Origin of the sequence: Vreelandella lionensis (genome assembly GCF_044543515.1) — a bacterium.
GTDB classification, from domain to species: domain Bacteria; phylum Pseudomonadota; class Gammaproteobacteria; order Pseudomonadales; family Halomonadaceae; genus Vreelandella; species Vreelandella lionensis.
The window spans coordinates 1-53,795 of record NZ_JBITWC010000008.1 but is presented as its reverse complement, the minus strand read 5'-3'; the positions used below and the strand labels follow the sequence as shown (position 1 = coordinate 53,795).

Genomic DNA, 53,795 nt, shown 5'->3' with positions numbered 1-53,795 from the left:
CTCTATACCAACGACCTCGACTGCGGTTCGTTCATTTCCGATACCCTGAAACTGGATACCACCGGTTCTCAGCTGGAAGCGTTGGTAGAGATTTACCGCATGATGCGCCCAGGCGAGCCGCCTACCAAAGAGGCTGCCGAGACGCTGTTCCATAACCTGTTCTTCACCGAAGACCGCTACGACCTGTCGGGCGTTGGTCGGATGAAGTTCAATCGTCGCCTGCGTCGTGAAAGCGACACCGGCTCCGGCGTGCTGGATCGCAAGGACATCCTCGATGTGCTGCGCGAGCTGATCAATATTCGTAACGGCTTCGGCGACGTGGACGATATCGATCACCTGGGTAACCGCCGTATTCGCTGCGTTGGCGAAATGGCCGAGAACCAGTTCCGTGTAGGCCTGGTGCGCGTTGAGCGCGCGGTGAAAGAGCGTCTTTCCATGGCGGAAAGCGAAGGTCTGATGCCGCAAGACCTGATCAACGCCAAGCCCGTAGCGGCGGCGGTGAAAGAGTTCTTCGGTTCTAGCCAGCTTTCTCAGTTTATGGACCAGAACAACCCGCTGTCTGAGGTGACTCACAAGCGTCGTGTGTCTGCACTCGGCCCGGGTGGTCTGACCCGTGAGCGTGCAGGCTTCGAAGTACGTGACGTTCACGCCACGCACTACGGCCGCCTGTGCCCGATCGAAACGCCGGAAGGCCCGAACATCGGTCTGATCAACTCGCTGGCAACGTACAGTCATACCAATAGCTACGGCTTCTTGGAAACACCGTACCGCAAAGTGAATGCCTGTCAGGTCACTGACGATATCGTGCACCTGTCAGCGATTGAGGAAGGTGACTTCGTTATCGCCCAGGCGTCTGCGGCGGTAGACGAGTCCGGCAAGCTGATTGATGACCTGGTACAGGTACGCCACCGCGGTGAGACCACCTTTATGCGTCCTGAGCAAGTGACGCTGATGGATGTATCTCCGCGTCAGGTCGTATCGGTCGCGGCGGCACTGATCCCGTTCCTTGAGCACGATGATGCTAACCGCGCCTTGATGGGGGCGAACATGCAGCGTCAGGCCGTTCCGACCCTGCGTGCTGATAAGCCGCTGGTAGGTACCGGCATGGAGCGTTTCGTTGCCCGTGACTCCGGCGTCTGTGCCGTGGCGCGTCGTGGCGGCGTAATCGACTCCGTCGATGCGCGTCGTGTCGTGGTTCGGGTGAACGAAGATGAAATCATCGGCGGTGAAGCTGGCGTTGATATCTACAACCTGACCAAGTACACCCGTTCTAACCAGAACACCTGTATGAACCAGCGCCCCATCGTGCGTCCTGGCGACAGCGTTGCACGTGGTGACATTCTGGCCGATGGCCCGTCTGTCGACATGGGCGACCTGGCGCTTGGCCAGAACATGCGCATCGCGTTCATGCCCTGGAACGGTTACAACTTCGAGGACTCCATCCTGCTGTCAGAGCGGGTTGTTCAAGAAGACCGTTTCACCACAATTCACATCCAGGAACTGACCTGCGTGTCTCGCGACACCAAGTTAGGGCCGGAAGAGATTACCTCTGATATTCCCAACGTCGGTGAATCCGCACTGGGTAAACTGGACGAAGCGGGCGTTGTGTACATCGGCGCTGAAGTTGGCCCCGGTGACATTCTGGTCGGTAAGGTAACACCGAAAGGTGAAACCCAGCTGACGCCAGAAGAGAAGCTGCTGCGTGCCATCTTCGGTGAGAAAGCGTCTGACGTTAAAGATACTTCCCTGCGTGCCCCTACCGGCATGAAAGGTACGGTTATCGACGTTCAGGTGTTTACTCGTGACGGCGTTGAGAAAGACTCCCGTGCGCTCTCCATCGAGCAGATGCAGCTGGACGAAGTGCGCAAGGATCTTCAGGAAACCTACCGTATTGCCGAAGACGCAACCTTTGAGCGTCTGAAGCGTACGCTGGATGGCCAAGCGGTTAATGGCGGCCCGAACCTGAAGAAAGGCGACGTGCTGGACGAGAATTACCTCGACGAGCTGCCGCGTCAGCAGTGGTTCAAACTGCGCATGCAGGATGAAGCCTACAACGAACTGCTGGCCCAGGCTGATGAGCAGCTCGAGAACCGCCGTAAAGAGATGGACGAGCGTTTCGAAGATAAGAAGCGCAAGCTGACCCAGGGCGACGACCTCGCACCGGGCGTGCTGAAAATCGTCAAAGTCTATATGGCGGTCAAGCGTCGCATTCAGCCCGGTGACAAGATGGCCGGTCGTCACGGTAACAAAGGTGTTATCTCCGCGATCATGCCCATCGAAGACATGCCGTTCGACGAGAAGGGCGAGCCGGTGGACGTGGTGCTGAACCCGCTGGGCGTACCGTCGCGTATGAACGTCGGTCAGATCCTGGAAACCCACCTGGGTATGGCGGCACGTGGTCTCGGGGTCAAGATTGACGCCATGCTGCGTGATGCTCGTGGCCAGCAGGTTGCTGAAATTCGCGACTTCCTGGGTCAGGTGTATAACACGCCGGGTACCCGCGTTGAGGATATCGACTCGCTGACCGATGACGAAGTCATCGCGCTGGCGAAGAACCTCAAAGGCGGTGTGCCGATGGCCACGCCGGTGTTTGACGGTGCCAAAGAGCACGAGATCAAGCATCTGCTGAAGCTGGCGGACATTCCGGAGTCGGGCCAAATGGCGCTGTACGATGGCCGTACTGGCGACGCGTTTGACCGTCCGGTCACCGTTGGCTACATGTACATGCTGAAGCTTAACCACTTGGTAGACGACAAGATGCATGCGCGTTCTACCGGTTCTTACTCGCTTGTTACGCAGCAGCCGCTGGGTGGTAAGGCGCAGTTCGGTGGTCAGCGCTTCGGTGAGATGGAAGTGTGGGCGTTGGAAGCATACGGCGCCGCGTACACGCTACAAGAGATGCTCACCGTCAAGTCGGACGACGTCGAAGGCCGCACCAAGATGTATAAAAACATCGTGGATGGCGACCACACCATGCAGGCAGGCATGCCGGAATCCTTCAACGTACTTGTGAAGGAAATCCGCTCGCTGGGCATCGATATCGAGTTAGAGAGCTAGGAGCCGTCATATGAAAGATTTGGTGAAAGTACTCAAATCGCAGTCTCAGTCCGAAGAGTTCGACGCGATCAAGATTACCCTCGCGTCGCCGGACATGATTCGCTCCTGGTCGTTTGGCGAGGTGAAGAAGCCTGAGACCATCAACTACCGTACCTTTAAACCGGAGCGGGACGGTCTGTTCTGCGCCAAGATTTTTGGTCCGGTCAAAGACTACGAGTGCTTGTGCGGCAAATATAAGCGCATGAAGCACCGCGGTATCATCTGTGAGAAGTGTGGCGTTGAAGTCACCAAGGCTGCCGTGCGCCGCGAGCGCATGGGCCATATCGAGCTGGCATCGCCGGTCGCTCACATTTGGTTCCTGAAGTCACTGCCGTCGCGTATCGGTATGTTCCTCGATATGACCCTGCGTGATATCGAGCGCGTGCTGTACTTTGAAAGCTTTGTCGTTATCGACCCAGGCATGACCACGCTGGAGCGTGGTCAGCTGTTGAACGACGAGCAGTACTTCGAAGCGCTAGAGGAGTTCGGCGACGACTTTGACGCCCGCATGGGTGCCGAAGCGGTGCAAGAACTGCTGAAAGACATCGATCTGGAAGAAGAGATTAACCACCTGCGTGAAGAAATTCCGCAGACGAACTCTGAAACCAAGATCAAGAAGCTGTCTAAGCGCTTGAAGCTGCTAGAAGCGTTCTACCACTCCGGCAATGCGCCGGCGTGGATGGTCATGGAAGTACTGCCCGTGCTGCCGCCGGATCTGCGTCCGCTGGTACCGCTGGACGGTGGCCGTTTCGCGACCTCCGATCTTAACGACCTTTACCGTCGTGTGATCAACCGTAATAACCGTCTGAAGCGTCTGCTGGACCTCAATGCGCCGGATATCATCGTGCGCAACGAGAAGCGTATGCTGCAGGAAGCGGTCGACGCACTGCTGGATAACGGCCGCCGTGGCCGTGCGATCACCGGTTCTAACAAGCGCCCGCTGAAATCGCTTGCCGATATGATCAAAGGTAAGCAGGGTCGTTTCCGTCAGAACTTGTTGGGTAAGCGCGTAGACTACTCAGGCCGTTCGGTCATCACCGTCGGTCCGACGCTGCGTCTGCACCAGTGTGGTCTGCCGAAGAAAATGGCGCTCGAGCTGTTCAAGCCGTTCATCTACTCCAAGCTGCAGTCGCTGGGCCATGCGTCCACGATCAAAGCCGCGAAGAAGATGGTCGAGCGCGAACTGCCGGAAGTGTGGGACATCCTGGCCGACGTTATCCGCGAACACCCGGTACTGCTTAACCGTGCGCCGACGCTGCACCGTTTGGGCATCCAGGCGTTTGAGCCACTGCTGATCGAAGGTAAGGCGATCCAGCTGCACCCGCTGGTGTGTGCGGCTTACAACGCCGACTTTGACGGTGACCAGATGGCGGTCCACGTACCGCTGACCCTGGAAGCACAGCTCGAAGCCCGTGCGCTGATGATGGCGACCAACAACGTACTGTCGCCTGCCAACGGCGAGCCGATCATCGTACCGTCGCAGGACGTTGTTCTGGGTCTGTACTACATGACCCGTGAAAAGATCAACGCTAAAGGCGAAGGCATGGTGTTCTCTGACCTCAATGAGGTTGAGCGTGCGTTCGGTACTCAGTCTGTCTCGCTTCACGCCCGCGTGAAAGTGCGTTTGGACGAAGTGGATGTCGAGGAAGAGACCGGGGCGCGCAGCTTCCACCGTCGCCTTTATGACACGACCGTTGGCCGTGCATTGCTGTTCCGCATTCTGCCGGAAGGCGTGCCGTTCGCGCTGATCGATCAGCCGATGAAGAAGAAGGCGATCTCCAGCCTGATCAACGAGGTATACCGTCGTGCGGGCCTGAAGCCCACGGTCATCTTCGCTGACCAGCTGATGTACACCGGTTTCCGTCTGGCGACGTGGTCGGGTGCCTCTATCGGGGTTAACGACTTCGTTATCCCCGAAGCCAAAACCGAGATTGTTGACGCTGCGGAAGCGGAAGTTAAAGAGATCGAAGACCAGTTCTCTTCTGGCCTGGTAACAGCAGGTGAGAAGTACAACAAGGTTATCGATATCTGGTCCAAGGCGAACGATAAAGTTGCCAAGGCGATGATGGTCGGTATCTCGAAAGAGACGGTTGTTGATCGTGACGGTAATGAAGTTGAGCAAGACTCCTTCAATAGCGTCTTCATCATGGCTGACTCGGGTGCTCGTGGTTCTGCGGCACAGATTCGTCAGCTGGCGGGTATGCGTGGCCTGATGGCCAAGCCGGATGGCTCGATCATCGAAACGCCGATCGTGGCTAACTTCCGTGAAGGTCTGAACGTACTTCAGTACTTCATCTCGACCCACGGCGCACGTAAAGGTCTGGCGGATACGGCCCTGAAGACGGCCAACTCCGGTTACCTGACTCGTCGTCTGGTGGACGTTGCTCAGGACTTGGTCATTACCGAGACCGACTGTGGCACTGAAAATGGCCTGACACTGCACCCGATCATCGAGGGTGGTGACATCATCGTACCGCTGTCTCAGCGTGTACTGGGCCGTGTGGTTGCGCAGGACGTGGTTGACCCGAGCACTGAAGAAGTACTGATCCCGCGTAATACACTGCTTGATGAGAAATGGTGTGCATCGCTGGATACCATGGGTGTGGACGAAATTATCGTTCGTTCAACCATCACCTGTGATACGGCTCACGGCGTATGTTCATCCTGTTACGGTCGTGACCTTGCCCGTGGCCACCAGGTCAACATCGGTGAGTCTGTCGGCGTTATCGCCGCACAGTCGATCGGTGAGCCGGGTACCCAGCTGACCATGCGTACGTTCCACATCGGTGGCGCGGCATCGCGTTCATCGGCGGTCGATAGCGTTCAGGTGAAGCACGGCGGTAAAGTACGCCTGCACAACATCAAGCACGTAGAGCGTGCCGATGGCAAGCTGGTGGTGGTGTCTCGTTCAAGCGCCTTGGCGGTTGCCGATGACCATGGCCGTGAGCGTGAGTACTACAAGCTGCCCTACGGTGCCGAGCTTTCCGTACGCGACGGCGATGTTGTCGATGCCGGTGCGGTAGTGGCTAAGTGGGATCCGCACACGCACCCGATCATTGCGGAAGTAGAAGGTAAGGCGCAGTTCATCGATCTCGACGAGGGTGTCACCATGCACCGCAGCGTCGATGAGATGACCGGTCTGTCGTCTATCGAAGTAATTGAGTCTGCAGCACGCCCGATGGCGGGCCGCGACAAGCGACCGATGGTGATGCTGAAAGACGCTGCTGGCGAGTACGTTTCTGTATCCGGTTCGAACACACCGGTTCAGTACCTGCTGCCGGGCAACTCGATTATCTCCGTGGACGATGGCGCGACTATCGGCGTGGGTGAAGTGGTTGCACGTATTCCGGTTGAAGCGTCTGGTAACAAAGACATCACCGGTGGTCTGCCGCGGGTTGCTGACCTGTTCGAAGCGCGTAAACCGAAAGAGTCTGCGATTCTTGCAGAAATCAGCGGTGTTATCAGCTTCGGTAAAGAGACCAAGGGTAAGCGTCGTTTGACGATTACACCGGAATCTGGCGATCCGTTTGAAGCGCTGATCCCGAAATGGCGTCAAATCGCCGTCTTCGAAGGGGAAGCGGTTGAGAAGGGTGAAGTCATTTCGGATGGCCCGAGCAACCCCCACGATATCTTGCGTCTGCTGGGTGTCGCGGAACTGGCTAAATATATCACTGCCGAAGTACAGGACGTTTATCGTCTGCAGGGTGTAGGCATCAACGATAAGCACATCGAAGTGATCGTGCGTCAGATGCTGCGTAAGGTAGAGATCACCGACTCCGGGGACTCTGACTTCATCACCGGCGACCAGGCCGAGTTGGTGCGTGTGCTTGAACAGAACGCACGGCTTGAGAAAGAAGGTAAGTTCCCGGCCAAGTATCAACGCTTGCTGCTGGGTATCACTAAGGCCAGCTTGGCCACTGAATCGTTCATTTCCGCAGCGTCGTTCCAGGAAACGACCCGCGTACTGACCGAAGCAGCGGTAACCGGCAAGCGCGACTACCTGCGCGGCCTAAAAGAGAACGTGGTGGTTGGACGTCTGATTCCGGCAGGTACCGGTCTGACTCACCACGCAGAGCGTCGTCGCAAGCGCGAAGACGTAGAGCGTCTGTTCAATCCCTCGGCCACCGAGGTAGAGCAGGAGCTTGGCGCTCAGTTGACAGCCCTTGATTCAGACGACGATCTGTAATCACTGGTAGGCAACGAGCAACAACGAGTGGCTGGCCCTTATGGCACAGTCTTGCTGGCGAATTCGCCAGCAAGACTTGACGCCACCTAGGGTCAGCCTTTAGAATGCGCAGCCTTTAACAGTGGGGCGGGTGCGCCCGCATCCGCTGCTAGTACTTGTTAAAGGCTAAGGCAACCATTGGAGTCAGCTAAACACCATGGCAACGATTAATCAGCTAGTGCGCAAGCCGCGCAAGCGCCCCGTCACTAAAAGTGACGTGCCTGCGCTTCAGGCATGCCCGCAAAAACGTGGCGTTTGTACGCGCGTTTACACCACTACCCCTAAGAAGCCGAACTCGGCCCTGCGTAAGGTCTGCCGTGTGCGCCTGACGAATGGCTTTGAAGTGTCTTCTTACATTGGTGGTGAAGGTCACAACCTCCAAGAGCACTCTGTTGTTCTGATTCGCGGCGGCCGTGTAAAGGATTTGCCAGGTGTGCGTTATCACACCGTTCGTGGCGCCCTTGACACCTCTGGCGTACAGAACCGTAAGCAGGGTCGTTCTAAGTACGGTACTAAGCGTCCGAAGTCCTAAGACAGCTTATCGCAGCGCCCGTCGCGCTGTGGCGTTACCTTTCACACGAATATGACGGTCTGATAAGAGTAAGGTCGGGCAACGCTGAAAGCGCATGTTAGTCCCGGGTTTACCTGAAGGATCCTTAATTGAGGGCTTATCATGCCTAGAAGAAGAGTTGTAGCTAAACGCGAAATCCTGCCGGATCCTAAGTTCGGAAGTGAGCGTCTGGCGAAGTTCATGAACCACCTGATGGTCAGCGGCAAGAAGTCCGTAGCTGAGCGCATCGTTTATGGTGCGTTGGACAAGGTTGCCGAGCGTAGCAAAGAAGAGCCGCTGGAAATCTTCGACAAAGCGCTGGAAACCATCCAGCCGATGGTCGAAGTAAAATCGCGCCGCGTTGGTGGTGCGACCTATCAGGTACCGGTTGAAGTTCGTCCGTCACGCCGCCAAGCGCTAGCTATGCGCTGGTTGGTAGACGCTGCGCGTCGTCGCGGTGAGAAAACGATGGTTCAGCGCCTGGCAGGTGAAATGCTGGATGCCGCTGAAGGCAAAGGCTCGGCTGTTAAGAAGCGTGAAGATGTGCACCGTATGGCAGAAGCCAACAAGGCCTTCTCTCACTATCGTTTCTAAGCTCGGCGTTTCTAAGTTTGTGTTTTCTGCTGTCGGTTGCGCTGCGTTAAAGAAATTTTTCGTCATGCTGCAACACGCCGCCGCTATCGTTATCGATGGCGGCGGTGGCATAGGCAGAAATCGCACCGCTGGATTAACGGGCATCGCCAACTAACGGGAGCTTCACCGTGGCACGCAAGACTCCACTAAATCGCTATCGCAATATCGGTATCGTCGCTCACGTTGACGCGGGTAAAACCACGACAACTGAGCGCGTACTGTTCTACACCGGTCTTTCCCACAAAGTGGGTGAAGTACACGACGGTGCAGCGACCATGGACTGGATGGAGCAGGAGCAGGAGCGTGGTATCACTATCACCTCAGCTGCAACTACCTGTTTCTGGCAGGGCATGAGTAAGCAGTTTGATGAGCACCGCATTAACATCATCGACACCCCCGGGCACGTTGACTTCACTATCGAAGTTGAGCGTTCGCTGCGTGTTCTTGATGGCGCGGTCGTTGTACTGTGCGGCTCCTCCGGCGTTCAGCCGCAGACCGAAACAGTATGGCGTCAGGCTAACAAGTATGAAGTTCCGCGCATGGTCTTCGTCAACAAGATGGACCGTACTGGCGCTGACTTCTTCATGGTTGTTAACCAGCTGAAAGAGCGTCTCAACGCTAATGCTGTGCCCATTCAGATCAACTGGGGTACGGAAGAAGACTTCAAAGGCGTTATCGACCTGATCGAGATGAAAGCCATCTTGTGGGACGAAGAGAGCCTGGGCATGAGCTTCGACCTCGTCGATATTCCGGCTGAACTGCAAGAAACAGCTGAGAAGTATCGCGAAGAGATGGTTGAGGCTGCCGCTGAAGGCTCTGAAGAGCTGATGGACAAGTACCTTGAAGAAGGCGAGCTAACCGTCGCTGAAATCAAGGCTGGTCTGCGCGCGCGTACCCTGGCCAACGAAATCGTTCTGGTTACCTGTGGTTCTGCGTTCAAGAACAAAGGTGTTCAGGCGGTTCTGGACGGCGTTATCGAATACATGCCTTCGCCGACGGAAGTTAAGGCGATTGAAGGTGAGTTGGACGATAAAGACGGCACCATTGCTACCCGTGTGGCGGATGACAGTGCGCCGTTTGCGGCGTTGGCTTTTAAAATCGCCACCGACCCCTTCGTTGGTACGCTGACCTTTATTCGCGTTTATTCGGGCGTTCTGAAATCTGGTGACGGCGTTTATAACTCCGTTAAGCAGAAGAAAGAGCGTGTTGGTCGTATCGTTCAGATGCACGCCAACTCCCGCGAAGAGATCAAAGAAATACTGGCAGGCGACATCGCCGCTTGTATCGGTCTGAAGGACGTCACCACCGGTGACACCCTGTGCGATATCGACAACAAGATCGTTCTCGAGCGCATGGAGTTCCCGGATCCGGTAATCTCGGTTGCCGTTGAGCCGAAGTCCAAAGCTGACCAGGAAAAAATGGGCGTTGCACTGGGCAAGCTGGCCCAGGAAGATCCCTCTTTCCAGGTTAAGACCGACGAAGAAACCGGCCAGACCATTATTTCTGGTATGGGTGAACTGCACCTGGACATCATCGTTGACCGTATGCGTCGCGAGTTCAAGGTAGAAGCGAACATCGGTAAGCCGCAGGTTGCCTACCGCGAAACGATTCGCGGCAGCGTCGAGCAGGAAGGCAAGTTCGTACGTCAGTCCGGTGGTCGTGGTCAGTACGGTCATGTTTGGCTGCGTATTGAGCCGCTGACTGCAGAAGAGAAGGGTGAAGGCGAAGACGAAATTTTCTTCAAATTCAACTCTGAGATCGTAGGTGGTGTGGTTCCGAAGGAATACGTGCCTGCGGTTGAGAAGGGTGCTTATGAGCAGCTCAAAAACGGCGTCATCGCGGGTTACCCGATGATCGACGTTAAAGTGTCGCTGTTCGATGGCTCCTTCCACGACGTGGACTCCAACGAGACTGCGTTCAAGATTGCTTCTTCTATGGCAGTGAAAGAAGGTGCCAGGAAGGCCAAGGCCGTGCTGCTGGAGCCGGTGATGAAGGTCGAAATCGTGACCCCCGAAGAGTTTATGGGTGACGTCATGGGCGACCTGAGCCGTCGTCGCGGTCTGGTGCAGGGCATGGATGACTCTTCTTCTGGTAAAGTCATTCGTGCAACGGTGCCACTGGGTGAGATGTTCGGTTACGCAACCGATCTGCGCTCACAGACCCAGGGCCGTGCGAGCTACTCTATGGAGTTCGCGAAGTACGAGGAGGCGCCCTCCAGCGTCGTTGAAGCCGTCATCAATCAAAACGGTTAACCGTTAGCTAACGTAAAGAGGTTATAGCAGTGGCTAAGGAAAAATTTGAACGTTCCAAACCGCACGTCAACGTCGGCACCATCGGTCACGTCGACCACGGTAAAACGACTCTGACAGCGGCCCTGACCCGTGTGTCTGCTGAGGTTTTCGGCGGCGACTGGCGTGAGTTTGATACCATCGATAACGCTCCGGAAGAGCGCGAGCGCGGTATCACCATCGCAACGTCTCACGTTGAGTACCAGTCCGAAGTGCGTCACTACGCGCACGTTGACTGCCCGGGACACGCTGACTACGTCAAGAACATGATCACCGGTGCTGCCCAGATGGACGGCGCGATCCTGGTATGTTCTGCTGCTGACGGCCCCATGCCGCAGACGCGTGAGCACATCCTGCTGTCTCGTCAGGTTGGCGTTCCGTTCATCGTCGTGTTCCTGAACAAAGCGGACATGGTCGATGACGAAGAGCTGCTCGAGCTGGTCGAGATGGAAGTTCGTGAACTTCTGTCCGAGTACGACTTCCCGGGTGACGACACGCCGATCATCACTGGTTCTGCCCTGATGGCGCTGAACGGTGAAGACGAGAACGGCATGGGTACGACTGCGGTCGCTAACCTGATCAAAGCTCTGGATGACTACATCCCTGAGCCGGAGCGTGCCATCGACCAGCCGTTCCTGATGCCGATCGAAGACGTATTCTCTATCTCTGGCCGTGGCACCGTTGTTACCGGTCGTGTAGAGCGCGGTATCGTCAAAGCCGGTGAAGAAGTGGAAATCGTGGGTATCCGCGACACCACCAAAACCACCGTTACTGGCGTAGAAATGTTCCGTAAGCTGCTCGACGAAGGTCGTGCAGGTGAGAACGTTGGTGCGCTGCTGCGTGGTACTAAGCGTGATGACGTCGAGCGTGGTCAGGTACTGGCGAAGCCGGGCACCATCAACCCGCACACCGTCTTCGAAGCCGAAGTCTACGTACTGTCCAAAGAAGAAGGTGGTCGTCACACCCCGTTCTTCAAAGGCTACCGTCCGCAGTTCTACTTCCGTACCACCGACGTTACCGGTACGTGTGAACTGCCGGAAGGCGTTGAGATGGTCATGCCGGGCGACAACGTGAAAATGGTTGTTACCCTGATCGCTCCGATCGCTATGGACGACGGTCTGCGCTTCGCGATCCGCGAAGGTGGTCGTACCGTTGGTGCTGGCGTTGTGGCCAAAATCGTTAAGTAATTTGATTGCTTGATGATGAGAGGGGGCTCTTGTGAGCCCCCTTTTCTGCGCACCAATCGCAAATGTTTGACATGTGCTGTTGGCGTGCCTATAATGCGCATCCTTTGAATGCGTGGGTAGACGGCTCGCGCCGTCGACATCCATTGGAGTTTAGGGCAAATGCAGAACCAAAAGATTCGCATTCGGTTGAAAGCGTTCGACCATCGCCTGATCGATCAGTCCACAGCGGAGATCGTTGAAACCGCTAAGCGTACTGGTGCTCAGGTTCGTGGTCCGATCCCGCTGCCGACCAACCGCGAGCGCTATACCATTCTGATTTCACCGCACGTCAACAAAGATGCGCGTGATCAGTATGAGATTCGTACTCACAAGCGTGTGCTCGATATCGTTGAGCCGACCGAGAAAACTGTTGATGCGCTGATGAAGCTCGATCTCGCCGCTGGCGTAGACGTGCAAATCAAGCTCGACTAATACACTAGACACTTCGCGGCCCAGCGCTCACCGTTTTTAGTATGTGAGCAGCAGCCGCCGCGCCGTGAGGCGCCACACAATGTGCTAGTGGAATGCTCTGGAAAGGGCAGCCATAGCGGGTGATAGCCCCGTACACTATAGGAGACTGAGTATGACTATCGGTTTAGTCGGTAAAAAGGCCGGGATGACCCGTGTCTTTACCGAAGATGGCGCATCCGTGCCCGTGACCGTTATTGAAGTTGATCCTAACCGTGTAACGCGCGTTAAGACCATTGAGTCTGACGGCTACGCAGCGGTTCAGGTGACTACAGGTTCTCGTAAAGCCAAGCACCTCACCAAAGCGCAAGCTGGACAGTTTGCCAAGGCGGGTGTTGAGGCTGGTCGTTCACTGATGGAATTCCGTCTTGCAGAAGGCGAAGAAGCTCCTGAAGTGGGTGGCGAACTCACCGTATCCCTCTTCGAAGCTGGTCAAATGATCGACGTGACCGGCACCTCTAAGGGTAAAGGCTTCCAGGGTGCTGTTAAGCGCTGGAACTTCCGTACCCAAGACAACAGCCATGGTAACTCCCTGTCGCATCGCGCGCCGGGTTCTATCGGCATGTGTCAGACACCTGGTCGCGTATTCAAAGGCAAGAAAATGGCCGGTCAAATGGGTAACACCCGTTGCACCGTACAGAGCCTTGAGATCGTCCGTGTCGACGCCGAGCGTAACCTGCTGCTGATCAAAGGCGCAGTACCGGGTGCTACCGGTAGCGACGTTATCGTTCGCAGCGCCGTGAAAGCTGGCTGAAGGGGATAATTACCAATGAATCTGAATCTTGCTGCAGGCACGGGTACCGTTGAAGTAGCCGACGCCACTTTTGGCAAAGAATTCAACGAAGCGCTGGTGCACCAGGTCGTTACCGCCTACTTGGCTGGTGGCCGTCAGGGTACACGCGCTCAAAAGAACCGTTCCGACGTACGTGGTGGTGGTAAGAAGCCGTGGCGTCAGAAGGGTACCGGTCGTGCACGTGCCGGTACTATTCGCTCTCCGCTGTGGCGCAGTGGCGGTGTTACTTTCGCGGCGCGTCCTCAGGACTTCAGCCAGAAAGTTAACCGCAAAATGTACCGCGCGGCGATGCGTTCCATCCTGTCTGAGCTGGTACGTCAAGAGCGTTTAGTCGCTATTGAAGAGTTCAGCGTAGAAGCGCCGAAGACCAAGCAGGTAGCTGCCAAGCTGAAAGAGCTCAACCTTGAGAAAGTGTTGATCGTCACTGAAGAAGTTGACGAAACGCTCTATCTGGCCGCACGCAACCTTCCCCACGTCGATGTGGTGGATGTCGCTGCAGCTGATCCGGTGAGCCTGGTTGCCTTTGATAAGGTCCTGGTCACCGTCTCCGCCCTGCGTAAATTCGAGGAGAAGCTGGCATGAACCAGGAACGCGTATTCAAGGTTCTGCTTGGACCGCACGTGACCGAAAAGGCCGCGATGGCAGCCGAGCGCAACCAGTACGTTTTCAAGGTGGCAAGCGATGCTACCAAGCCCGAGATCAAGAAAGCCGTTGAAGCACTGTTCGGCAAGAAGGTCGGCAGCGTTCAGGTGCTGAACGTTAAGGGTAAAACAAAGCGTACTGCTCACGGCGTTGGCCTGCGTAAGGGTTACCGCAAAGCGTATGTGACCCTGGCTGCGGGTGAAACGCTCGAAGACTTCTCTGGCGCCGAATAAGGGCAGGAGTACGGATAATGGCAATCGTCAAGACCAAACCCACATCCGCCGGTCGTCGCCACGTCGTCAAGATCGTTGGTGAGGAACTGTACAAGGGCCGTGCTTATGCACCGCTTTTGGAAAAACAGTCCAAGTCCGGTGGCCGTAACAACTACGGTCGCATCACCACCCGCCACGTGGGCGGTGGTCACCGTCATCACTATCGGTTGATCGACTTCAAACGCACCAAAGATGGCATTCCTGCCACTGTTGAGCGTCTGGAGCACGACCCGAACCGCAGTGCGCACATTGCGCTGCTGAAGTATGCCGATGGCGAGCGTCGTTACATCATTGCACCGAAAGGTGTCAGCGCGGGTGACGTGCTGGAATCTGGTGTTAACGCGCCCATCAAGAAAGGCAATGCCTTGCCTCTGCGTAACATCCCGCTGGGTTCTACCGTTCACGGTATCGAACTGAAGCCGGGTAAAGGCGCGCAGATTGCTCGCAGTGCCGGTACTAGCGCTCAGCTGGTTGCTCGTGAAGGTAATTACGCCACCCTGCGTCTTCGCTCTGGCGAAATGCGCAAGGTTTTGGCTGAATGCCGCGCAACCTTGGGTGAAGTGAGCAACTCCGAGCACAGCCTGCGTCAACTTGGCAAGGCCGGTGCGAAGCGCTGGAGAGGTGTGCGTCCGACTGTTCGCGGTGTCGCGATGAACCCGGTGGATCACCCGCACGGTGGTGGTGAAGGCCGCACCAGTGGTGGTCGTCACCCGGTATCCCCATGGGGCGTGCCGACTAAGGGTCACAAGACGCGTAAGAACAAGCGCACCGACAAGCTGATCGTTCGTCGTCGTAATAAGACACGTTGATCTAAATTGCCAAGACATTAAGAGGTAACGGCTGTGCCACGTTCACTAAAGAAAGGTCCCTTCATTGACCTTCATCTTTTGAAGAAGGTAGAGGCTGCAGTGGAGAAGAACGACCGTAAACCGATCAAGACTTGGTCGCGTCGTTCGATGATCCTGCCAAACATGGTAGGCCTCACAATCGCTGTCCATAACGGTCGCCAACACGTCCCGGTGCATGTTTCCGAGGAAATGGTTGGTCACAAGCTGGGCGAATTCGCTGCTACTCGCACTTATCGCGGGCATGCGGCGGACAAGAAAGCCAAACGGTAAGCCAGAGAGGATTAAGAGATGGAAGTCACAGCTAAGCTGAGTGGCGCTGCTTTATCCGCACAGAAGGCCCGTTTGGTGGCTGACCAGGTGCGCGGTAAACCGGTCGCCGAAGCTCTTGACCTGCTGACCTTCTCCCCGAAGAAGGCTGCCAAACTGGTCAAGAAAGTGCTTCAGTCCGCCATCGCGAATGCGGAAGAAAACAACGGCATGGACATCGACGAGCTGCGTGTCTCGACCATCTGCGTCGATGAGGGCATGACGCTTAAGCGTATCAAGCCGCGCGCCAAAGGCCGTGCGGATCGTATCTTGAAGCGCACCTGCCACATCACCGTCAAGGTAGCCGAGAAGTAGGAGTCGACCAGATGGGTCAGAAAGTCAATCCAACAGGCATTCGACTGGGCATCGTCAAAGACCATGCTTCTGTCTGGTATGCCGAGCGCGGCGCCTATGCCGATAAGCTCAACAACGATCTCGAAGTGCGCAGCTTCCTGGAAGAGCGTTTGAAAAACGCCTCCGTAAGCCGCATTCACATCGAGCGTCCGGCTAACAATGCCCGCATCACCATTCACACTGCCCGTCCGGGTATCGTGATTGGTAAGAAAGGTGAAGATGTCGACCGTCTGCGTCGCGATCTCACCGAGATGATGGGTGTTCCGGTTCATGTGAACATCGAAGAAGTTCGCAAGCCGGAGCTGGATGCCAAGCTGGTTGCTGCTAACGTAGCGGGTCAGCTTGAGCGTCGCGTTATGTTCCGTCGTGCGATGAAGCGCGCGGTACAAAACGCAATGCGTCTTGGCGCTGGCGGCATCAAGATTCAGCTGTCAGGTCGTCTGGGTGGTGCCGAAATCGCACGTACCGAATGGTACCGCGAAGGTCGCGTTCCGCTGCACACTCTGCGTGCGGACATTGACTACGCCACTTACGAAGCTCACACCACCTACGGCGTCATCGGCGTCAAAGTGTGGATCTTCAAGGGTGAAATCCTCGGCGGTATCGAGGAAGTACGTGCCAAGGCTAAGCAACAGCAGCCTGCCGGCAACGCGCCCAAGAAGAAAGGTTCCAGGTAAGGGGAGAGCGAGTCGATGTTACAGCCCAAGCGTATGAAATTCCGCAAGATGATGAAAGGCCGCAACCGTGGCCTGGCGCATCGCGGAAGCAAGATCAGCTTCGGGGAATACGGTCTCAAAGCAACCGGTCGTGGCCGCATTACTGCGCGCCAGATCGAAGCAGGCCGTCGTGCGATCACACGTCACGTTAAGCGTGGCGGTAAGATCTGGATCCGCGTTTTCCCTGACAAGCCGATCTCCAAGAAGCCGCTCGAAGTTCGTATGGGTAAGGGTAAAGGTTCAGTTGAGTACTGGGTAGCCCAGATCCAGCCGGGTCGGGTCCTGTATGAAATTGAAGGTGTATCCGAAGAGCTGGCCCGTGAAGCATTTGAACTGGCCGCCCAGAAGATGCCCCTGTCCACCACCTTTGCGAAACGGACGGTGATGTGATGAAAGCCCAGGAAATTCGTGAAAAGTCCGTAGGAGAGCTCAAAGAGCAGCTCCTCGAGCTCCTCCGCGAGCAGTTTAACCTGCGCATGCAGAAGGCCACAGGCCAACTGAGCCAGACTCATCTGCTCAAGCAGGTCCGTCGGGATATCGCCCGCGTTAAGACTATGCTCAACGAGAAGGCAGGTGATTGAGATGGCCGAAGAAAAGAAAACACGTACGCTGACCGGCAAGGTGGTCAGCGACAAGATGGATAAGTCCATCGTCGTTATGATCGAGCGTCGTGAGCGTCACCCGATCTACGGAAAATACGTTAAGCGCTCCACCAAGCTGCACGCCCATGATGAGGCGAACCAGGCAAAGGCAGGCGATACGGTTTCCATTCAGGAGTGCCGTCCGCTTTCCAAGAAGAAAGCCTGGACGCTGGTCGAGGTGGTCGAGCAGGCCAAAGGTTAATTCCTAGGTCTGTCCAACCAGTGCAGTCAGATTAGGTTTGGAGAAAACCGATGATTCAGACTCAGACAATGCTGGATGTCGCCGACAACAGCGGAGCGCGCCGGGTGCAATGCATCAAGGTGCTAGGCGGTTCACACCGTCGTTACGCCCGCGTTGGTGACGTCATTAAAGTAACGGTGAAAGAAGCTATTCCGCGCGGTAAGGTCAAAAAAGGCCAAGTGCTGAAAGCGGTAGTAGTTCGCACCCGTAGTGGCGTCCGTCGTAGTGACGGTTCGCTGATCCGTTTCGATGGAAATGCGGCAGTTTTGTTGAACAACACCAACGAACAGCCGATCGGCACGCGTATCTTCGGGCCGGTAACTCGTGAACTTCGTAATGAGAAGTTCATGAAGATCATTTCCCTAGCGCCTGAAGTGCTGTAAGGAGCGAGGCGGATATGCAAAAGATCAAACGTGACGATGAAGTCATCGTCATCGCCGGGAAGGATAAAGGCAAGCGTGGCACTGTTAAGCGGGTATTAGAAAACCGCTTCGTGGTGTCCGGTGTGAACATGATTAAACGTCACACCAAGCCTAATCCCATGGCGGGTAATCAGGGCGGTATCGTCGAGCGTGAGGCTCCGATTCACGCGTCCAACGTAGCCATCTTCAATTCGGAGACCGGTAAGGCGGATCGCGTCGGCTTCCAAGTTAAGGAAGACGGTACCAAGGTACGTATCTACAAGTCGACGCAGACGCAGATCGACGCCTAACGCGAGTCGGGTAGCAAAATGGCGAACTTGAAAGAACGTTATCAAAACGAGGTGGTGGCTCAACTCAAAGAGCAGTTCAGCTACGCCAACGTAATGCAGGTACCCCGGATCACGAAAGTGACTCTGAACATGGGTATCGGCGAAGCGGTCAGCGATAAAAAGCTGATCGACAATGCCATCGGCGACCTGGAGAAACTCTCTGGTCAAAAGCCGCTGGTGACCAAGGCACGCAAGTCCATCGCGGGCTTCAAGGTGCGCGAAGGTTGGCCGATCGGTATCAAAGTAACGCTGCGCTCCGCGCGCATGTGGGACTTCCTGGACCGCTTGGTAAACATTGCGATTCCTCGCGTGCGTGACTTCCGTGGTCTCAATCCGAAGTCTTTTGACGGTCGCGGCAATTACTCTATGGGTGTGCGTGAGCAGATCATCTTCCCAGAGATCGAGTATGATAAAATCGATCGCGTACGGGGGCTGGACGTCACTATCACTACTACCGCCAACACCGACGAGGAAGGTCGTGCGCTATTAGCTGCACTGAACTTCCCGTTCAAGAAATAAGGGTTGGATCATGGCTAAGAAAAGTATGGTAGAGCGTGAGCTCAAGCGTACTCAGCTAGTCGAGAAGTATGCGGCTAAGCGCGCAGAGCTCAAGAAAATCATCTCGGACGTGAACGCTTCTGAAGAAGATCGTTTCGAGGCGACGCTGAAGCTGCAGCAACTGCCGCGCGACTCAAGCCCGGTGCGTCAGCGTAACCGCTGCCGCGTGACTGGCCGTCCGCACGGTTTTTACAACAAGTTCGGTCTCGGCCGTAACAAGCTGCGTGAAGCCGCCATGCGTGGCGACGTCCCTGGTCTGAAAAAGTCCAGCTGGTAACGCCACGTAGAATCATCAGGAGCGCACATTAAATGAGCATGCAAGACACTCTGGCGGATATGTTTACCCGTATCCGCAATGCGCAGATGGCCACCAAGGAGACGGCAACCATGCCGTCCTCCAAGCTGAAAGTTGAAGTGGCCCGAGTGCTAAAGGAAGAAGGCTACATTACCGACTTTACGGTGGCTGAAGGCGTTAAACCCGAGCTCACCGTGACTCTCAAGTATTTTGAGGGCAAGCCGGTTATTGAGCACATTCAGCGGGTTTCCAAGCCGTCTCTGCGCCAGTACAAGGGCAAGGACAACCTGCCTAAGGTCGCCGATGGTCTGGGTATCGCGATTGTCACCACCTCTAATGGTGTCATGACCGATCGTGCCGCGCGCCAAGCAGGCGTCGGTGGCGAAGTCATCTGCACCGTATTCTAGGAGGCTGGAATGTCCCGCATAGCGAAATATCCGGTTAAAGTGCCTGCCGGCGTTGAGGTTAAAATCAATGCCGACCAGCTGACCGCCAAAGGCGGCCAGGGCACACTATCTATGACTGTTCACCAAGACGTGGTGATCGGTCAGGAAGATGGTCAGCTGACCTTCGCCCCGAGTGAGTCTGCCAAGAGCTGGGCAATGGCCGGTACTACCCGCGCCTTGGTTCAGAACCTGGTAACGGGCGTATCCGAGGGTTTCACAAAAACTCTCGAAATTGTTGGCGTCGGTTATCGTGCCCAAGCTAAGGGCCAGACGCTCAATCTTTCACTGGGCTTCTCGCACCCGGTCGACTACGAACTGCCTAAGGGTGTTACAGCGGAAACGCCGAAAAACACCGTGATCGTGCTGAAAAGCGCGGACAAGCAGATGCTCGGTCAGTGCGCCGCGGAAATCCGCGCCTTCCGTCCGCCTGAGCCGTATAAAGGCAAGGGTGTTCGGTACGCCGACGAGCAGGTGCGTCGCAAAGAAGCCAAGAAGAAGTAAGGCAGGGTTATGAACGCGAAGAAAGAATCTCGTCTCCGTCGTGCCCGCCGCGCTCGCGCCAAGATCCGCGAGCTGGGCGTGTATCGCCTGTGCGTCAACCGTACCCCGCGTCACATCTACGCGCAGATTATCTCGCCGGATGGTGGCAAAGTGCTAGCCAGTGCTTCTACGCTGGACAAAGCACTGCGCGAGGGTGCGACCGGCAACACAGACGCGGCCTCTAAGGTCGGTGCTCTGATTGCTGAGCGCGCTAAAGAAGCAGGCATCACCCAGGTGGCCTTCGACCGTGCTGGCTTTAAGTATCACGGTCGCGTCAAGGCTCTGGCCGACGCCGCTCGTGAAGGCGGCCTGGAATTCTAAAGGGTTTTACGATGGCGAAGAACGAACAGCAAAGCGGCGATCTGCAAGAGAAGTTAGTGCAGGTCAACCGCGTCGCCAAGGTGGTCAAAGGTGGTCGTATTTTCGGCTTCACCGCACTGACCGTCGTTGGTGATGGTAAAGGTCGTGTCGGTTTCGGTCGTGGCAAGGCGCGTGAAGTGCCGGTCGCAATCCAGAAAGCGATGGACCAAGCTCGTCGCAACATGGTCAAGGTTAACCTTGCAGGCCACACACTGCAGTACCCGGTAAAAGCCCGTCACGGCGCTTCCAAGGTGTACATGCAGCCGGCCTCTGAAGGTACCGGTATCATCGCCGGTGGCGCCATGCGCTCTGTACTAGAGCTAGCCGGTGTCCACGATGTACTGGCCAAGTGCTACGGTTCCACCAACCCGGTTAACGTGGTACGGGCGACTGTCAAAGGTCTCTCCTCCATGCAAGCACCGGAAGACGTGGCCGCCAAGCGCGGTCTGTCTGTCGAAGCGATCACGGGGTAAGGCACCATGGCAGCAACGATCAAGGTTACCCAGATCCGCAGCACCATCGGCGTTTTGCCCAAGCACAAGGCTACTATGAAGGGCCTGGGTCTGCGTCGCATCGGTCATACGGTTGAGCTGGAAGACACCCCTGCCGTACGCGGCATGATCCACAAGGTTAACTACCTTGTGCGCGTTGAGGGAGAGTAATCCATGAAACTCAATACCCTGAGCCCGGCACCGGGCTCCAAACACGCTGAAAAGCGCGTTGGTCGTGGTATCGGTTCCGGTCTTGGTAAGACTGGTGGCCGTGGCCACAAAGGTCAGAAATCACGCAGTGGCGGTAGCGTCAAGCCTGGTTTCGAAGGCGGTCAGATGCCGCTGCAGCGTCGTTTGCCGAAGTTTGGCTTCACGTCTGCTAAGTCGCTGGTATCTGAAGAAGTACGCCTGGCTGAGCTTGCCAAAGTTGCCGGTGACGAAGTCACTATGGAAACTCTGAAGCAAGCCAACGTGCTGAAGGATGCTACGCAACACGCGAAGATCATCCTTTCTGGCGAACTGAATAAGGCGGTTACCGTTCGTGGTATCAAGGTCACCAAAGGTGCCCGTGAAGCGATCGAAGCCGCTGGCGGCAAGGTAGAGGACTAAATGGCCAAGTCAGGAAATATGCCGGCGATGGGCAGCGGTCTGAGTGAACTGTGGGCGCGTTTGCGCTTCGTGCTCCTCGCCATCGTGGTGTACCGTATTGGTGCCCACATTCCCGTTCCCGGTATCAATCCTGACCAGCTTGCTGCCTTGTTTAGGGAGCAACAGGGCACCATCCTAGGCATGTTCAACATGTTCTCGGGTGGCGCCCTGGAGCGCATGAGCGTCCTCGCCTTGGGCATTATGCCCTACATATCGGCGTCGATTATCATGCAGCTTATGACTGCGGTCTCCCCTCATCTTGAGCAACTCAAGAAAGAGGGCGAGGCTGGCCGCCGCAAGATCAGCCAGTACACCCGCTACGGCACGGTGATACTGGCACTTGTCCAGGCTACCGGTATGTCCGTGGGTCTGGCTAGCCAAGGCATCGCTTACAGCGCTGACTTCAGCTTCTATTTCACTGCGATCATCACGTTTGTGTCAGGCGCGGTGTTTATGATGTGGCTAGGTGAGCAGATCACTGAGAAGGGTATCGGCAACGGCATATCGCTGCTGATCTTCGCAGGGATCGTCGCTGGGCTGCCCAGTGCCGTGGGGCAAGCGTTTGAGCTTGCTCGCAACGAAGGGGCCTGGAATGTTCTTCCGCTGTTAGCGCTGTCAGTGCTAGGTATTGCCACCGTTGCGTTTGTGGTGTTCATTGAGCGTGGCCAACGCCGCCTCAAAGTGAACTACCCACGACGCCAGGTCGGCAATAAGATGTATGCAGGCCAAAGCAGCTACTTGCCTTTGAAAGTGAACATGGCCGGTGTTATTCCAGCCATCTTTGCTTCCAGTATTCTTCTCTTCCCGGCCTCTATTGGTCAGTGGGTGGGTGCTGGCGAAGGAATGGAGTGGTTGCAGCGTGCTTCACAAGCGTTAGGCCCCGGCCAACCGCTTTACATCTTGCTTTTCGCGGCGGCAGTGGTATTCTTCTGCTTCTTTTACACAGCGCTGGTCTTCAACCCCAAGGATGTGGCTGACAATTTGAAAAAGTCAGGCGCCTTCCTGCCGGGCATTCGCCCCGGCGAGCAGACCGCTCGCTATATCGACAAAGTGATGACACGTCTCACTCTGTTCGGTGCCTTGTATATCACTGCGGTTTCCCTGATGCCCCAGTTCCTGATCGTAGCGTGGAACGTACCGTTCTTCTTCGGCGGCACGTCGCTTCTGATCGTGGTAGTGGTCATCATGGACTTCATGGCCCAGGTGCAGTCGCATCTCATGTCGCATCAATATGACTCAGTGATGAAGAAGTCCAACCTGAAAGGCTACGGTAGCGGCGGCATCACGCGCTGAGGCGCGCCGTTGCGAATTGGAGAGAACGATGAAAGTTCGAGCTTCCGTAAAGAAGATGTGCCGTAACTGCAAGATTATTCGTCGCAATGGCGCTGTTCGCGTCATTTGCATCGAACCGCGGCACAAACAGCGCCAGGGCTAAACCTGGGCTGTATTAAGCGGGTGCCGGCATACCCCTTGCCTTAGGGCTTATAAAGGGGTATGCTGTTGCGCCTTTTGTAGATGAATAAACGAGCAAGCCGCTCAAATTTCGGAGTAAGCTGATGGCCCGTATTGCAGGCGTCAATATCCCGGACAACAAGCATGCGGCGATCTCGCTGACCTATATCTTCGGGATTGGCCGTACTCGCGCTCAGCACATCTGTGCTACCGCTGGTATCGCGCCGACTGCCAAGATCCAGGACCTATCTAGCGATGAGCTGGATACCCTGCGTTCTGAAGTTGGTAAGTTCACCGTAGAAGGCGACCTTCGTCGTGATGTCACGCTTAACATTAAGCGTCTCATGGACTTAGGCTGCTACCGTGGTCTGCGTCATCGTCGTAGTCTTCCGCTGCGTGGTCAGCGGACTAAGACTAACGCGCGTACCCGTAAGGGCCCGCGTAAGCCGATCCGCAAATAACACGCAGGCTCTTTAATAGAGAGCTGACGTTAAGACAGGAATAGACATCAACATGGCTAACCCGCGTAGTAACCGTAAAAAGGTTAAAAAGCAGGTAGTGGACGCCGTAGCGCACATCCATGCCTCTTTTAACAACACGATCGTGACGATCACAGACCGCCAGGGCAATGCTCTCTCTTGGGCAACAGCCGGTGGTTCGGGTTTTCGTGGTTCTCGCAAGAGCACCCCGTTCGCTGCTCAAGTAGCAAGTGAACGTGCAGCGACTGCTGCAGCCGAGTATGGTGTGAAAAACGTAGACGTGCTGGTCAAAGGCCCCGGTCCCGGCCGTGAATCCGCCGTGCGCGCACTGAATGCCGCCGGCTTCCGCGTGCAAAGCATCGTAGACGCGACGCCCATTCCCCATAATGGCTGCCGTCCGCCTAAGAAACGCCGCGTTTAAGGAGACAGATTCATGGCTCGTTATATTGGACCTAAGTGCAAATTGTCTCGTCGTGAAGGCACCGACCTCTTCCTGAAGAGTGGCGTGACTCCCTTCGAGAAAAAGTGTAAATCCGAGCAAATCCCGGGTGTACACGGCCAGCGTCGTCAGCGTCTTTCCGACTACGGCTTGCAGCTTCGTGAGAAGCAGAAAGTACGCCGTATGTATGGCGTACTCGAAAAGCAGTTCCGCAACTACTACAAAGAAGCCGCTCGCCTGAAAGGTGCGACCGGTGAAGTATTGCTGCAACTGCTTGAATCCCGACTGGACAACGTCGTCTACCGCATGGGCTTCGGCTCGACTCGCTCTGAAGCGCGTCAGCTGGTCAGCCACAAGGCGATTTCCGTGAATGGCCGCACCGTTAACGTTGCTTCCTACCAAGTGAAGCCCGGTGACGTTGTTGCTATCCGTGAAAAGGCGAAGAACCAAGCCCGTATTCAAAACGCGTTGACCATTGCGGCCAACCGTGGCGACATCGCTTGGATCGAAATCGACGCCAAGAAGATGGAAGGCACTTTCAAGGCTCTGCCTGAACGCGGTGACCTGACTGCCGACATCAACGAAAACCTGATCGTCGAGCTGTACTCCAAGTAAGCAGTTTGATTTACGTTTCTGCTTCTTGAGGCCTGGGCGGGATAGCAAAGCTAACCGCCCAGATGCTCTTGAGTATTGTGCTTTAGAGTACTCAGTATCCGTTTGGCAGCCTGAAAGGTGTTCATATGCAGCGTTCAGTGACAGAGTTTCTTCGTCCTCGCGACATCAAGGTCGAAGAAATCAGCGCACATCATGCCAAAATCGTTCTCGAACCGTTCGAGCGCGGCTTTGGTCACACCCTGGGGAATGCACTTCGTCGCATTCTGCTTTCATCCATGCCCGGCGCTGCCGTGGTAGAGGCTGAAATTGCCGGTGTAGAGCACGAATACAGTGCGCTCGAAGGGGTGCAGGAAGATGTCATCGAAATCCTCCTGAACTTGAAAGATGTTGCGATCAAGATGCACAGCCGCGATGAGGCGGTGCTCTCGCTGAACAAGCAGGGCCCAGCCGTCGTCACCGCTGGCGACATTGCGCTTGATCATAGCGTCGAAATCGTCAACCCGGACCACGTCATTGCACATGTCAATGAAGGTGCCGAGCTGAAAATTCAGCTTAAGGTAGCGCTGGGTCGTGGTTACGAACCGGCTGACGCTCGTGGCTCTGATGAAGAGACCCGTGCTATTGGCCGCCTGCAGCTGGATGCCACCTTCAGCCCTGTTCGCCGCGTTTCCTACTCGGTCGAAGCCGCTCGTGTTGAGCAGCGTACCGACCTCGATAAGCTGATTATCGACCTGGAAACTGACGGTACCCTGGATCCGGAAGAGGCTATCCGTCGCAGTGCGACCATTCTGCAAGAGCAGCTGGCCGCCTTCGTCGACCTGGAAGCTGACAAAGAGCAGGAAGTCGAAGAGGAAGAGGATCACGTTGATCCTATCCTATTGCGCCCCGTAGACGATCTTGAGTTGACCGTACGCAGCGCTAACTGCCTAAAAGCCGAGAATATTTACTACATCGGTGATCTGATTCAGCGCACAGAAGTGGAGCTGTTGAAGACCCCGAACCTCGGTAAAAAGTCTTTGAATGAAATCAAAGATGTATTGGCGGCGCGTGGCTTGTCCCTCGGTATGCGGCTGGAAAATTGGCCACCCGCTAGCCTGAAGGACGACAAGGCCTCCGCGTGAGTGTCGACTTGAGTCCCAGTTTGGTAAGGAATCACAACCATGCGTCATCGTAAGAGTGGTCGTCATCTGAATCGTACCAGCTCGCACCGTCAGGCCATGTTCAAGAACATGTCTGTCTCGCTGGTCGAACATGAAGTTATCAAGACAACCCTGCCTAAAGCCAAGGAACTGCGTCGCGTTATCGAGCCGCTGATCACCCTGGCTAAGCAGGATAGCGTTGCAAACCGCCGTCTGGCGTTTGCTCGTACGCGCTCCAAAGAAGCCGTCGGCAAACTGTTCAACGAGCTGGGTCCGCGTTACGCCGAGCGTCCGGGTGGTTACATCCGTATTCTCAAGTGCGGTTTCCGCACTGGCGACAACGCCCCGATGGCTTACGTTGAGCTAGTAGACCGTCCGGTAGCTGAAGAAGAAGCTGTAGCTGAGTAAGGCTATCCCTTCTTTTTTAGCAAAATGAAAACCGACCCTTTTGGGTCGGTTTTTTTATGCTTCTACGCTGGAAATACCTAGGCTTATGAGTGTTAATCAAACATGTGCAGATCAATTTATGCAGTAGGCATGCTAGGCTAAAGCAGCAGCCGTAAGAGCGGTAAACGGCATCGCGGCGTGTTCAATCAGCAAGAGGTCGGTATGGCAACAACACGGAGAATGGGCGCAGCGTCTTGGGTAGCTCAATGGCTGTTAATAGTGCTCGTCGTGACGTTCGTTGGCAGCGCTAGTGCCCAGGGAAACCCGCGTTATGCAGGCATTGTGGTCGATCTGGAGAACGGCGAGGTAATGTACGCTGAAAATGCTGATGAGCCGCGCTACCCCGCATCGCTAACCAAAATGATGACGTTATATTTAACGTTTGAAGCGCTGGAAAATGGCACGCTGAGCCTCAATCAGCCGCTGTCCGTCTCGGCCCAGGCAGCGGCCATGCCCGCGACCAAACTATGGCTCTCGGCAGGTAGCTCTATCCCGGTGGATACGGCCATTCGCGCCTTAGCAGTGCGTTCTGCCAACGATGTGGCGGTCGTGGTGGCAGAGGCACTAGGAGGCAGCGAGCAACGCTTTGCGAACCTGATGACGGCGAAGGCGCGTGAGTTGGGCATGAATGCCACTACCTTCCGCAATGCTTCGGGCTTACCGGATGATCTGCAAATCACCACCGCGCGAGATATGTTGACGCTCTCGGTGCGGGTGATGCAGGACTTTCCCCAGTATTACCACTATTTCGGTTTGCAGGAGTTCACCTACCGCGGTACTCGCCATACCAGCCACAACCGATTGGTGCGTGACTACCCAGGGGCAGATGGCTTAAAAACTGGTTTCATTCGCGCCTCAGGCTTTAACGTGGCCACCACTGCTGTCCATGATGGCCGCCGTATGGTAGCCGTAGTGATGGGTGGATTCAGTTCCTCTTCCCGTGATACCCATATGGCAGATCTGCTAGACCGCAGCTTTATGCGTGCGTCGCTAAGAGATCAACGCTCATGGCTTGCTGATACCAGTTTCTCAAGTGAGTTTATGGGGTTTGCGGGACCAGCCCAACCGCTTACTCAGCTTCGCTCACAGCTGATGATGGCTAATGTCTCCGCCACATCGCTATCACCCACGCGGCCCATGTCTAACAGTACGCCGGCACAAACCGTTGAGGCCCAGCTTCTCCAAGCGGAGGCCGCACGTGAGGAGGCACCAGAAGCTGCCTCGCAAGATCCACTGCAAGCCTTTATTGAGCGGGAGCGCGTGCTGGCGACGGCACCTCCCACTGCGCAAATGGCCTCTGCTGGCTGGGGCATTCAAGTAGGTGCCTTTAGCCAGGCGGCCCAAGCTGAGCAATTGGCTCGCCAAGCCGCGCAGCGGCTGCCAACGAGCGTGGGAGGCCGCGTTGCCATCGATCCGCTTCAGGGGCCCACGACAGTATTTCGCGCCCGTGTCGTCTCACTGAACGAATCCCAGGCGCGGCAAGCTTGCCAAACGCTTCAGGCGCAGGGCATGGATTGTATGGTGGTCCACGCAAGCCTTTAACCACCGCAGTGGTTCACCGCCCCGCTAATGTACGTTGGCGGGGCTTTTTATTGTATGTCGGTGATATCCGAGTAGGACCATAACACTAGCAACACAAGGAGCATGTTTATGACGCCATCCTTAAAAGGCATACTTTGCATGTGCTTAGGCGTGCTGTTTTTAGCACTAGGGGATGCAGTATCAAAGTGGTTAGGGGCGGTGCACTCCCCGATACAAATTATTTTTTTCCGCACGCTGGTATCGTTACCGCTCATTGCTCTGTTGGCTTATTTTGGCGGCGGGCTACGTAAGCTGCGCACCAAGCGGCCAGGCGTTCACCTGCTGCGAGGGTTGATCTACACCGCCACCATGGTGTGCTTTGTGTGGGGACTAACCCTGTTACCGCTGGCAGAAGCCACCGCCATTGCGTTTGTCGCACCGCTATTTGTCACGCTGCTATCCGTGCCGCTTTTAGGTGAGCGTATTGATCCGCCAGTGCTTGTAGCATCACTGGTCGGCTTTGTGGGCGTGCTGATTGTAGTTCGCCCGGGCGGAGATGCGTTTCAACTAGGCGCCATGATTATGCTGGCCGCAGCGGTATTTTATGCCCTGATGATGGTCACGGCGCGGCGCTATGGCGCCAACGAGCACCTGTGGGCCATGGTGTTCTACATGACGGCCGTACCGCTGGTACTGACGGGCCTCAGCCTGCCCTGGGTATGGCAAACGCCCCATCCCTGGCACTGGCTGGGCTTTGCCGCCTCCGGGGTGCTGGGGGTGGGGGCCACGGCGTTCATCACCCTGGCCTTTCGCCATGCGCCCGCCGCCATTGCGGCGCCCTTCGATTACACCGCCATGCTGTGGGCCGTGCTGCTGGGGTGGTGGTTCTGGGGAGAACTGCCCGATCTCTGGGTATGGGTCGGCAGCGTACTGATTATGATCAGCGGGCTCGCCATTGCCTATCACGACCGACGCACCACTTTGAAGCGCCGCCCCACAGCGTAAGCGCTAGGCAAACTGATAGACATCCATTGCCAGCACGCCGTGCTCAACACTGTGGTGTAGCTGGGTGGCGGCGCTGCCGCCTGCTCCCATAGCCACCAGCAGCGGCTGGAAGTGCTCTGGCGTGGGATGATTGCGCTTGGCGTCTGGGGCGGTTTGCCAGTTGGCCAGCGCGTCACGATCGCCCTCGCGCAGCCGTGCATTAACCCACTCGGCAAAGCTGCCTACCCAGGCCGGTATCTGGCTACCCTGTGGCTGAAGCTCATAGAGGTTATGGGTCAAGCTCCCCGAGCCAACCACTAAAATATCCTCCTGGCGCAGCATTGCCAGCTGCTCGCCCAGGGCTATCAACTCGGTATTACTCCAACGGCTGGGAAGCGAAAGCGACACTACCGGCACGTCAGCGTCAGGGTACATCAGTGAGAGTGGCACCCAGGCACCGTGGTCCAGCCCGCGCTCCATGGGCGTGGCGCCAAGCTGCTTGGCCAGCCGTTGGGCCAGCTCAGGGTTACCAGGAGCAGGGTATTGAACCGCAAACAGCGCATCAGGAAAGCCGCCAAAATCGTGGATGGTGACAGGCTTTACGCTGCTGCTGACCTGCAAGTGTGGGGTCTCCCAGTGCGCGGAAACGACCACCACGGCCTTAGGGCGTAGGGTTTGGCCCAACTCCCGTAAAAAGTGATGGGCGGGGGTGGGCGTTAGGGCAAGCATGGGCGAGCCATGGGAAATAAATAGGCTAGGTAGCATGGGGAAAGCTCCACGGAGATGGCCTGCCAAACTCAGCCACTACGTTGGCAAAGGCGGTGAGGTGGATAAACGGACTCATCCGGCGCGAAACGCGAGAGCCGCTTGGTGTGGGTCGGACTGGCCGCAAATTGCTGAAATCACCGCGATGCCGTTCGCGCCCGCCGCACTGACTTGAGCAGCGTGTTCGGCTTTTAAGCCGCCAATCGCCACGCTGGGCAGAGGGCTGGCGCTGGCAAGCTCGGCCAAACCGTCAAAGCCAATTGGCTGAGCGTGATCCTGCTTGCTCATGGTAGTAAACACCGGCCCCAGCCCCACGTAATCCAGCAGCGCCACGGGGGCGCTTTGCAGCTGTTCCAACGTATTGATCGACAGCCCAATAATGGCCTGGTGCCCCAGTGCCTGGCGCGCCTCTTGAACGGCGGTGTCGCTCTGGCCAACGTGCAGGCCATCGGCGCGGCTGGCGATGGCGACGTTTAAGCGGTCATTAATAATCAAGGGCACACCGCTACCTTCCAGCAGTGCTTTCAGCCGTGTTGCCTGGGCAATCATGGCCTCATCGCTGGCATGCTTATCGCGCAGCTGCACCATGGTCACGCCCCCCTTCACGGCGGCTTCCACGGTCGCTTCAAGCCCCGTTTCGGCGCATAACGCAGCATCGGTGACTAAATAGAGCGAAAGATCAAACGGCATGGAGCGTCTCCAGCTGGCTAAGAGAAGAGAGATCGTCAGGGGTAAGGGCATACAGCGCATCCAGTAGCGCGACCTGAAAACTGCCCGGCCCACTGGCCTGCTGCCCCGCACGGCTTCCGGCAATGCTGAAGCACGCCAGCGCAGCCAGCGTTGCCGAAAGTGGATTGGCCTGGTTGGCGGCCAAAAAACCCGCTACCAAAGCGCTTAACCCGCAGCCCAGGGTGGTTACACGCGGCATTAGCGCGTGGCCGCCCGTTAAACGGTAGTGGTGGGTGCCATTGGTAATAAAATCGGTTTCGCCGGTCATGGCAACAATGCAGCACTGCTGCTGTGCCAGCTTGATCGCCGCTTGGGCGGCATCCTCCGTTGTGGTGGTGGCATCGACGCCGCGACCTTGGCTGGCTAAGCCAGTGAGCGCCATGACTTCCGATGCGTTGGCGCGAATGACGTTAGGCCGGTGGGCAAGCAGCGCGGTGCAGACCTGCTGACGAAAGGCGGTGGCCCCGACCGCTACTGGGTCTAACACCCACGGGGTGCCTGTTTCTTTAGCCGTGCGAGCGGCAAGCTGCATCGACTCTGCCCAAGGGGTAGAGAGCGTGCCAATGTTAATGGAGAGTGCGCCCGCTATTGCGGTGAATTCAGCCACCTCTTCAGGGGCATGCAGCATGGCAGGCGAGGCGCCCGTAGCCAGCAGCAGGTTAGCCGTGCTGTTCATCGCGACATAGTTAGTCATGCAGTGAACAAGCGGCGTGGTATCGCGCAGAGTGACGAGCATCTCGCCAAGCGGGGGGTGGGTCATAGCATCCTCCCGGCGGAGGAGGTGGTGAAAAGCACCACGACTCCCTACGCCGGCGTTATCCGGTTCAGGTTCAAAGGGTGCTTCTCAGCCGCCAAGCGGCGCCCCTGTCGTTGGGGGTACTATCCTAGCCTTGAGCGAGGCTGTAAAGCCCCAGCGCAGCCGCTACTTTTCGGTAACGATTAGCGGAAGGCGATGCGGGTGCCGTAGGTCAGCATTTCATCTGGGGTAATTGCACGGCCAGAGACACCAATCATCTCATCGCCGCACTGGTCAGCGCAGGTGAGCACGCCATGGGTAAGCCCCAACTGCCCCAGGGTATCGCGAATCTCCCCTGTGCCAAGAAAAGTACGAACGCGGCCGTGGGCATCGCTAAGATCCGACACCCCATTAGCGTGATGGAAGCGAACCTTATAGATACCGTCCATGGACTCCACTTCAACAATCGGCGAAAAGCCGTTTTGAATCGCGTGGGCTAACTGCTTCAACGTTAGGCGGTCGCCAAGCGTCATATCGATTGCGGTCATGGCACACTCCCATCGGACGCCGTCATTGGGGCATCGCTAACTAAATTGTAGAGTTATTGAAATAGAAGTGTAGAGAGGTTGCATAGAAATTCCAGTGGCTAATTTTCACCAATGAAATCGCAATAGGTAGCGGTACAGATTAATGCACCGCATCCAACGCATGCTGCTGTAGCTTAATCAGTGGAATAATCTCCAGGGTGCGCTCGTTCGTGCCGGAAAGAATCACCGGCGGTGCCAGCCCTACCTCGGCAGCTTCGGCCCAGCGGTGGGCGCATAAGCACCAGCGGTCGCCTGGGGTCAGGCCAGGAAAGCCATACTCCGGGCGAGGGGTAACCAAATCGTTTCCCTGTGCTTTAGAAAAGGCTAAAAACTCCTCAGTAACCAGCGCGCATACCGAATGCACTCCCACATCGTCAGGGCCAACGCGGCAAAACCCATCGCGGTAGAAGCCGGTTTTAGGAGAGTGGCAGCAGGGTGTTAACGGCTCACCTAGTACGTTTCGATCGCGGGACATAAAGGCTCCTTGGGTGAGGGCTGGAAATATACAACCTGCGCCCTCATAACAGGGGGAAGTAAGCAAAATGATCAATACGCAAATAGCGGTAGACAGCTTGACGCTGTTAGCAGCCTAAGCCTTGTACAAGGTAATATGTTCGTCAAAGAATTTGCGTTATATCAGCATACTTTTAATGATGCCCCAACCCGCGATAGGAGAGTTGTATGTCGTTTCAAGGTGAACAGCACCCAGGCGTTGCCCCCGTTGCCCCGCAAACTCAGGGCTTTCGTTTAAACCACACCATGCTGCGGGTCAAAGACCCGGAACGCGCTCTAGCGTTCTACTCCAAAGTGTTTGGTATGCAGGTGCTGCGCCGGCTGGACTTTGAAGAGATGCAGTTTTCGCTCTACTTCCTCGCCAACGTGGAAGCCAGCGACAGCGTGCCGGAAAATACCCAAGCCCGCACCGCCTGGACCTTTAGCCAGAAAGGCCTGTTAGAGCTGACCCACAACTGGGGCACCGAAACCCAGCAGGATTTTGTCTACCACGATGGCAACGCCGAGCCCCAGGGCTTTGGCCATATCTGCTTCAACGTGCCGGATTTAGAAGCCGCCCAGGCGTGGTTTGATGAGCACGACGTAACCTTCGTGAAGCGTGCCGACCAGGGCAAGATGAAAGACGTTATCTTCGTGAAAGACCCGGATGGCTACTGGATTGAAGTGATTCAAGCCGACCGCATGGCAGCCATGGGCGACTAAGATGGCCCATTTGCTGTTTCGGTTGCGCCATGTAACCGATGAAGAGGCCATGGAAGTCCGCCAACTGCTGGATGAGCATGGCTTTGATGTGTACGAAACCCAGGCGGGCTTTTTCCGCCTGGGGGTCGATGCCATTTGGCTGCGCAACCCTGCCCAGCGTGACGACGCAGAGGCCGCATTGGCCGAGTATCAGGCCGAACGCCAAGCTAACGCACGCCAAGCCCATGAAGAAGCGCTGGCCCGCAATGAAGCGCCAACACTCTGGCGTCGCTTAGCGGAGCACCCGTTTCAGGTAACGCTGGTCATGGTGGCGGTGGTTCTGATTGCGCTGCTCACTCTGCTGCCATTTATTGGCCTGGCGCGCTAGCCTGGGAAAGGGCGTCAGATAGGTGCCCGCGCTTAACGTACATCATCACACCGTGTTGGCCTGCACGAAGCTGCGGGGCCGCACCCGGTGGATAGCGGCACCAACTGCCTTTCGGGTATTCGCTGCTCGCGTCGCACAGCGAGCCTTCCAGCACCAATAGCTCTAAGCCTCCAGGCAGGGCAGGGTAGTCGATGGTGGTATCGCCCTCCCAACGCTCCAGGCTGACCCGCTCATCGCCAAAGGTGTGCAGCATTTTGTAGGTAATGCCCGGCCGACGGTCAGGCTGCCAGGGCAAGCGGTGGGCAGGAATCGCCAGTTGGAGCAGGTCGTTCTCATCAAACTGATGCAACTTAACCAGTATCAGCGCGCCCTCTTCGCCAATTTGCGGCGTATGGCCGGTGCCGATGGGGTTGCGCAAGTAGCTGCCCGCCGGGTAGCGGCCATGCTCGTCTGCAAATACGCCCTCTAATACCAGTATTTCTTCGCCGCCGTCGTGGGTATGGCGATTGAACTGGCTGTTAGGCGCGTAGCGCACCAGGCTCGTGGCACGGGCCACCTCATCGCCGATGCGGTCTAGCATCATTCGTTCCACACCTGCGCTAGGCGAGGCAACCCAGCGGTACTGCTCCGGCGTGACACAGGCAAAGTGGCTAAAATCGGCGTTTAGGCGCATGGCATTGGCTCTTTGCAGTGGTTTAAACAGCGTTAACGAAAGTCGGTGATGCAAGTCTCCCCATCCACCGCGCAAAATGCAATGCAAAAAAATACCGCCGGGTTGGCGGTATTTTTGTCTTCACGGTATGAATCAGTGGCTATGACCATGATCGTCGTGGTCGTGGTCGTGGTCGTGGTCGTGGTCGTGGTCGTGGTCGTCATGACCATGATCATCATGGCCCGGCTCTGCAAGAGCGTCGTGCAGCACCTGCGCATTGTGGCGCATCATGCCCAGGTACGTACTGGCATCGCCTTCACTGGCCAGCGCATCCGCGTAAAGGGTGCCTGCAATGGGCAGGCCAGTCTCTTCCGCCAACTGCGTAATGATCGCTTGGTTGGTCATGTTCTCGTGGAACAGCGCTTGCACGTTCTCTTGCTCAATCACATCCACCAGGGCCGCCATGCTGGCGCCGCTGGGGTCGGCTTCGGTAGAGAGCCCGACCGGTGAGAGAAAATTAACGCCATAGGCGCTAGAGAAGTAGCCAAACGAGTCGTGCCCGGTAATCACGCTGGAAGACGCGGGAATCTCACTCAGCAGCTCGCGAATTTCCCCATCGGTGGCATCTAACTCAGCCAGGTAACGCTCCGCGTTGGCTTGGTAGCTCTCTGCATTAGCGCTGTCAGCTTCGATTAAGCCATCGCGAATGTTGGCAACATACACCTTTGCCTGCTGCAGATCCTGCCAGCCGTGCGGATCTTCACTCCCATGCTCATGATCGCTGTGGTCATCATGGGCGTGCTCTTCGTGCTCTTCGTGCTCTTCGTGCTCTTCGTGCTCTTCGTGTTCTTCATGGCCGTGCTCTGCCAACCCCAGCGGGGCAATGCCATCGGTAGCGGTGACCATCGGGCCGCTGTAGTCGCTGGAGTCGATCAGTCGCTCCATCCAGCCCTCAAATAGCAAGCCGTTGAAGACCACCAGATCGGCACCTGCCAGCGCACGGGCATCACCAGGGCTGGGGGAGAAAACGTGGGCATCGCCATCAGGGCCCACCAGCGAGCTGACCGTCACATGCTCTCCACCGACGTTTTCCACCATATCCGCCAAGATAGAAAAGCTGGTGACAACCTGCACCCGCTCGTTCGCCATGGCGGCAGGCAGTGCCAACATGGCCGAAACGCCCACCAGCCAACGCGATGAAGAGAAAAGCGACATAACATGCTCCTGATTTAAGAAATAACCGTATGAACATCAACCCGCTAGTGCGACTGCTCCAGCGCCAAAGGCGTGGTTTTGCGTCGCAGCTTGGCGGCCAAACTGTGGTAACGGCCAAACAGCGCCGAGAGTAAATACGCCACCCCGGCCAGCAAAATAATGCTGGGGCCTGAGGGCGTGTCTAAATGGAACGACAGCAGCAGCCCGCCGGTGCTTGCCAGCATTGCTAACACCACGGCAATCCCGATCAAGCCTTCTAACCGCTTGCTCCAAAACCGTGCTGCCGTAGCAGGCAACATCATTAAGCCAACGGCCATCAGTGTGCCCAGGGTTTGGAAGCCCGCCGTTAAGTTCAGTACCAGCAGCCCTAAAAAGACGCTGTGTACCCAACCGCTACGACTACTTTGGCCGCGTAAAAACAGAGGGTCTAAACACTCCACCACTAGGGCGCGGAAAATAATCGCCAGAGTGATCACAATCAGCGTACTGATCGAGGCGATCAGCAGCAGCGCCGTCGAGTTAATCGCCAAAATGGAGCCGAACAGCACGTGGGTAAGATCCACGCTGCTGCCTCCCATGGAAATCAGCATGACCCCAGCGGCTAACGAAATAATAAAAAAGCTCGCCATGGCGGCATCTTCCCGCTGGCCGCCCATTTTCGAGACCGCCCCCGCCAGCAGCGCCACCATCACCCCAAACAGCACGCCGCCCACGCTCATCACCGGCAGTGAAAAGCCCGCCAGCAAAAAGCCCAGCGCCACGCCGGGCAGAATCGCGTGGGCCATGGCATCGCCAATCAGGCTCATGCCGCGCAGCACCAAAAACACCCCCAGCGGCGGCGCGGCCAATGAAAGGGCAAGCCCACCGACCACGGCACGGCGCATAAAGCCGTAATCAAACGGTGCAATCAACCATGCATCAAGCAGTGCCAGCATAACGGCCTCCTAAGGTAAACGGCACCACTTGGGCCGGGGCATGCTGGTGGTTGAGCGCGCTGGGAGCGACCCAACGGCCATGGCCGCCATTCAGCATCAACACCTCATCCGCCAAGCGGCGCAGGTGGTCCATATCGTGCAGCACAATAATGATCGTGACGCCCTCGTCGGCCATCTGGCGCAAAATGCGAATCAAAATATCGACCGTATCGCTATCTACGTTGGCAAACGGCTCGTCTAGCAGCAGCAGCTCGGCTTCCTGCATTAGCGTGCGGCCAATTAGCGCCCGCTGGCGCTGGCCGCCGGAAAGCTCGCCCAGCGGGCGGTGAGCCAAGTGCGAAATCCCCAGGCGCGCCATAATCTCGCGGCCTTTGCGATAGTGGGCCGCACAGTAACCTTTCATCGCCCCGTGGCTGGGCCAGCTGCCGGTCATCACCAGCTCTTCCACACTCATCGGGAAGGTCAGGTCTAACGCCAACTGCTGGGGCAGCCAAGCACGGCGGGCTTTATCCACCGTACACACCACCTTGCCGCTAATCGGCCGCAGTTCACCCATAATGGCCTGAATCAGCGTGCTTTTACCGGCACCGTTCGCACCAATGAGCGCGGTAATCGCGCCGGGCTTAATATCGCCATCCACATGTTCTAACACCGTGCGACGGCCCTGGGCCAAGTGCAGGTCGTGCAGCTGCAAACGCGAAGAGGAACGTTCACTCATAACGGCCACCCGCCTGCCCACACCACCAGCCCCCAAAGCGCCAGCAACGGGAGCGCGACAAAGCCCAACCGCTTAGTGGCAGACAACGACATCAGCGAAAAATGACAAGGGCCTTCCTTGTTATGGCGATGCATGTGTTCACTCATCGAGCGTCCTCGCTATCGAATAAATAAGTTATAACATAACATTTGGTGAAACCAAAAAAGTGGCGGATATTTTACGCGCTCACGGCGCGCTGACAACGGTAAGCGCGCTAATCTTCCGCCCACTCCAAAAGTGCCTAACAAAGCGACGATGGCAATGCAGGCACGGAGCGCAGATAAATAGCGTAGAGAGGAGGTAACGACCTAATAGCGCCAGGTAGCGCCAATCTGCTAGGGCGATACCATCAGCGCGTATTCGCCTTCTAACGTGATGGGGCCAAGAGACACGCGGGCAGGCTGAAAGCGGTTAATCGCGCTGGAGGCCTGATTAGGCTGCGTCCAAATTTGCAGCTCATTAATCAGCATGCCTGTAGCGAAGTTGATGGCACCATCCCGCTCGCGACCGTCAGCGGCAATTACCGCCCCCGCCACAGTGTTCACCACCAGCGAGCTAACCCGCGCCTCAAACCCACGGCGTTCACGCTCCGCCTGGGCAAGCGAAAGCCCCAACGCCTGCACGCCGCTTAACTCACCCTGCGCTTTAAGGCGCTCGTACTCTACCAGTGCCGCCTGATGCGGCTGGCGATCCGTCAACATACCGCCCAGGGCTAACGCCGATTTTACGACTCCTACGCGGGCATCAAAACGGTCGTCCGGGTCGTTGGCTTCACTGGATTGATAAGCATCAAACGCAAGGCTTGCGGCATAGATGCCCGTCCAACCCGCATCCCACCACTGCGCGTGCTGCGCCCCACGCTCAAACACCTCATCGTAAGCCGCCCAATCGGCACTGGTTTGTGCCTGAGCAGGCAGCGACAGCAGCAGCGCCGCCCCCGCCGCTAAGCCCGCTCGTAAACGTTGACGTAACTGCATGGATGAGCCCCTGAGTAATCGACATGAAAGCATTAAGCGTAGCACGGCAGGGGAGTGCTACGAGCGTGTAAAGCCAGTAGGCAAAGTGTGATGAGGGTTAATGGCGTTTTGGAGTGAAGGAGGGAGTAGCAGTGACCTGTTGGCTAGGCTGTTTTTGAGTCGCCAAACCATCTTGCTTATCAGGCTTACTCTTCCTCATTTTTATTCATCTTCGTAGGGATCAAATGTTTCTTCTGGATAGTAGCGAATGATCTTATAAGCGCGTGGCGTGCCATTCACTGACTGAACCTCTACATCAACCAAATAGGCCAATTCTTGCCAGTCACGAGCAAATCGTGAATCACCTTTTGTCATGGCACGTTTGGTATCCTCGTCCTCGAAAACTATGCGCTTAGGAGCTTTAGAAATATTTTCAATGATTGCTTGGCTCCCGGCAGTCAGCGACGAATCAAAACGAATTTGATGCCACGTCATGTATTGTTTAAAGTGAATGTTATCTATCGGGTCATTTACCTTTTCTATCTCCTTGATAACTCTTCTTTGAACGTTCCGCGCTTCATCATGCCCGATATAGAAATGATTGGTTATGGTTCCCCCCGAGGTGGCGGCGAAAATAACTTGAGAGCCGTTATCTTTAGCCACTGGCTGAACCATTGAGGAAAAATTATCTAAATCATTTTTGGTAACTCTTTGGCATGGCTTCTCTTCCTGGCCAGCTAGCCAAAGCATGATCGATTTAGCATAATTTACCCATTCATGAATAGCTCCATCACCCCAAATTAATGGGACCATTGGAAGAGAATGAGCCACTAGCTCTACCACAATTGAGCCTTGCCTGACCTCATGGATAAGAAGCTCCGTGCAAGCCTCTGGCGATGGCTTTGAATTTGACTTGATGAATTTCTCGAATTGAGCGGAAACCGCCATCAGCGACTGAACTAGGTCCATAAGGACAACAGGATCTCTATTTTCAAGCGTTATCTGAAGCTTACTTTCCACATCAAGAACCACTGTGGGTTCGCCATTCATACATCTTCCCCATGTTGTTCAACTATAGGCTATCGCCTCTTTAGGCGCTTTAGCCGATCTTAGCTGTTAAGGCAGAGTGGTGCTAGGGGCGGAAAATTTTTCGCAGGTTAGGCATTTAACATGACTTCTGATAGTGTCCTAGCCGTCAAAATCGTTAGGGAAACCAAAGTGCCCATCCAATTCCATCCTAAAAAGGGGCAAATGCTGCTGTGTGACTTTTCGCAGGGATTTAAAGACCCTGAGATGACTAAAGACAAGCGTCCCGTCATAGTGCTGTCTAATTCAGTAAATGGCCGCGCGAACTTGGTCACCGTAGTTGCCTGCAGCACAGTAGAGCCTAATATCATACAGCCCGATCACATGGTTTTACCTGCGAGAGCATTGCCCATGCTAGGCAGATTTCAAGGTAATACCACATGGGTTAAAGGCGATATGATCTACACCGTAGGATTTCATCGGCTAAATTTGATACAGCTGAGCAGCAAGCATCCGACGACCGGGAAGCGTCAGCACCACCTGAACTGTTTCGGTCGCGAAACCATGAATAAAATTCATGAATGCGTGCTTCATGGCATGAATTTGGGCCATTTAGCGGCACACTTGTAAATCATTTTTGATTTGACAGGCCGTAAGATTACGCATATCTTGCGCATGTCACCGGCAATGCGAGAGCATCCGGACTCCGAGACTACACAAAGGTCCGTCCCGTGTAGCCAGCACAGTAACTCAGGCGATGACAAGCCTATCTCTGTGCTGAGTCTAGCCTCCTCTTTGAAGGAGGCTTTGTCATTTATAAAGCCTACAAATTTATGAGAGCGGCAAGCATAGCTGCATGCGTTCTCTCCAGTAACGCTACAAGGCCGTTTTCCCACAGAGGCGCCTCAGGAGCTGGGTTAAACCACTCTCCGTACCGGTTGTGCTTTTCACGGTCTGAGTGTAAGGCTTTTTCAAAAAGTTTCGATCCATCAACATGACCTATCTGCTCAACATCCTCTGCAGCACCACTGTTAAGCTATTTGATGCGCTTCTTTATATTCATGACATGCATGTTTGAGCCAATTCTCACAATGCCATCGCTTCTCGCTGCAAAGTAAACTTTCCTTCTCTGTACTTTGCCATCAGCGCTAAGTTTGATCTCACTGTCTGACACGACTGCAAGCCCAAGCAGGACACTGCAAATTCTTATAACCCACTCATCATGCCCTGAGGCCAAGATTACGTGCTCTATTGAGCAGAAGAATTTGTAACTGTTCCCCGTATGATTGGGGTTGAAATATTGTGTGAGTAGTTGAGCAGAGTAGAGCTGAAATAAAAACGCGTAAGCAGCAAGGGAAGGAGCCGCCGCCTAGGCAGCTTTCAGTAGTAGGGTGTGGAGTGCTGGCAATGGTGGGTAATGCCAGGCCCCGCCAGCGGGGCCTCCATCACTTACTCCTTCTCCTCATCCTCTTCCCAGCGTTCAATGGCGCGTTTGTCGTCGGGGAGTCGCACCATATCGCCCACGTTGAGATTTTGGTGTGACTGAAAACGGTGGCCGCGTTGGTCGAGAATGGCGGCCACGCTGCCAATGCTCACGGCATCTTCTTCGCGGTAGGCTTCTACTTTGACCCGCACAATGCGGCCTTGGTAACGGGCGGAAAGCACGGCACCTGGGTAGGGGGGCGTGTGTTCGGGGTCGTCCTTGAAGAAGGCTGCTACGCTGGCGTTGCCGGGCTCGTCCCATTCAATGTGCTTGTGCATGGTGAGTGTCCTTACTGTGGGTGAATAAAAATAAGAAGGCTCGTTAAGTGTAGTGTGCGTTGGCAGAACTCGGCCAATGTGAATAGACAGCCCTAAGCTGGGCGCTTAACGTACCTATTCAGAGGAATAGGGGAGAGGCCGCGATGCAACCGTACCGTGCGCTGTTTGAGCAGTCGGTAACACCGCTGTTTGTTGTTGATCGTTCGGCATCGGGTTCAATGAACGTTCACGCGAATGCGGCCTTTCGTCGAGTGGCGGGCTGGGCGGCAGACAATAGCGAAACGGCCTTGTTACGCTGCTTCCCGCTGGATGCTAGCAATGTGTGGGCGGCTATTCAGACATGCGATGCGCAACAGGCTCCTTACGCGTTAACGGTTAGCTGGGGGGAGTCTGCCCGCCATTGGCATTTGCAGCTTTCGCCCGTGGTGGAAGGCAGCTATCGGGCGGTGCATGGCACGCTGCTGCAAGGGGCGCTGCCCTTTAGTGAATCGTTGGATACGCTGCTTTCTCAGCTGCCGGGCTTTATTTATCAGCTGCATTACTCCGTAGAGGGCAAATGGCGCTACGCCTATGTGGGTAAGCGCGTGGTGGAGCTGTTTAGGGTGAGCGTGGAAGAGGCGCTGACGGATGCGCAAACGCTGCTGAATAGCATTCACCCTGATGACCGCGAGGCGGTGTTTGAGAGTTCGTCGGAAAGCGCGCGAACGTTGATGCCTTGGCAGCAAGAGTTCCGCATATTTCACCGCAGCGGCAAGATGCTGTGGATAGAGGCGATAGATCGGCCGCGTCGCGAGCCGGATGGCAGCGTGCTGTGGACGGGCTACGCTAACGATATCACTCAGCGCAAGGCGCTTGAGACTGCCTTAAAGTCGAGCGAGCAGCGTTTTCGTCAGTTGGTCGAGCAGGCCAACGATATCATTTACACCTTGAGTGCCGAGGGCACGCTTACTTATGTGTCGCCTAACTGGCCGCGTATTTTGGGGCATCCGGTGGCGGAGATATGGGGGCGCAATATCAGCCAGCTTTTGCACCCGGATGATTTAGAAGCGTGCCGCCGTTATATCGCTCAGGTGTATCACACGGGCCAGCCTCAGGGGGTGATTGAGTACCGGGTGCAGCATGCTAAAGGTGAGTGGCGGTGGCACTTCACTAACGGTGCGCCTTTGCTGGATGAGCAGGGGAACGTGACAAGCTTTTTGGGGATTTCTCACGATATTACGCCCCGCCGGGAGATGGAGCAGAAAGTGCTGCATTTAGCCCAGCACGACTCCCTTACCGACCTACCGAACCGGGCGATCTTTTTTAGCCAACTGAGCGATGCTTTGGTCAAATCGCAACGCCAGGGGGATTCCTTGGCGTTGTTGTTTATCGATCTGGATAACTTTAAACCGGTGAATGACCGCTGGGGCCACGCGGTGGGCGACCAGCTGCTGCGAGAAGTGGCGCAGCGTATGCGCTTGAGGTTACGTGGCACGGATATGGTGGGGCGAATTGGTGGCGATGAGTTTGTGGCTCTGCTGGGTGGCCCGGTAAGGGATGATGAGGCATTGGCGGTGGCGAATCAGCTTTGTCAGGCGTTGGCAGAGCCGTTTGCGCTATCGGTGGGGGAGGTTGGCGTGTCGGCGAGTATTGGCGTGTCGCTGTTTCCGCTTCACGCTCAGGAGGAAGCGGCGCTGATTCACTGCGCCGACCAAGCAATGTATCAGGCGAAAGCGGAGGGTCGTCACCGGGCGGTGCTTTACTCGCCGATTGGTTCAACGGATGCGCCGACGTGCTGAAACATAAAGTTGAGCGCGGCGGGTAAGCTGGCCCGCCATACCCGCCAGGTGTGGCCGCCAGGGTAAAGGTCCAGCCGCACTTGGCCTAGTTGAATACGCTCCATGGCTTGGCGTAGCTGGCGGGCGTGAAATTCTGCATCGTACACATCACTGCGCCCGGCGCTAATGTACAGCGGCACGGGCGGGGTGTCGCTGTGTTCGGCGTTTGGCCGGGGTGTGACCTGAAGGCGGTAGGGCTCTAAATGCGCGGTGTAATTAAGCTGTTCCCATAGTGCGCGGTCAAACTGGCCCTGTTCATTTAAAAAGGCTGGGTGCCGGTTGGCGGAGGAGTTGCTAGGCGGTACGGGCACGTAGCTTGCTGGGCTAAGCGCGGCGGCGGCGGCAAACATATCGGGGCGTTCTAGTGCGAAGTTCACCGCGCCATAACCGCCCGCTGAAAGCCCCGCTACGCCGCGTAACGGGCGTGTGGTTCCTACGTGGTAAGTGGTTTCGATATGGGGCAGCAGGTCATTAAAGAAGGCGCTGCGGGCTGCTTCGTTGTGGCCATCTACCCACCAGCTGCGGCTGCCGGGCATAACAAACACAGCGGGCGGTAAATGCCCGGCTTCAATAAGGCGATCGGCTACTTGGGGTAGGTTGCCTCGGGTGGCCCAGTCCCGCTCGTTACCAAACGAGCCGTGCAGAAGGTAAACCACGGGGTAGGGGGTTGTCGCCGCTGTGTCATATCCATCCGGTAGATAGATGGTGTAGGGGTAGTCGTAGCCCAGCGTGGATGAAAAGAACTGTTCTCGGGAAACGTCGCCTGCTAGCGCTATGTTACTCAGCGCTAGCCAACCAAATAAGCTACATACATATCCTGCCCAGCGTGTGCCGCGCGCTATTTTCGGTTTTTTAAGCACATAGCCTCCAGGAATTTACGAACGTTTAAGAGGTCGGACAACGCTGTAAGCCGGGATGTTCATTCACATGAGCTTAGCAGCGGTGACTTGGCGGGAGGGTAAATGCAGAAAGTCGAGGAGATTTACTGGCTGCGTGCATACGGCTGTGTGGCCGTTTTTTTGTTTCACTGGTTAGATCATATTAACCAGCGGGTAGATAACGTGGCGACCGACCTGATGCGTATTCCACTGGTGCTGGGTACACCGGTGTTTCTGTTTATCTCGGTGTTTGTGTTTGCTGTCCGTTACGATAAGCAGGTGCCGCCCGGCTTTCTGCTTCAACGCGTTAAGTACGTCATGCTGCCTTATTTGGCCTACGGGTTGATCTACTCTACCGCCGAGTGGTGGCGCTTAGCTGGAAGTGATAACGCTGTGGGCTTTTGGGAAAACGCAAAGGCCTATTTTATCTACGCGGGTTGGCATGGCTATTTTTTGATTATTGCCATGCAGTTTTATGCGGCCTACTGGGCGTTTACCCGTTGGCAGCTGTGGCGTATTCACCCCGTGCCGTGGCTGTGGTTGGCTTGTGTGGTGAGTATGGCGTATTGGGGCTTTGCCTACTGGTTTGAGATTGAACCCCCCGGCTATTTGCTGTGGGTTGCGCCGCTTGGCTGGGTGTATCTGTTTTTCTTAGCGCTGGTGCTGGTGCGCTACTACCCGTTAACGCCTTCAGCAACATTGAATGAGCGCCCTGTTTGGCTACAAACCCTTTCCCAACCACGCTGGCTTGCGCTGTTCGTCGGCTTGATCGTGCTGGCGACCTTTGCCCACTGGCTGGCCTTCTCTTCTAAGGAAGTGTGGGTCATTCCCTTTTTTGTGTTGTTCACACTGGCGCTTATGCGTGGCTTGAAAGGCCGTAAAGCGCCGGGGTGGGTGCGCTATATCAATGCCTACTCCTTTGGGGTTTATCTGGCACACCCGATGTTTTTTGTCATCACCGATGTGCTGGTGGGCCCTGCCACGCTGCCCGTGGTTGCGTATGGTTTGCTGCTGATATTGATAGGTAGCGTGGGGTCGGTACTGCTGAATAAAGCGGTGAATACCACTACCCTGGGGGCAATGCTTTTTGGCAAACGGCTGAAGGTATAAACGGCCGAGAAATAGCGCGGGCGAAAATCGTTATCAGGATAAAGCGGGCGTGCTTAGGAGGAGGGGGGCGGCAAGCGGGAAGAGGGGTAGTGGGTGCCGCGTCTAGTTGGCGAACCCCGCGCAAGGCCTAAGGCTTCACCGCTGATGGTTTTTAATCGCGTTGGGCAAGCGTACAGGCGCTGTAAGAAGTCCTGCAGTGCTGGCGCTTCAAGCTCGGGGTCAAACCCGCCTAAGCGCTCAAACCATGTTCGGCGAATGGCGACGTAGGGCGGCACCGCTGTGGACGCACCAAAAAAGCGCTGCAGCAGGCGTTCAGATAATCGAGGAGTGGTAGCGCTAATCAAGAGCGCGTCTAGCGCTAGGGTGTGTAGCTGTGGGTAGAGTAGGTACCACAGCTGTGCTGCCAGGGGCTGTTTATCCAGCGCAATCATCACCCATTCCGCTTGGCTCACATAGGCTGCCCGGTTGATCCGTGCGCCTAGCGTTTGCGAGGGCGTGATTAAGCAGTGCACATGGTAGCGCTGCTCAATGGACGATAGCCGCTCATCTACCTGATTGCACGTCACAATAATTGGCACCACATGCTCTGCAAGGCCCGACTCTCGGATGGAACGTAGGTGTCGCGGTAGCAAGGCTCCTGTCACTGTTGCGTCAACGATAAAGCAAACCGTACTCATGTAAGCGGCTTCCTTTGTTATGAAACCTGTCTGAATGTAATTTATTGTAGATGTTGGTTTATTTGCGTAGCAAGATAAAGTTTTCTGATGGTAGCTCGCTAGGCGCTGGGTTTTTTGAACCAACTTGGTGCACTGATACCTTTTTATGAGCTTTTATGGTGCGCCAATAAAAAAATAATGGCGCTTTTGTGCGCAACCAAAAGGCCTTTGCTACATGAAGAGGCATCTCTTCATAGGTTTTTGTATTTTAAAAACAAAGCATTATAAATTTTTGATGCCATAATGGTGCAGAGTTGGCATGCTCTGTGCTTATACATTGTAGATAGTTTTGTCACCAGCTATTAGATCGTATGCAGAAGCCTCTCGGCATGCTACAACGATAGCCGGTCTGAAATGATCGCTGGGCGTTTTGTTATCCATCGTCAGGCAAACGTTAAGCGAACAAAAAAGACAAACGCGCCACATGCAGCTGCGTGTTGAACGATTTGTTGAATAACACTTTTATCGATAGCTTACAGTTACAAGCTTTAAGCCACGCTCATACCGGAGGACACTATGTCAGCCAAGACTCTCGCGCTAATCGAAGAACATGATGTTAAGTGGGTAGATCTGCGTTTCACCGACACGCGCGGTAAAGAGCAGCACGTCACCGTACCGGCACGCGACGTGAATGAAGAGTTTTTTGAAAACGGCCAAATGTTTGACGGCTCTTCTATTGAAGGCTGGAAAGGCATTAATGAATCCGACATGATCCTGCGTCCGGAAGACGGCACCGGCTTCCTGGACCCCTTCACCGAAGACGCTACCCTGATCCTGCGTTGCGACATCATCGAGCCTGCTACCATGCAGGGCTATGATCGCGACCCGCGCTCTATCGCTAAGCGTGCAGAAGCTTACCTGCAGTCTACCGGTCTGGGCGACACCGCCTTCTTCGGCCCAGAGCCGGAATTCTTCATCTTTGACGAAGTGCACTGGAAGTCCGATATCCAGGGCTCTATGTACAAAATCACGTCTGATGAAGGCGCTTGGGCAACTGACAACAAAGTAGAAGGCGGCAACCTGGGTCACCGTCCGCGCGTGAAAGGCGGCTACTTCCCGGTTCCTCCGGTCGATAGCTTCCACGATATCCGTGGCGCAATGTGTAACACCCTGGAAGCGATTGGCCAGACTGTGGAAGTTCACCACCACGAAGTTGCCAACGCGGGTCAGAACGAAATCGGCGTTAAATTCAACACGCTGGTGAAGAAAGCTGACGAAGTTCAGGAAATGAAGTACGTGATCCACAACGTGGCGCACGCTTACGGCAAAACCGCTACCTTCATGCCGAAGCCGCTGGTAGGCGACAACGGTTCTGGTATGCACGTACACCAGTCGTTCTGGAAAGATGGCCAAAACCAGTTCGCCGGTGACGAGTATGCGGGCCTGTCTGAAATGGCACTGTACTACATCGGTGGTGTTATCAAGCACGCTCGTGCTCTGAACGCCTTCACCAACGCTTCTACCAACTCGTACAAGCGTCTGGTACCGGGCTTCGAAGCACCGGTCATGCTGGCCTACAGTGCCCGTAACCGTTCTGCTTCTATCCGTATTCCTTACACCGCTAGCCCGAAAGGCAAGCGTGTAGAGACTCGCTTCCCTGATCCGACTGCTAACCCCTACCTGGCGTTTTCAGCGATGCTGATGGCGGGTATCGACGGTATCAAGAACAAGATCCACCCTGGCGATGCCATGGACAAGAACCTGTACGACCTGCCGCCGGAAGAAGGCAAGTCCGTACCGACCGTTGCCAACAGCCTGGACCAAGCACTGGAAGCACTCGATGCTGACCGTGCGTTCCTGACCGAAGGCGGCGTATTTACTGATGAAATGATCGATGCTTACATCGAGCTGAAGATGGAAGAAGTGGAGCGCATTCGCATGACCACTCACCCGATCGAGTTCGACATGTACTACTCTTGCTAAGAACGGTTGCTAAACACCGTTTTAACAAGAGTGCTAACATCACCCTTGCGGTGTGATTAGCCTGAAAAACCCCGCCTCGGCGGGGTTTTTTGTTGGAGCAACATAAGGGTGAGAAAGTAATGATCAGTAGATGGCGTTTGCGTCAAAAAAGTGGTTTGTCCACAGGGGCTGCGCTGCTGCTGGGCCTGTGGGTAAGCGCTGCGCAGGCTCAAACGGTGTATCGCGTGGTGGATGCGCAGGGCAACGTGACGTTTACTGACAACCCAGAGCGTGGTGGTAAAGCGATCACGCTGGCCCCGCTGCCAAGCGTGCCTACCGCTGCTCGGCCTGCTTCTCCGTCTCCCCGCGCGAAGGGGAATCCTGGCCAACCGTTTATGCCCTATGACCGCTTTGCGATTGCTAACCCAGTGGCGGGGGCCTCGCTGCGAAATAATATGACGCCGGTTGAAGTGGCGGTTTCGCCGCCGCTACGCGACGACCACCAAATTCAACTGCTCGTGAATGGCGAGCTAAGCCAATCTGCCCTGCATAGCGATGCGTTCTGGCTGGCGGGCTTGCCAGCGGGCCAACACCAGCTGCAGGCCGAACTGTTGGATAGCCAAGGGCGTATTCAACACCGCACCGATCCGGTGACTATTTTTATTGCTGAATAGTGCAATGCACTACAATGGTGCATAGGAGTATCTGGATTTGTTCGGCAGTGCGCTATAACGGCTCGCTGTGCCCACACCGGCTGCCCATCAGCCGTGCATGCCGCCGTTTGTGCTTAATTGGCGCGCTTTTTGCAGTTCCTCTCTCAACGATCCCATCACGCTATTGTTCATCACACTATTGTTAGAGCGACGTTTCAGGACACGCCATGTATCAGCGCTTATTAGAACATCTCACCACCGCAGTGCTACTGCTCGACGGTGAACTCCGTGTCCGCTGGATGAACCCAGCGGCGGAAGCGCTGCTAGCGGTGAGCTTTAGCCGTGTGCAGGGTATTAGCCTAGATACCTTGCTAGGCGGTGGGGAAAGTATTGATGAGGTATTGGCCAAAGCGCGGGATGCCTTTCACCCCTATACCCAGCGGGAAGCACGTATCACGCCGCTCAATAGTGAGCCGCTCACGGTGGACTATACGGTAACGCCCCTCTCAGCCGATGAGCTGCTGCTGGAAGTCGAGCCGCGAGACCGCTTGATGCAGATTTCCCGCGAAGAGGCGCTCACCACCCGCCAAGAGACCATTAAGGTGCTGGCGCGGGGCTTGGCCCACGAGGTGAAAAACCCATTAGGCGGCATTCGCGGTGCGGCGCAACTGCTGGAGCGTGATTTAGACGACCCGGCGCTGCGGGAATTTACCCATATCATCGTCGAAGAAGTAGACCGCTTACGAGATTTGGTTGATTCCATGCTGGGCCCGAACCGCATCATTAAACACGAGCCGGTCAATATCCATAAAGTGCTGGAGCGAGTGCGAGCGCTGCTGATTGCCGAGCATCCCCATGTCACCGTCAACCGCGATTACGATCCCAGCCTGCCGGATCTTTCCGGTGATGAGTCGCAAATGATTCAGGCGGTATTAAACGTGGCGCGGAACGCGGTTCAGGCCATGAGTGATGCAGAGACCCCCTCACCGGAGCTGATTCTGCGCACCCGTGCCCGGCGCCAGTTCACTTTAGGCGCCGAGCGGCACCGGCTAGTGAGCGAAGTCGGCGTGATTGATAACGGCCCTGGTATTCCTGAGAGCCTGCGCGAAACCCTTTTTTACCCGATGGTGTCTGGCCGCGCGGAAGGCAGCGGCCTAGGGCTATCGATTGCTCAGTCAATTTTGCACCAACATCAAGGATTGATCGAATGCGACTCACGACCTGGACATACCGAATTTCGTTTACTGATTCCATTAGTTATTAATTGCACCGGAGAAGCGTCATGACTGAGGCGACACGTACCGATGTTGCACGGGTGGTTATTGTCGATGATGACCGCGCTATCCGTTGGGTGCTGGAGCGCGCACTGGCGCAGCCAGACCTGGAGGTCGAGTGTATTGAGCGTGCCGACACAGCGCTGGCACGGCTGCTGGAAAGCCCACCGGATGTGCTGGTGACCGATATTCGCATGCCGGGGATTGATGGGCTGGATTTAATGTCACGGGTTCGCGAAGCCCACCCGGACCTGCCGGTCATTGTCATGACCGCTCACTCCGATTTAGATAGCGCCGTGGCCTCTTATCAGGGTGGGGCGTTTGAGTACTTGCCCAAGCCGTTTGATGTGGATGAGGCGCTAGCGCTGGTACGCCGTGCGGTAGCCCACGCCCGTGAACGCCAGCGGCCGGTGAGCGTGCCGGAAGGCCTAAGCGCCGAGATCATCGGTGAAGCGCCCGCCATGCAGGAAGTCTTTCGCGCCATTGGGCGGCTCTCCCATTCGCACATTACGGTACTGATTAACGGTGAGTCGGGCACCGGTAAAGAGCGTGTCGCCCAGGCGCTGCATCAGCACAGCCCGAGGGCGGGCAAGCCGTTTATTGCTTTGAATATGGCGGCAATTCCTCGTGACTTAATAGAGTCCGAGCTGTTTGGCCATGAGAAAGGCGCGTTTACCGGGGCGGCTGCCCAGCGCCAAGGGCGCTTCGAGCAGGCCAACGGTGGCACGCTGTTTCTGGATGAAATCGGCGATATGCCCGCCGAGACGCAAACCCGTCTGCTGCGCGTGCTGGCCGACGGCGAGTTTTACCGCGTGGGCGGGCATACCCCGGTAAAAGTTGATGTGCGGATTATCGCGGCAACCCACCAGAACCTAGAGTCGTTGGTAGATGATGGGCGCTTTCGTGAAGACTTGTTCCACCGTCTGAACGTGATTCGCGTTCATCTACCGCGCCTTGCCGAGCGCCGCGAAGATATTCCCCGGCTAACCCGGCATTTTTTGGCCGAAGCGGCGAAAGAGCTTTCCACCGATATCAAAGTGCTGACCCCTGAGGCAGAGGCGCACTTAACCCGGCTGCCGTGGCCCGGCAACGTGCGTCAGCTGGAAAATATCTGCCGTTGGTTAACGGTCATGGCCTCTGGCCGGGAAATCCTGGTAGAAGACCTGCCGCCAGAGCTACGCACGGTCGGTGCGTCGGAAAGTAGCGTTCACGGTGATTGGCGTTCAGCATTTCGGGATTGGGCCGATCACGCCTTGGCAGAAGGCCATACGCACCTGCTGGAAGAGGCGGTACCCGATTTCGAGCGCATTTTGATTGAAACCGCCCTCAAACATACCGGCGGTCGCAAAGGCGAGGCCGCTGAGCTGCTGGGCTGGGGGCGTAATACGCTTACCCGTAAACTAAAAACGCTGCTGCCTGCGTTGGCGGATGACGCCTAGGGCATCGGCTCGGCGGAAATGGGGGCAGGGAGTACAAACACGGCATCGGCCAGTGTTGGCTCGGGGAGGTCACACTCAGCCTGTTCCCAGGGCAGCAGGCTGAAGGTGTGTTGAATCCCCAGCCCTTCTAGCTGATGCTCCACACCATGGCCGTAGGTGACGTGCCCAAGGCCCATTAAGCCAACGGCTAACGCCCCCTCTTTTGCCGCGTCTGCCAGGCCGTGGGCCATGGCGATATCCCAGGTGAGCTGCGCTTGGGTAAAGCGTTCCAGCATTTCCGGGTTTTCTTGGCCCATGGCATGCTGTTCAAACACCTCTTTTAGCCGAGTTTGGTACGCAGGGCTGGCAGGCAGAGGTGGGGGAATAGCATGGCGCTGTTCGGCAGGTACGCTTTCAAAACTCTCTTTTGAGAGCTGCTGGCGTAGTTCTGGTGAAATATTGAGTGCGACCAGCGAAATGTGCTGTAGCCGGGCAAAGTGGAAGATCGGTAAATAGAGTTCGGCATCAAACCCCCAGGCCTCTTCCCACTCGCTTTGGGTCAATAGCTCTGTCTCGGTAAGCTGGCCAGCCACCCAATGATCTAATACCGGCTGCGCGCTCCTTGGCAGCATCTCCAAGCCAATAACCATATCTTTCCGAAGCGCATGTAGCCCCGCCAGGGTATGTAACTGCCAGCGGTGGTGGTCAATGGCATCGTGCTGTTCGCCAAGCAGCACCACTTGCCGCTGGGCTGCTTGAGCGAGAAGCGCTTGATGAGGAGTGGCCCGCTCACCTTGCCACCACTGCCCAGGCTGCGGGCAGCTTCCGTAGGCGTGCGTGGTTAAGGTGCCTGTGAGCAGCGCAGCCAAACCCAAACCGATGCGCACCGCGTTAGCCCTCTTGAGCCTTAAGGCGGTTGATGTCGGCAAGAATCTCCTCGGCCTCTTCTGTCAGTGTGGCGTTGGCGCGCATATCGCCGTTGCGGGAAGCTTCCATCGCCGCTTGCAGCTTGCGTTCGTACGCTTGTTGAAGCTTCTTTTTTGGGTCGCGCTTAAATAGTCCAAACATGTGCACTCTCCTTTTTGGCGTATATCATTTGTATAGATTTTGGGTGCTTATGTCGACTGCTTTACGCGTTTTTCGTTTTCCATTGCGTTGCTGAGGCTAAACCGGTGGGCGGGCGTCCGCACACTGGGCTAAGAAGCGTGTAAAGTCGTCCAGGATAGTGTCCAGGCTACTATGCAGGCGATGATCGTCATCAATCATTCGCAGTGACAAGCGCTGTAGGCGGGCACGCTCAATCACTGGGCCTGGGGGGACCACATCATCGCGCCAGCCATGAATGATATGCGTATGCTGGGCTTGAATCGTCGGTGAGGTCTCTGGGTACTCGGGCAGGCCAAGCGCGGGGGTGAGTAAAAAACAGCCCAACACCGGTGTTTGCGCACTGGCGGCAGCGCTGAGCCAGCCGCCTAAGCTTGAGCCTGCTAATACACAGTGGGCGGGGTCATCACCACGAGCCAGCAGAGTAGCGGTAAGGTGTTTCAATCGCTCGGCTGGCTCGTCCATACCCCGGTAATCCATGACGACCGGCTCACAGTCATCAAGCTGTTCAGCAATACCCTTGAGCGCCTGCATTTTCAGTGCCCCTGGGCCACTCTCCAAGCCATGTGAAAGGTAGACGGTCATCATCATGGTTAATCCGCCGAACGCTGAATGGCTTCACCACCCTGCTCAATATCCTGGCCCATACCGCGAACTGTGTTACAGCCGCTAATGGTGAGTAGTGTGGCCAGTAAGAGTATGCCAAGCGCAATGGTGCGTTTCATTGGGTCTTTCCTCTCTACTAAATAATGCCCCCGCTGGGGCGTCATGGTGTGATGAGTAACATAAGCGCTGTTGGTGCGGGTTGCCACCGGTAAGTAGCCATGAGGTGGAACGTTTTGCCAACGCTGCTTATCTCTCCTTAGCGTAGATGTGAACCGTGCGAATTTGTCGCATGTGTCAATATTATCCATGCCATCCCTGAGTTTTCTGTCAATTTCGGTTAGGCTGGGCTTTTATTGTTTTTATTTAATTTATTGATATTAAAGATATTTTTTATTTATTGGCATGATTGGCCCAATGCCTGCAGTGTTATAAGTGTTAATACTTATAGTGTCACCATTGATGATTTAACCAATTTCACTGTTAGCAACCAAGTTTCAACCCATCAAAGCGTGAGCAGGCTAATAGGCAGTAGAGGAGGGCAGGACGCCCAGTAAGCATCACGGACGTGAATGGACACTTAGCCTGCTCACTCTTATCAGCATAAGGCCGTGCTGATCATCGAAGCCAAGGAGTGGCAGCGATGCAAAACAGCCATCTCGCAACTGTGAGGTGGTTTTTTTGCGTTTATTTTTCAATCATTAATACATTGATTTATATAAGATTTTTGCTCGCCTTGGGTGTGCTGCATAGTTCCTGTACAGATATGCAAAGTATTTTGGTCTATCCTTTCGGGTAAACCAAAATCAGCGGTTATAAGACGTCAACGCATCGGCCGCACACTGACAGGGACAAGCGCTATGGTGATGGTATTGATGTTCTGCATGTTCGTGCTGTTTCTAGGGTTTTCGGGGGTGGGCCTGTACATGATGTTTAAAACATCATTTATGACGGCTACAGAGGATCGCGACGACATGCCGCCTGATATGTAAGTGCATGAATAATAAATAAAAAGCCACCATTTTTTTGGGTGGCTTTTGCATGTTGGCATGTAGGGACTCCAGACTGCTGACAAAGCCCTGGCCCTTCGGCCAGGGTTTTGCTTTGATAAGCGTATCGTTTTTCGTGGTGGCGGATATGCTCAAAGACCCTTCCCCCCAACAGCACGAACTGGAGATGGTCATGCTCGAAGAACTCGTACCCTCCAACCATTTGTTGCGTCAGATTGAGGCCGCCCTCGACTTCAGCTTTATCCGCGAGCGCGTCCGTCATCTTTACTGTGCGGATAATGGTCGGCCCGCGCTCGATCCCGTGCTGCTCTTCAAGGCCTTGTTGATCGGCTATCTGTTCGGCATTCGCAGCGAACGCCAGTTGATGCGCGAGATCCAGGTCAACGTCGCCTACCGCTGGTTCCTCGGCTTGCGCTTGACCGACAAGGTGCCCGACGCCTCAACGATCAGCCAGAACCGGCGCCGCCGCTTCTCCGACAGCACGCATCTCAAGGCCAATGCCAACAAGCATCGTTTTGAGCGCCAAGCGGTCGAGACGACGGCACGGGACTATCTGGACGCCCTGGACGTGGCGGTTGAGGAGGACCGCGCTCAACACGGAAAAAAGCCCTGACGCCGCGTGCTAAGGCACCGGCCACTGTCGAAAAGAAAATCAGCCTCACCGACCCGGATAGCGGCTATATGGTGCGCGATGGCAAGCCAACGGGGTTCTTTTATCTGGATCACCGCACGGTGGACGGCAAGCACGCCATTATTACCGATACCCATGTCACCCCGGCCAGTGTGCACGATAGCGTGCCTTACTTGGCGCGACTGGATCATCAGTGCCAGCGCTTCGGGCTGGACCCGGTCGGTGTCGGCCTCGACGCGGGTTACTTTACAGCGGCTATCTGTCATGGGCTGGAAGAGCGCGGTCTGTATGGTGTCATTGGCTACCGCCGCCCCAGTAAACCCAAGGGGTATCTTCCCAAGCGCGCCTTTACGTATGACGCGGCAACCAACACCTATCAGTGCCCAGAGGGCCAGTCGCTGATCTATGCCACCACGGACCGACATGGCTACCGCCACTATCGCAGTGATCCTGAGATCTGTCGCGGCTGTCCTCGGCTGGCGACCTGTACCCGCAACGCCAAGCAGACAAAAAC

Annotated in this window: 64 protein-coding genes, 1 pseudogene and 1 riboswitch (1 of these 66 running past the window's edge); of the genes and pseudogenes, 46 read left to right on the top strand and 19 right to left on the bottom strand. The window is 55.9% G+C overall.

Features of this window, described 5'->3' with window-relative positions; genetic code table 11:
* The 36 genes from rpoB to ACIGG6_RS06455 all read left to right on the top strand — a co-directional run.
* Positions 1-3,057, top strand: partial view of a DNA-directed RNA polymerase subunit beta gene (gene rpoB / locus ACIGG6_RS06630; protein WP_399843338.1) — the 3' portion only. 1,020 nt of this gene lie to the left of the window's left edge; 3,057 of the gene's 4,077 nt are visible here — the last part of the coding sequence; the start codon falls outside the window, past its left edge; the stop codon is at positions 3,055-3,057.
* A gap of 10 nt (positions 3,058-3,067) precedes the next feature.
* Positions 3,068-7,282, top strand: coding sequence for a DNA-directed RNA polymerase subunit beta' (gene rpoC, locus ACIGG6_RS06625; RefSeq protein ID WP_399843335.1), 4,215 nt, complete (start codon positions 3,068-3,070; stop codon positions 7,280-7,282).
* A 196-nt stretch (positions 7,283-7,478) separates the two neighbouring features.
* On the top strand, positions 7,479-7,853 hold the full coding sequence (gene rpsL, locus ACIGG6_RS06620) for a 30S ribosomal protein S12 (protein ID WP_009098973.1): 375 nt from the start codon (positions 7,479-7,481) through the stop codon (positions 7,851-7,853).
* Positions 7,854-7,994: 141 nt separating this feature from the next.
* Entirely contained in the window at positions 7,995-8,465 is a 471-nt protein-coding gene (gene rpsG, locus ACIGG6_RS06615; protein WP_016915771.1) for a 30S ribosomal protein S7, read from the top strand.
* A gap of 167 nt (positions 8,466-8,632) precedes the next feature.
* Positions 8,633-10,756, top strand: coding sequence for an elongation factor G (gene fusA, locus ACIGG6_RS06610; RefSeq protein ID WP_399843331.1), 2,124 nt, complete (start codon positions 8,633-8,635; stop codon positions 10,754-10,756).
* 29 nt (positions 10,757-10,785) lie between these two features.
* On the top strand, positions 10,786-11,979 hold the full coding sequence (gene tuf, locus ACIGG6_RS06605; protein ID WP_139527870.1) for an elongation factor Tu: 1,194 nt from the start codon (positions 10,786-10,788) through the stop codon (positions 11,977-11,979).
* 159 nt (positions 11,980-12,138) lie between these two features.
* The gene (rpsJ, locus tag ACIGG6_RS06600; protein WP_009098983.1) at positions 12,139-12,450 is read left to right on the top strand and encodes a 30S ribosomal protein S10; all 312 of its coding nucleotides are present in this window, start codon (positions 12,139-12,141) and stop codon (positions 12,448-12,450) included.
* A gap of 151 nt (positions 12,451-12,601) precedes the next feature.
* The gene (gene rplC / locus ACIGG6_RS06595) at positions 12,602-13,240 is read left to right on the top strand and encodes a 50S ribosomal protein L3 (RefSeq protein WP_044628835.1); all 639 of its coding nucleotides are present in this window, start codon (positions 12,602-12,604) and stop codon (positions 13,238-13,240) included.
* Positions 13,241-13,255: 15 nt separating this feature from the next.
* Positions 13,256-13,861 carry a 50S ribosomal protein L4 gene (gene rplD, locus ACIGG6_RS06590; RefSeq protein WP_062363019.1) on the top strand — a complete coding sequence of 202 codons (606 nt, stop codon included), beginning with the start codon at positions 13,256-13,258 and terminating at the stop codon, positions 13,859-13,861.
* Positions 13,858-14,154, top strand: a complete 297-nt coding sequence (gene rplW, locus ACIGG6_RS06585) for a 50S ribosomal protein L23 (RefSeq protein ID WP_009723902.1) — start codon at positions 13,858-13,860, stop codon at positions 14,152-14,154. The genes rplD and rplW overlap by 4 nt, the downstream gene beginning before the upstream one ends.
* 17 nt (positions 14,155-14,171) lie before the next feature.
* Positions 14,172-15,002, top strand: coding sequence for a 50S ribosomal protein L2 (gene rplB, locus ACIGG6_RS06580; protein ID WP_044628832.1), 831 nt, complete (start codon positions 14,172-14,174; stop codon positions 15,000-15,002).
* 33 nt (positions 15,003-15,035) lie between these two features.
* Entirely contained in the window at positions 15,036-15,311 is a 276-nt protein-coding gene (gene rpsS, locus ACIGG6_RS06575; RefSeq protein ID WP_009098993.1) for a 30S ribosomal protein S19, read from the top strand.
* An 18-nt stretch (positions 15,312-15,329) separates the two neighbouring features.
* Complete coding sequence (gene rplV / locus ACIGG6_RS06570) at positions 15,330-15,662, top strand: 50S ribosomal protein L22 (protein WP_044628831.1); 333 nt, start codon at positions 15,330-15,332, stop codon at positions 15,660-15,662.
* Between the two features lie 11 nt (positions 15,663-15,673).
* Complete coding sequence (rpsC, locus tag ACIGG6_RS06565) at positions 15,674-16,378, top strand: 30S ribosomal protein S3 (protein ID WP_018917731.1); 705 nt, start codon at positions 15,674-15,676, stop codon at positions 16,376-16,378.
* 15 nt (positions 16,379-16,393) lie between these two features.
* The gene (gene rplP / locus ACIGG6_RS06560) at positions 16,394-16,807 is read left to right on the top strand and encodes a 50S ribosomal protein L16 (protein ID WP_007112000.1); all 414 of its coding nucleotides are present in this window, start codon (positions 16,394-16,396) and stop codon (positions 16,805-16,807) included.
* Positions 16,807-16,998: a 50S ribosomal protein L29 gene (gene rpmC, locus ACIGG6_RS06555; protein ID WP_062373720.1), complete on the top strand. Its 192-nt coding sequence runs from the start codon at positions 16,807-16,809 to the stop codon at positions 16,996-16,998. Before rplP ends, rpmC begins: the two co-directional genes overlap by 1 nt.
* A gap of 1 nt (position 16,999) precedes the next feature.
* Entirely contained in the window at positions 17,000-17,260 is a 261-nt protein-coding gene (gene rpsQ / locus ACIGG6_RS06550; protein ID WP_009723897.1) for a 30S ribosomal protein S17, read from the top strand.
* 50 nt (positions 17,261-17,310) lie between these two features.
* Positions 17,311-17,682: a 50S ribosomal protein L14 gene (gene rplN / locus ACIGG6_RS06545; protein WP_009723896.1), complete on the top strand. Its 372-nt coding sequence runs from the start codon at positions 17,311-17,313 to the stop codon at positions 17,680-17,682.
* Between the two features lie 14 nt (positions 17,683-17,696).
* Entirely contained in the window at positions 17,697-18,011 is a 315-nt protein-coding gene (gene rplX, locus ACIGG6_RS06540; RefSeq protein ID WP_009723895.1) for a 50S ribosomal protein L24, read from the top strand.
* Between the two features lie 18 nt (positions 18,012-18,029).
* Positions 18,030-18,569 (top strand): 50S ribosomal protein L5, encoded by a 540-nt coding sequence (gene rplE / locus ACIGG6_RS06535; RefSeq protein WP_054640904.1) that lies wholly within the window; start codon positions 18,030-18,032, stop codon positions 18,567-18,569.
* Positions 18,570-18,579: 10 nt separating this feature from the next.
* Positions 18,580-18,885 carry a 30S ribosomal protein S14 gene (gene rpsN / locus ACIGG6_RS06530; RefSeq protein WP_044628827.1) on the top strand — a complete coding sequence of 102 codons (306 nt, stop codon included), beginning with the start codon at positions 18,580-18,582 and terminating at the stop codon, positions 18,883-18,885.
* A 32-nt stretch (positions 18,886-18,917) separates the two neighbouring features.
* The gene (gene rpsH, locus ACIGG6_RS06525) at positions 18,918-19,310 is read left to right on the top strand and encodes a 30S ribosomal protein S8 (RefSeq protein WP_009723892.1); all 393 of its coding nucleotides are present in this window, start codon (positions 18,918-18,920) and stop codon (positions 19,308-19,310) included.
* Between the two features lie 9 nt (positions 19,311-19,319).
* Positions 19,320-19,850: a 50S ribosomal protein L6 gene (rplF, locus tag ACIGG6_RS06520; protein WP_083026201.1), complete on the top strand. Its 531-nt coding sequence runs from the start codon at positions 19,320-19,322 to the stop codon at positions 19,848-19,850.
* A 9-nt stretch (positions 19,851-19,859) separates the two neighbouring features.
* Positions 19,860-20,210 carry a 50S ribosomal protein L18 gene (gene rplR / locus ACIGG6_RS06515; RefSeq protein WP_044628825.1) on the top strand — a complete coding sequence of 117 codons (351 nt, stop codon included), beginning with the start codon at positions 19,860-19,862 and terminating at the stop codon, positions 20,208-20,210.
* Positions 20,211-20,221: 11 nt separating this feature from the next.
* The gene (gene rpsE, locus ACIGG6_RS06510; protein ID WP_007111990.1) at positions 20,222-20,722 is read left to right on the top strand and encodes a 30S ribosomal protein S5; all 501 of its coding nucleotides are present in this window, start codon (positions 20,222-20,224) and stop codon (positions 20,720-20,722) included.
* 6 nt (positions 20,723-20,728) lie between these two features.
* Positions 20,729-20,911: a 50S ribosomal protein L30 gene (gene rpmD, locus ACIGG6_RS06505; protein ID WP_009723888.1), complete on the top strand. Its 183-nt coding sequence runs from the start codon at positions 20,729-20,731 to the stop codon at positions 20,909-20,911.
* A gap of 3 nt (positions 20,912-20,914) precedes the next feature.
* Entirely contained in the window at positions 20,915-21,349 is a 435-nt protein-coding gene (gene rplO / locus ACIGG6_RS06500; protein WP_089674586.1) for a 50S ribosomal protein L15, read from the top strand.
* On the top strand, positions 21,350-22,681 hold the full coding sequence (gene secY, locus ACIGG6_RS06495; protein WP_159340663.1) for a preprotein translocase subunit SecY: 1,332 nt from the start codon (positions 21,350-21,352) through the stop codon (positions 22,679-22,681).
* Between the two features lie 28 nt (positions 22,682-22,709).
* On the top strand, positions 22,710-22,823 hold the full coding sequence (gene rpmJ, locus ACIGG6_RS06490) for a 50S ribosomal protein L36 (RefSeq protein WP_009099023.1): 114 nt from the start codon (positions 22,710-22,712) through the stop codon (positions 22,821-22,823).
* A gap of 121 nt (positions 22,824-22,944) precedes the next feature.
* Positions 22,945-23,301, top strand: a complete 357-nt coding sequence (rpsM, locus tag ACIGG6_RS06485) for a 30S ribosomal protein S13 (protein WP_399843320.1) — start codon at positions 22,945-22,947, stop codon at positions 23,299-23,301.
* Positions 23,302-23,353: 52 nt separating this feature from the next.
* Positions 23,354-23,740 carry a 30S ribosomal protein S11 gene (gene rpsK / locus ACIGG6_RS06480; protein ID WP_009099028.1) on the top strand — a complete coding sequence of 129 codons (387 nt, stop codon included), beginning with the start codon at positions 23,354-23,356 and terminating at the stop codon, positions 23,738-23,740.
* Between the two features lie 12 nt (positions 23,741-23,752).
* Positions 23,753-24,373 (top strand): 30S ribosomal protein S4, encoded by a 621-nt coding sequence (rpsD, locus tag ACIGG6_RS06475; protein ID WP_058579838.1) that lies wholly within the window; start codon positions 23,753-23,755, stop codon positions 24,371-24,373.
* Between the two features lie 125 nt (positions 24,374-24,498).
* On the top strand, positions 24,499-25,494 hold the full coding sequence (locus ACIGG6_RS06470) for a DNA-directed RNA polymerase subunit alpha (protein WP_016915790.1): 996 nt from the start codon (positions 24,499-24,501) through the stop codon (positions 25,492-25,494).
* 39 nt (positions 25,495-25,533) lie between these two features.
* A complete protein-coding gene (gene rplQ, locus ACIGG6_RS06465) occupies positions 25,534-25,920 on the top strand; it encodes a 50S ribosomal protein L17 (protein ID WP_062363025.1) in 387 nt (128 codons plus the stop codon).
* Positions 25,921-26,121: 201 nt separating this feature from the next.
* A complete protein-coding gene (locus ACIGG6_RS06460; protein ID WP_399843316.1) occupies positions 26,122-27,501 on the top strand; it encodes a D-alanyl-D-alanine carboxypeptidase in 1,380 nt (459 codons plus the stop codon).
* A gap of 108 nt (positions 27,502-27,609) precedes the next feature.
* On the top strand, positions 27,610-28,485 hold the full coding sequence (locus tag ACIGG6_RS06455; RefSeq protein WP_399843313.1) for a DMT family transporter: 876 nt from the start codon (positions 27,610-27,612) through the stop codon (positions 28,483-28,485).
* Positions 28,486-28,488: 3 nt separating this feature from the next.
* Here the strand turns inward: ACIGG6_RS06455 and ACIGG6_RS06450 are convergent, their stop codons facing one another.
* From ACIGG6_RS06450 to ACIGG6_RS06430, 5 genes are all read right to left on the bottom strand, one after another.
* A complete protein-coding gene (locus ACIGG6_RS06450; RefSeq protein WP_399843312.1) occupies positions 28,489-29,229 on the bottom strand; it encodes a dioxygenase in 741 nt (246 codons plus the stop codon).
* A gap of 75 nt (positions 29,230-29,304) precedes the next feature.
* Positions 29,305-29,919 (bottom strand): thiamine phosphate synthase, encoded by a 615-nt coding sequence (gene thiE / locus ACIGG6_RS06445; protein ID WP_399843310.1) that lies wholly within the window; start codon positions 29,917-29,919, stop codon positions 29,305-29,307.
* Complete coding sequence (gene thiM / locus ACIGG6_RS06440) at positions 29,909-30,718, bottom strand: hydroxyethylthiazole kinase (RefSeq protein ID WP_399843307.1); 810 nt, start codon at positions 30,716-30,718, stop codon at positions 29,909-29,911. Before thiM ends, thiE begins: the two co-directional genes overlap by 11 nt.
* 24 nt (positions 30,719-30,742) lie before the next feature.
* Positions 30,743-30,834, bottom strand: a riboswitch (TPP riboswitch).
* A gap of 63 nt (positions 30,835-30,897) precedes the next feature.
* Complete coding sequence (locus tag ACIGG6_RS06435; protein WP_253505517.1) at positions 30,898-31,242, bottom strand: hypothetical protein; 345 nt, start codon at positions 31,240-31,242, stop codon at positions 30,898-30,900.
* Between the two features lie 139 nt (positions 31,243-31,381).
* Entirely contained in the window at positions 31,382-31,756 is a 375-nt protein-coding gene (locus ACIGG6_RS06430; RefSeq protein ID WP_253505515.1) for a DUF2237 family protein, read from the bottom strand.
* 206 nt (positions 31,757-31,962) lie between these two features.
* On the opposite strand from ACIGG6_RS06430, the gene gloA reads away from it, so the two are divergent.
* A complete protein-coding gene (gloA, locus tag ACIGG6_RS06425; protein WP_399843303.1) occupies positions 31,963-32,496 on the top strand; it encodes a lactoylglutathione lyase in 534 nt (177 codons plus the stop codon).
* A 1-nt stretch (position 32,497) separates the two neighbouring features.
* Positions 32,498-32,863, top strand: coding sequence for a DUF6164 family protein (locus ACIGG6_RS06420; protein ID WP_253505513.1), 366 nt, complete (start codon positions 32,498-32,500; stop codon positions 32,861-32,863).
* Here the strand turns inward: ACIGG6_RS06420 and ACIGG6_RS06415 are convergent.
* The 7 genes from ACIGG6_RS06415 to ACIGG6_RS06385 form a co-directional block, all read right to left on the bottom strand.
* Positions 32,844-33,536, bottom strand: coding sequence for a cupin domain-containing protein (locus ACIGG6_RS06415; RefSeq protein WP_399843300.1), 693 nt, complete (start codon positions 33,534-33,536; stop codon positions 32,844-32,846). The genes ACIGG6_RS06420 and ACIGG6_RS06415 overlap by 20 nt on opposite strands.
* Positions 33,537-33,668: 132 nt before the next feature.
* Entirely contained in the window at positions 33,669-34,730 is a 1,062-nt protein-coding gene (locus ACIGG6_RS06410) for a metal ABC transporter solute-binding protein, Zn/Mn family (RefSeq protein WP_399843299.1), read from the bottom strand.
* Between the two features lie 44 nt (positions 34,731-34,774).
* On the bottom strand, positions 34,775-35,665 hold the full coding sequence (locus tag ACIGG6_RS06405; RefSeq protein ID WP_399843297.1) for a metal ABC transporter permease: 891 nt from the start codon (positions 35,663-35,665) through the stop codon (positions 34,775-34,777).
* Positions 35,649-36,383, bottom strand: coding sequence for a metal ABC transporter ATP-binding protein (locus tag ACIGG6_RS06400; RefSeq protein ID WP_399843294.1), 735 nt, complete (start codon positions 36,381-36,383; stop codon positions 35,649-35,651). The genes ACIGG6_RS06405 and ACIGG6_RS06400 overlap by 17 nt, the downstream gene beginning before the upstream one ends.
* On the bottom strand, positions 36,380-36,529 hold the full coding sequence (locus tag ACIGG6_RS06395) for a hypothetical protein (RefSeq protein WP_162835825.1): 150 nt from the start codon (positions 36,527-36,529) through the stop codon (positions 36,380-36,382). The genes ACIGG6_RS06400 and ACIGG6_RS06395 overlap by 4 nt, the downstream gene beginning before the upstream one ends.
* A gap of 228 nt (positions 36,530-36,757) precedes the next feature.
* The gene (locus ACIGG6_RS06390) at positions 36,758-37,399 is read right to left on the bottom strand and encodes a hypothetical protein (protein WP_399843293.1); all 642 of its coding nucleotides are present in this window, start codon (positions 37,397-37,399) and stop codon (positions 36,758-36,760) included.
* Positions 37,400-37,600: 201 nt separating this feature from the next.
* A complete protein-coding gene (locus ACIGG6_RS06385) occupies positions 37,601-38,428 on the bottom strand; it encodes a hypothetical protein (protein ID WP_399843290.1) in 828 nt (275 codons plus the stop codon).
* Between the two features lie 120 nt (positions 38,429-38,548).
* On the opposite strand from ACIGG6_RS06385, the gene ACIGG6_RS06380 reads away from it, so the two are divergent.
* Positions 38,549-39,034, top strand: coding sequence for a type II toxin-antitoxin system PemK/MazF family toxin (locus ACIGG6_RS06380; RefSeq protein ID WP_399843287.1), 486 nt, complete (start codon positions 38,549-38,551; stop codon positions 39,032-39,034).
* An 819-nt stretch (positions 39,035-39,853) separates the two neighbouring features.
* Here ACIGG6_RS06380 and ACIGG6_RS06375 read toward each other — a convergent pair.
* Complete coding sequence (locus ACIGG6_RS06375) at positions 39,854-40,165, bottom strand: hypothetical protein (protein ID WP_399843286.1); 312 nt, start codon at positions 40,163-40,165, stop codon at positions 39,854-39,856.
* A gap of 143 nt (positions 40,166-40,308) precedes the next feature.
* Between ACIGG6_RS06375 and ACIGG6_RS06370 the strand changes: the two genes are divergently transcribed.
* Entirely contained in the window at positions 40,309-41,943 is a 1,635-nt protein-coding gene (locus ACIGG6_RS06370) for a diguanylate cyclase domain-containing protein (RefSeq protein WP_399843283.1), read from the top strand.
* Here the strand turns inward: ACIGG6_RS06370 and ACIGG6_RS06365 are convergent.
* Positions 41,904-42,842, bottom strand: coding sequence for an alpha/beta hydrolase (locus tag ACIGG6_RS06365; protein ID WP_399843281.1), 939 nt, complete (start codon positions 42,840-42,842; stop codon positions 41,904-41,906). The genes ACIGG6_RS06370 and ACIGG6_RS06365 overlap by 40 nt on opposite strands.
* Before the next feature lie 102 nt (positions 42,843-42,944).
* On the opposite strand from ACIGG6_RS06365, the gene ACIGG6_RS06360 reads away from it, so the two are divergent.
* Positions 42,945-43,970 (top strand): acyltransferase family protein, encoded by a 1,026-nt coding sequence (locus tag ACIGG6_RS06360; protein WP_399843279.1) that lies wholly within the window; start codon positions 42,945-42,947, stop codon positions 43,968-43,970.
* Positions 43,971-44,023: 53 nt separating this feature from the next.
* Here ACIGG6_RS06360 and ACIGG6_RS06355 read toward each other — a convergent pair whose 3' ends face one another.
* Positions 44,024-44,647: a glycosyltransferase family A protein gene (locus tag ACIGG6_RS06355; RefSeq protein WP_399843277.1), complete on the bottom strand. Its 624-nt coding sequence runs from the start codon at positions 44,645-44,647 to the stop codon at positions 44,024-44,026.
* 555 nt (positions 44,648-45,202) lie between these two features.
* Between ACIGG6_RS06355 and glnA the strand changes: the two genes are divergently transcribed.
* The 4 genes from glnA (at position 45,203) to ntrC (ending at position 49,954) form a co-directional block, all read left to right on the top strand.
* Positions 45,203-46,609, top strand: coding sequence for a glutamate--ammonia ligase (gene glnA / locus ACIGG6_RS06350; protein ID WP_399843275.1), 1,407 nt, complete (start codon positions 45,203-45,205; stop codon positions 46,607-46,609).
* 119 nt (positions 46,610-46,728) lie between these two features.
* Complete coding sequence (locus ACIGG6_RS06345) at positions 46,729-47,262, top strand: DUF4124 domain-containing protein (protein ID WP_399843272.1); 534 nt, start codon at positions 46,729-46,731, stop codon at positions 47,260-47,262.
* A gap of 206 nt (positions 47,263-47,468) precedes the next feature.
* A complete protein-coding gene (glnL, locus tag ACIGG6_RS06340; RefSeq protein ID WP_058578630.1) occupies positions 47,469-48,527 on the top strand; it encodes a nitrogen regulation protein NR(II) in 1,059 nt (352 codons plus the stop codon).
* Positions 48,524-49,954: a nitrogen regulation protein NR(I) gene (gene ntrC, locus ACIGG6_RS06335; RefSeq protein ID WP_058578629.1), complete on the top strand. Its 1,431-nt coding sequence runs from the start codon at positions 48,524-48,526 to the stop codon at positions 49,952-49,954. Before glnL ends, ntrC begins: the two co-directional genes overlap by 4 nt.
* On the opposite strand, the gene ACIGG6_RS06330 is transcribed toward ntrC, so the two are convergent.
* The 4 genes from ACIGG6_RS06330 to ACIGG6_RS06315 form a co-directional block, all read right to left on the bottom strand.
* On the bottom strand, positions 49,951-50,820 hold the full coding sequence (locus ACIGG6_RS06330; RefSeq protein WP_399843268.1) for a ChaN family lipoprotein: 870 nt from the start codon (positions 50,818-50,820) through the stop codon (positions 49,951-49,953). The genes ntrC and ACIGG6_RS06330 overlap by 4 nt on opposite strands.
* A gap of 4 nt (positions 50,821-50,824) precedes the next feature.
* Positions 50,825-51,001, bottom strand: a complete 177-nt coding sequence (locus ACIGG6_RS06325) for a DUF6435 family protein (protein ID WP_399843266.1) — start codon at positions 50,999-51,001, stop codon at positions 50,825-50,827.
* 96 nt (positions 51,002-51,097) lie between these two features.
* The gene (locus ACIGG6_RS06320; protein ID WP_399843478.1) at positions 51,098-51,625 is read right to left on the bottom strand and encodes an alpha/beta fold hydrolase; all 528 of its coding nucleotides are present in this window, start codon (positions 51,623-51,625) and stop codon (positions 51,098-51,100) included.
* A gap of 5 nt (positions 51,626-51,630) precedes the next feature.
* Complete coding sequence (locus tag ACIGG6_RS06315) at positions 51,631-51,762, bottom strand: entericidin A/B family lipoprotein (protein WP_044628799.1); 132 nt, start codon at positions 51,760-51,762, stop codon at positions 51,631-51,633.
* 1,015 nt (positions 51,763-52,777) lie between these two features.
* Between ACIGG6_RS06315 and ACIGG6_RS06310 the strand changes: the two are divergent.
* A pseudogene (locus tag ACIGG6_RS06310) lies at positions 52,778-53,795 on the top strand (transposase); the annotation flags it as partial.

What these genes read in the sequence shown, in the direction of transcription:
- ACIGG6_RS06345 (WP_399843272.1), top strand. Translation starts at nt 46,729, where the DNA reads ATGATCAGTAGATGGCGTTTGCGTCAAAAAAGTGGTTTGTCCACAGGG.
- ACIGG6_RS06370 (WP_399843283.1), top strand. Translation starts at nt 40,309, where the DNA reads ATGCAACCGTACCGTGCGCTGTTTGAGCAGTCGGTAACACCGCTGTTT.
- ACIGG6_RS06430 (WP_253505515.1), bottom strand. Translation starts at nt 31,756, where the DNA reads ATGTCCCGCGATCGAAACGTACTAGGTGAGCCGTTAACACCCTGCTGC.
- rpsG (WP_016915771.1), top strand. Translation starts at nt 7,995, where the DNA reads ATGCCTAGAAGAAGAGTTGTAGCTAAACGCGAAATCCTGCCGGATCCT.
- ACIGG6_RS06375 (WP_399843286.1), bottom strand. Translation starts at nt 40,165, where the DNA reads ATGCACAAGCACATTGAATGGGACGAGCCCGGCAACGCCAGCGTAGCA.
- glnA (WP_399843275.1), top strand. Translation starts at nt 45,203, where the DNA reads ATGTCAGCCAAGACTCTCGCGCTAATCGAAGAACATGATGTTAAGTGG.
- rpmD (WP_009723888.1), top strand. Translation starts at nt 20,729, where the DNA reads ATGGCAGCAACGATCAAGGTTACCCAGATCCGCAGCACCATCGGCGTT.
- rpoC (WP_399843335.1), top strand. Translation starts at nt 3,068, where the DNA reads ATGAAAGATTTGGTGAAAGTACTCAAATCGCAGTCTCAGTCCGAAGAG.
- ACIGG6_RS06320 (WP_399843478.1), bottom strand. Translation starts at nt 51,625, where the DNA reads ATGATGACCGTCTACCTTTCACATGGCTTGGAGAGTGGCCCAGGGGCA.
- rplB (WP_044628832.1), top strand. Translation starts at nt 14,172, where the DNA reads ATGGCAATCGTCAAGACCAAACCCACATCCGCCGGTCGTCGCCACGTC.
- rplF (WP_083026201.1), top strand. Translation starts at nt 19,320, where the DNA reads ATGTCCCGCATAGCGAAATATCCGGTTAAAGTGCCTGCCGGCGTTGAG.
- rplR (WP_044628825.1), top strand. Translation starts at nt 19,860, where the DNA reads ATGAACGCGAAGAAAGAATCTCGTCTCCGTCGTGCCCGCCGCGCTCGC.
- rplP (WP_007112000.1), top strand. Translation starts at nt 16,394, where the DNA reads ATGTTACAGCCCAAGCGTATGAAATTCCGCAAGATGATGAAAGGCCGC.
- rpsJ (WP_009098983.1), top strand. Translation starts at nt 12,139, where the DNA reads ATGCAGAACCAAAAGATTCGCATTCGGTTGAAAGCGTTCGACCATCGC.
- ACIGG6_RS06360 (WP_399843279.1), top strand. Translation starts at nt 42,945, where the DNA reads ATGCAGAAAGTCGAGGAGATTTACTGGCTGCGTGCATACGGCTGTGTG.
- gloA (WP_399843303.1), top strand. Translation starts at nt 31,963, where the DNA reads ATGTCGTTTCAAGGTGAACAGCACCCAGGCGTTGCCCCCGTTGCCCCG.
- rplE (WP_054640904.1), top strand. Translation starts at nt 18,030, where the DNA reads ATGGCGAACTTGAAAGAACGTTATCAAAACGAGGTGGTGGCTCAACTC.
- rplC (WP_044628835.1), top strand. Translation starts at nt 12,602, where the DNA reads ATGACTATCGGTTTAGTCGGTAAAAAGGCCGGGATGACCCGTGTCTTT.
- ACIGG6_RS06405 (WP_399843297.1), bottom strand. Translation starts at nt 35,665, where the DNA reads ATGCTGGCACTGCTTGATGCATGGTTGATTGCACCGTTTGATTACGGC.
- rpmC (WP_062373720.1), top strand. Translation starts at nt 16,807, where the DNA reads ATGAAAGCCCAGGAAATTCGTGAAAAGTCCGTAGGAGAGCTCAAAGAG.
- ACIGG6_RS06380 (WP_399843287.1), top strand. Translation starts at nt 38,549, where the DNA reads ATGACTTCTGATAGTGTCCTAGCCGTCAAAATCGTTAGGGAAACCAAA.
- ACIGG6_RS06450 (WP_399843312.1), bottom strand. Translation starts at nt 29,229, where the DNA reads ATGCTACCTAGCCTATTTATTTCCCATGGCTCGCCCATGCTTGCCCTA.
- rplN (WP_009723896.1), top strand. Translation starts at nt 17,311, where the DNA reads ATGATTCAGACTCAGACAATGCTGGATGTCGCCGACAACAGCGGAGCG.
- ACIGG6_RS06395 (WP_162835825.1), bottom strand. Translation starts at nt 36,529, where the DNA reads ATGAGTGAACACATGCATCGCCATAACAAGGAAGGCCCTTGTCATTTT.
- ACIGG6_RS06435 (WP_253505517.1), bottom strand. Translation starts at nt 31,242, where the DNA reads ATGACCGCAATCGATATGACGCTTGGCGACCGCCTAACGTTGAAGCAG.
- ACIGG6_RS06460 (WP_399843316.1), top strand. Translation starts at nt 26,122, where the DNA reads ATGGCAACAACACGGAGAATGGGCGCAGCGTCTTGGGTAGCTCAATGG.
- rplW (WP_009723902.1), top strand. Translation starts at nt 13,858, where the DNA reads ATGAACCAGGAACGCGTATTCAAGGTTCTGCTTGGACCGCACGTGACC.
- secY (WP_159340663.1), top strand. Translation starts at nt 21,350, where the DNA reads ATGGCCAAGTCAGGAAATATGCCGGCGATGGGCAGCGGTCTGAGTGAA.
- thiE (WP_399843310.1), bottom strand. Translation starts at nt 29,919, where the DNA reads ATGCCGTTTGATCTTTCGCTCTATTTAGTCACCGATGCTGCGTTATGC.
- rpsL (WP_009098973.1), top strand. Translation starts at nt 7,479, where the DNA reads ATGGCAACGATTAATCAGCTAGTGCGCAAGCCGCGCAAGCGCCCCGTC.
- rpsK (WP_009099028.1), top strand. Translation starts at nt 23,354, where the DNA reads ATGGCTAACCCGCGTAGTAACCGTAAAAAGGTTAAAAAGCAGGTAGTG.
- ACIGG6_RS06400 (WP_399843294.1), bottom strand. Translation starts at nt 36,383, where the DNA reads ATGAGTGAACGTTCCTCTTCGCGTTTGCAGCTGCACGACCTGCACTTG.
- rplX (WP_009723895.1), top strand. Translation starts at nt 17,697, where the DNA reads ATGCAAAAGATCAAACGTGACGATGAAGTCATCGTCATCGCCGGGAAG.
- ACIGG6_RS06385 (WP_399843290.1), bottom strand. Translation starts at nt 38,428, where the DNA reads ATGAATGGCGAACCCACAGTGGTTCTTGATGTGGAAAGTAAGCTTCAG.
- rpsE (WP_007111990.1), top strand. Translation starts at nt 20,222, where the DNA reads ATGGCGAAGAACGAACAGCAAAGCGGCGATCTGCAAGAGAAGTTAGTG.
- ACIGG6_RS06410 (WP_399843299.1), bottom strand. Translation starts at nt 34,730, where the DNA reads ATGTCGCTTTTCTCTTCATCGCGTTGGCTGGTGGGCGTTTCGGCCATG.
- rpsD (WP_058579838.1), top strand. Translation starts at nt 23,753, where the DNA reads ATGGCTCGTTATATTGGACCTAAGTGCAAATTGTCTCGTCGTGAAGGC.
- glnL (WP_058578630.1), top strand. Translation starts at nt 47,469, where the DNA reads ATGTATCAGCGCTTATTAGAACATCTCACCACCGCAGTGCTACTGCTC.
- rplV (WP_044628831.1), top strand. Translation starts at nt 15,330, where the DNA reads ATGGAAGTCACAGCTAAGCTGAGTGGCGCTGCTTTATCCGCACAGAAG.
- rplD (WP_062363019.1), top strand. Translation starts at nt 13,256, where the DNA reads ATGAATCTGAATCTTGCTGCAGGCACGGGTACCGTTGAAGTAGCCGAC.
- ACIGG6_RS06420 (WP_253505513.1), top strand. Translation starts at nt 32,498, where the DNA reads ATGGCCCATTTGCTGTTTCGGTTGCGCCATGTAACCGATGAAGAGGCC.
- ntrC (WP_058578629.1), top strand. Translation starts at nt 48,524, where the DNA reads ATGACTGAGGCGACACGTACCGATGTTGCACGGGTGGTTATTGTCGAT.
- rpsH (WP_009723892.1), top strand. Translation starts at nt 18,918, where the DNA reads ATGAGCATGCAAGACACTCTGGCGGATATGTTTACCCGTATCCGCAAT.
- ACIGG6_RS06315 (WP_044628799.1), bottom strand. Translation starts at nt 51,762, where the DNA reads ATGAAACGCACCATTGCGCTTGGCATACTCTTACTGGCCACACTACTC.
- ACIGG6_RS06390 (WP_399843293.1), bottom strand. Translation starts at nt 37,399, where the DNA reads ATGCAGTTACGTCAACGTTTACGAGCGGGCTTAGCGGCGGGGGCGGCG.
- ACIGG6_RS06455 (WP_399843313.1), top strand. Translation starts at nt 27,610, where the DNA reads ATGACGCCATCCTTAAAAGGCATACTTTGCATGTGCTTAGGCGTGCTG.
- ACIGG6_RS06470 (WP_016915790.1), top strand. Translation starts at nt 24,499, where the DNA reads ATGCAGCGTTCAGTGACAGAGTTTCTTCGTCCTCGCGACATCAAGGTC.
- ACIGG6_RS06325 (WP_399843266.1), bottom strand. Translation starts at nt 51,001, where the DNA reads ATGTTTGGACTATTTAAGCGCGACCCAAAAAAGAAGCTTCAACAAGCG.
- rpsN (WP_044628827.1), top strand. Translation starts at nt 18,580, where the DNA reads ATGGCTAAGAAAAGTATGGTAGAGCGTGAGCTCAAGCGTACTCAGCTA.
- rplO (WP_089674586.1), top strand. Translation starts at nt 20,915, where the DNA reads ATGAAACTCAATACCCTGAGCCCGGCACCGGGCTCCAAACACGCTGAA.
- rplQ (WP_062363025.1), top strand. Translation starts at nt 25,534, where the DNA reads ATGCGTCATCGTAAGAGTGGTCGTCATCTGAATCGTACCAGCTCGCAC.
- rpmJ (WP_009099023.1), top strand. Translation starts at nt 22,710, where the DNA reads ATGAAAGTTCGAGCTTCCGTAAAGAAGATGTGCCGTAACTGCAAGATT.
- rpsM (WP_399843320.1), top strand. Translation starts at nt 22,945, where the DNA reads ATGGCCCGTATTGCAGGCGTCAATATCCCGGACAACAAGCATGCGGCG.
- ACIGG6_RS06355 (WP_399843277.1), bottom strand. Translation starts at nt 44,647, where the DNA reads ATGAGTACGGTTTGCTTTATCGTTGACGCAACAGTGACAGGAGCCTTG.
- ACIGG6_RS06415 (WP_399843300.1), bottom strand. Translation starts at nt 33,536, where the DNA reads ATGCGCCTAAACGCCGATTTTAGCCACTTTGCCTGTGTCACGCCGGAG.
- thiM (WP_399843307.1), bottom strand. Translation starts at nt 30,718, where the DNA reads ATGACCCACCCCCCGCTTGGCGAGATGCTCGTCACTCTGCGCGATACC.
- rpsC (WP_018917731.1), top strand. Translation starts at nt 15,674, where the DNA reads ATGGGTCAGAAAGTCAATCCAACAGGCATTCGACTGGGCATCGTCAAA.
- rpsQ (WP_009723897.1), top strand. Translation starts at nt 17,000, where the DNA reads ATGGCCGAAGAAAAGAAAACACGTACGCTGACCGGCAAGGTGGTCAGC.